Below are 57,671 nucleotides of genomic sequence, written 5' to 3' on the forward strand. Positions count from 1 at the left end.
CGAAGGTGATCTCCGGCGGCGATAACCCATACGACATTCATGACGCAAAGTTGAGCAGTTCAGCGACAGCTCATGAGAGCAGCTCCGTGACAGCTCATGAAATCAGCAACACCTGCCTTCTATTAATCGTATATTCTCTTCCTTCATGTATAAGAAGAATTTCCACCATAACTTCATTTGAATCACCGTTATACATTTGGGATTTTAATTCTAGATTTAATAAAAAGTTAGGATTGTCATTAAAAATCGCTCTATTATAAAAGCACCAATTAAACATCTGAAGAAGTGTTGTTTTTCCAAATGTATTATTTCCCAAAATGATTGTCACGTTCTTTTTCGGATCGCATGAAAACTCTATTGTCTTTTCACCCTTAAACTGTCGAAAGTTTTTATAATAAAGTGACTTAATCAACATACCCCTACCCCTCCAAAAAGTTCTTACATTTTTCGACTTGCTTCATGTATAATTATTTGTTTAATTTTCGCAACCATTTGCCCCGGCGTAAGATCTTTTGTTTTATTATTATCATTCTCTGCTTGAAGAATTTTATATTTCATCCTGTCAAGTTTTTCTTCATCAATATCAATACTCTGGTTCATTTGACGCCTCCTCTAAATCAATATCGTATTGCTCAATTAGATCATAAATTAGTTCATCTGCCACGCTTGAATTTTCTGCAATATCTGCAAAATCTTTCATTCTTATAATCTCTCTTTTAACCAATGATTTTGAAAGTCGTACAGTATCTTCATCATAGTGATTTACAAGCTCAAGTGGCAATGGAGAAACAACAAAATCATATATATCTGCATATGTCTTCCCTTTATATTTACGAAGAACACGCCCACGTCTTTGGATATATTCCTTTGGATTTGTACTACTAGCTAAAATAAACGCTTTCCTAATACTCGGGATATTTACTCCTTCATCTAAGCACCGAATTGCGATAAGGGCCTGTAGCGACGTTCCTTCATCAAATTCTTTCTTCAGTACTTCTCTCGTTACTTCATCTTCTTCTGATGTGAATTTCGCCACTTTCATTTGAAGACTATTTCCCAATAGATTTGTGACAACATCAACTTGCTTCTTTTCTTCCTCCGGTGCCCTATCTTCAGAAAAATCGACATCTCTAACCGTAGTTGCGCCGCAATATACAAGCATGTGACTATCTTTTTTGAATGGCTCCATAACTTCAACCAAGCGCTCAACTTTTTCTCTCGCTGATGCAACCATCCTAGCTCTTTTTATCATTAGCTTCTTAGCATATTCACTAGGTTCGTCCTTTTTTCCAGCCATAATTGCCGATGCTATTTTTTTAGATATGTCAATATAATCTATCAGTTCATCCGGTTGAAAACTCACTAAAACAGGATGATAATAGTATCTCACTAATTTGTCGTTATTGATTGCCTCTTTCAACGTGTATTCAATGCACTTATCACCAAAGTAGTCAAATAACCTTTTTGTCCCTATATCATCGCCGTGGCGTTCTAGCGTGGCCGAAAGGGCTAACCGATACGGAATCTTTGAATCAAGATATTTACTTGAATTCTCTGCACCAAAATTATGTGCCTCATCTACGACCAAAACAGCTTGGCCTTTAACGCGATTTATGATACTCGCAATAGAATCTGTACAAAACGTTGCATTTGTAAATATCGCACAGAAATGATCCGTCAACCCTATCTCTAACGATAAGCATGCATCTTTTAAACGCTCTCTCCAGCGAGGTTGACTGGATGTGGAAAAGCATATGATAGGATTCATTCCAAACTGTCTTATATCTTCAACCCATTGTGTAACTAAATGCTGGTATGGACACACTATAAAAATTGCAAGGGGCGCTTTCCTGTGTTCATATAACTCTACAATTGCCTTTAATCCCGTATATGTCTTACCTGTTCCTGTCGCCATATCAAAAATACCAACATAGCCATTTTCCTGCCATTTTGCAGTGGCTTGGTTTTGATAATCATACCATTTTATGAATTTTGGTATTCGTGGAACACTTTTTATAGGTTCTGAGACGTATATCGTTTTACTATTCATCTGATACTCAACGGGATTATCTATCCCTAAATCTATTCGATCATTTTCCCTATATTTGAATAATTTTCTCTTTGCAGCTTCCGGAAATTCCATTGTTTGCATACGCGGCTCATAGTTATCCCATATGGCTTCAAAAGCTAATTTTTTATTATTGACCCTATTCGCCTCATTCGTCCATGATCTGAACACATCAATTGATTCATAGTTATGGAGAAACGCAGTATCGCTTTCATTCATGGAGCCCGAAAAGGCAATAATATTATCATCGCTATCATACATCAGTCCCATTTTTTCATGATACATTCCCATGCGACTGTCATCATCTAGAATCGCGATTTTTATCAATAAAATTCCTGCAGCAATTAGATTTATCAGAAAATTAATTCGATCTTTTTCATATTGATTTTTGGGTTCTGTTATTTGTGATATCAGACTATCGCGAATAACATCATCTTTAAGTTTAAGCCCCTTCTCAATAGCAACAACATCTTCTTCAGAAATCTTTGGTGATGCTATGAGTTCTATCGTTCCTCCATTCTTTACAAGCGCAGCTATCCCCCTAGAAATATCTATTAATGCCGATGATGAAAAAAAGCCAACCGCTCTCTGATACTTTTTCGACTGTTTTAATACCGGCGTATAAAAATCTTTTACTATATCGTCTTCTAACGATCTATATTCATCTTTAATATTTAATTCTAAGAAGCTCATAATCTTATAGATTATCCTCTATATAGTCTAATGCCTGCTGTAACTCTTCAAAATCTTCATCCGTTGTAAAGTAGCTTACGCTAAAACGAATTGTTCCAGCGGGATACGTATGAAGATACTTGTGTGTATATGGTGCACATTGGAGTCCGGTTCGCACTGAAATACCCTGCTCATTAAATATTCCGCCAGCCACATCGCTACTGATGCCATCGATAACAGCCGAAACGATTCCAACATATTTTCTACCCGTTTCGTTACCGATTATTCTGATGAACGGATACTGAGAAAGCACTTCAATTAATTTTGACCTGTGCTCCATTTCTCTGTTCCATATATTTTCTATGCCTGTTTTCTCTATCCATTTGAGCGCAGCATTAAGTCCCGCAACACCGGAGGTATTGAGCGTTCCGAATTCAAATCTCTGCGGGATGGATTCTGGCATATCTTGATTAGCTGATTCATATCCAGTTCCACCAAAAAACACCGCAGGAAGCTCAATCGATGGATTCATTACAAATCCAGACAAGCCCGTTGGTCCATATAGTGTCTTATGTCCGGCAAATACAGCAAAGTCAAATGTTTGTAAACCCACATTGCAATCTACTAAACCTGCACTCTGAGACATATCTACGAGAGTGATGGCTTCATATTTTTTTGCAAGCTCAAAAATAGCTTCAACCGGTGCAACTAATCCGATCACATTGCTTGCATGGGTTGCAATGACGAAATCTGGCTTCAGCTTATCAAACTGATATCTTATGCGCTCAATGTCATAAGATAGATCTTTGTCCACGTACAGTTCAGTTACTGTGATTTTACCATCTTTCTCAAAGCTGTGCAGTGTTCTGGTCACCGCATTATGCTCAAACGGCGTGATGTAAATATTTTTTGCACCTTTCTTAATCATACCCTGAATGATGATATTAAGTGCGATGGTCGCCGTCGGCTCAAACACTACCTGTTTTGCAGGGCAGTGAAACAGCTTCTGTATTTCCTCTCGCGTATCAGCAATCAAGTTTCCTGTAGATGCAGCCATACTATAATTTCCGCGGCCAGCACTACCGCCGTTGTGACGGTAGAAGCTGTCCATGAAATCATAGACCTCTTGTGGCTTTGGATAAGTTGTCGCAGCATTATCAAAATATGCCATACGTCCCCCTTTAGCAGAGTTCCTTTAAGATTTCCATCAATACCTGGCGCTTCTCTTGATCCGTAATTGACTGTCCCATCGCTTCTAACTGTGAACGCACATTATTGTAAAGAAGTTTCGCGCGGCGACTTTCCTCGACCTTATTAAAGCGCTTTGTTGTCGTGTTGCCGTTATCATCTGTAAAAGCAAGTTCATATGTCGATGCTTCCCCAGTTGCTTTCTTATCCGCCCCAGACACCTCTTCTGTTTTATGAAAACCTTCTGCCGTTTTTTTGTACTTGACCATATTATTCTTGAAGAGTGAAATCACATCATTATCCCAGTCTTCAAGCCGAAGGTCTGTCGCAGTCTTTCCTAGAGTTCTAACTAACTCTACTGTATCATTTGTTCCATTTCTAAAAACATCAAGACACCTTTCGGTACCATTTCCGAATAGCTGTTCAAACACGGATGAGTCGAGCTGCTCACACCAGTCTTTTACAACCGATCCCAACGACATTTTCTCATAGGTTTTAACATCTATTCTGCTTGCGAACGTTTCCTTTACGAAGGCTGCCATTTTTGCTATGAGAACATGAAGTGCATCATCATAGAATTTTTTCATTTCAGTGATATCTCTGACCAACTCTTCATTATTCTCAACGGTGTCATATCCGAAAATCTCTGGAATCTTCTTAAACAAGAAGTCGATGTTTCCACTATTCTTCTTTAATTCAAGAATAAAAGTACGGTACTTTTCGTTTACCGGCTTCCCATCCGCATCTTTTCGGAATTCCTTCGCATATTTCGGAAGCGCCATATACCAACGCTTCATCGCATAAACAATATAGTCGTATCCATTGACATTTTTTTCCACATCAATAACGCAATCCCCAAAAATAGCTTCGAGCGATTTCACATAGGCATCCTTTGCAGAATTCCAATCAAGATAAGCTAAAGAAAACAGTTTAGGATCACTATTAATCTGGATAACCGCATCGACAGAAGTCGGGATCTGTCCTACTCGGTCAGAAATGACAACTTCTTTTTTGAATTCGTGCAGTACTGCGGCCAAATAAATCGGTATTAGTCCACGACGCATGCCGATGTGATACTGATCTGTTGTCAGCGCCTCATACAAATCTTCAAATTTTACATTTTCTGTTCCCTTAGCGCTCGTGATGAAATTCACGATAATTCCAAGCATATTTCTGAGAGCGTCATCACTCGGCTGTAAATTGATTTTGGTCTGGCCATTCTCCTCTGTAAGTACTCCTGTATTCATAAGCGTACTTCTCATAATCGAGATTTCCTGACCGTTACCAACCAGCCCAAGACTCGGCTCAAGCTCATTCCGAAGAAGTCCTGCGACAACTTTGTTTGCACTATTTACAGCTTGTACGGACGGGTTATTCTTATTGATAACCTCATTATTCACAACCGGTGTATAGCAGTACATCTTATCGCAAATACAAGATAAAAGTTCTGTAAGGTCGCTCTTACGCCGAATCTTTACAAACTCTCCCTCGTAATAGTACATAGCTTCCATAGTCTCTGGATGCGTGTACTTATTAATATAATTTCGAATAACGTCTCGCATATCTTCATAGACGACTTCGTAATCATTAAATAGAATCTGATCATCCACTGCCATCTTTTTAAGGGTATCAACGGCACTATATTCTCGGACAATAGCTTCTATTTCTGCATACTTTCGGAGGATAACAAATACCGCCTTCTGGCATCCCTTACTGGTTTTTCTAACCTTGCGAATTGTTTCATTTATCTCTCCAGATCCATTCGAAATAATGCCATATACGATGCCATCCGCAGAGACATTTTCACTTTTGATATTCCAGTCCGTATCTTCCGCAATCTCTTTTGCATTAATAAATTCAAAAGCGAAAAAGCGCGTCATTTCCTTCTCATAATTGTAGCGAGAAGGATACATGTAATTATCAAAGTTTGACTCATTCAGAATACTCTTTACATTAATTTTAGATCCCTGTTTTTCAATCTGCTTCCTGATCTCTGCCTTTACATCCACACCGGATGTTTCCTTCAGTTTCAGATAGCTATTGCTACGCTTAAGATAAATGACATATTCCTTATCAATCAAATTATCAATGGCCACCTTGATTTCACTCGGACTGTATGAGGTTGAATATATGCCAATCAGTTCATCACTCGTCGGTTTTAATTTTTCAAACTGCTCAAGAATATAAATAAGTGCAATACTCTTGACGATCTTGCCTTCAAGTGAGTTCCTATCAATCTTATTTAGAATGGTGGTCGTCAATACATAGTATTTATGGAGGTTGCCAGAATAAACCTCCTGCTGAAGCAATGGCTCAAAGTAGTCGTAAATAATATCCGGGGTAACCACTCCGAATATATCTTCCGCATCATTTAAAAAAGAATATAGTGTCGAGTCTCCTTTTGATGAAATGAACGTAAACAGGGTGCGCTCATTTTGCGCGACACGTTCTGATAGTCTCGGCAGTATAAATGTGGATACCGGATGAAGCGGATAGCATTCATAAATGATCTGCTCAACACCTTCATTCGTGGTATCTGAAAAGATCGGATGCCCGGCATATCGAGTATAGAGCTCTGAAAACTCATGCTGATGCATCTTAACAAATTCCTGCCACAACCCAGCATTCTTGATGATCGCAGACGCAATAATCTCATATGTTTGCGTAAAGTTGTTGTTGAGATATACATGGATGAATCGTTCTGACACACCTCTCCATCCATCAATCATTTCTTTAGAAACGCGGTCAATATACGCCGTAATCTCCTTATGTGAAATCAACATAAGGTGAAGCTGCATCTTACCACTACGATTACATTTTTCCGCAAAGTCCTGAAGCGTCTTCGTATCACGCTTGGTTGTTTCAACGATATTGTTTTCAAGGTACTTACTAAACTCATCATAGATCACGTAAATACCACTGAAGCCCTTTACTTTCAGGCTCTTTACGACATTTTCATAAAGTTCATTTACATCAAATCCAACAAACGGATTAAACGTACTTCCAGCCGTAAGCTGTGGATATATTTTTTCGAACTGCTCATACGAAACTGGATCATATTTCATCAAACGGTTAATAAAAATATCCGAATCCACTTCAAGCATTTCTTCCATCTTTGCAAATACTTCTGGATACTCATTCTTCCATCGGATGATGACACTGACTGCTGCCTTAAAGCTTGTCTCCGGCATAATATCCATCAGTTCATTCTCTTCAAGTGTTCTCTGTAAGCCAAGGAGGAAAGCCTGTGAAAGACTAGTGCTGCTACCTGTAATGACAACTGGCAATAATTTATTATCGCTTGCATAGTAATTCTTAATTAGCTGATAAAGCTGAGGATAGTCCTTCTTTACCTTCGGCATCATCTGCTCAAATAGACTCAGATTCTTCTTCATAAGGATGGAAAGAATCATAAGTACGATATGTGATTTGCCCTTGCCATAAGCACCGATCAGGATACGCGCACGTGCATTAGAATCCGGATATGTACTAAGCAATACATCCTCTAATAGTTTCAGCGCTGCCTTCGTAGGGATATAGCTTTTCAACTTACTATCATCATTTAAGTCGTATGCGATATTTACTGAACTCTGGAATCCCGGAGCCGTAGTTATCATTTTACTCATGAGTGAATTACCCCTTTATCTTTTTATAATAATTTTCTACACAGTCCTGAAACGTGTAATGCTTATTAATTCTGACGATATCAAGACCTGCGGTTCGAATAATTTTAACCGCAGCTGTTTTTTCCGCTTCATGCAGAGCATCAAGCATTCCAATTACATCAAAATTAAAAATACGCCCAATATTATTTGGTGCAGTCAATAGTTCATTAAGACCTATATCGTTACGGTTTCCAGCCTGATCCATCAGTACCGCTAGAACGACCCATGGATCAAAAGTATTAGCCATCGGTGATGCCTTACGATAGATTCGCTTTTCTTTATTCAAAATATCGATAAGTCCGAGTTCGCCCAAAGGACAATCAATATTACTTTCAGGATCGACTTTTCCAGATGCTTTCGCTTTATACCGTGGCACATAAGTGCCGATGATACAATTAAAATCATCTGCCATTGACTTTGTAGATACCTGCTCTCCCTGCATCAAAATATATGCCTGCAGTTCGGAAACGAATTCTTCTTCTTTAAATTCCGTCATAGAGAATTCGTTAAAAAAGTAGTACCACGATGTAGCAAGAGACTGATTGCTTGCAAGTTTATACTGAAGAAGATACAGCGTGCCTAGCTCCTCTATATATCGATCATTTTCGAATACACTCTTACCAAATTCTGTCAGATGCTGCACTCGTTTTCCTGTCGAGGGTTCTTTTGTAAGCCCTGTTGCCTGCATCCAGTATCGAAGAGACTTCACCATGTTTGAGCCAAGTCCGAGGGTATCCTGTGGGTTTTGCGTTTTTGAAATGAAAACTTCTTCATCCTTACTTACGTACTTCATTCCTTTACTAAGCCATCCCTTACGAATAAAGAATGTCTCATGTGCACGGATTTTAATTGCCATGCTATATATCCTCCAATTATTTGGTTCTCAAATATTTATCCATCATACAACCGCCGGCAAGATATTTTGGCGTAACACACATCTTACAATGCACACACTTATTCGGGTTAATGTAGTATGTGTCTCCCATGATAGAAATCGCTCCAGCTTTACATACTGATTCGCACTTCAGGCACTTTCGACATGCGTTAAATTTTCGTACCTGATAAGCGCACTGTCTCTGTAATGCATCATGGTCGGCCACATTCATAGTTCGAATCTTTACGGCATATTCGTATCCATCCTGGCTAAACGGCTGAATCGAAAGGATCGGCACATTCGTTCGATTGTCAAGAACGATGACCTCGTGCAATAGTTTTCTACCAAGTTCTGGTGCAACACGCCCAAATGGCACAAACATTCCGACAAGCTCGTCGTCGAATGGTCTTACAAGGCTATAAATCTTTGCATGATCTTCTGCTGTACAGTTCGTAAACTTTATTTTTACGTCGCCCGCTGCCTTTAATCCATTACCACCCTGCCGTGCCTTCCACGCACCGGAATCAATATATTCCTCAGGGTCCGGCTTTCCTATCTTCTTGGCAAAACGAATCAAGAACTCATGCCAGTCTTTATATCTGTCCGGCATATAAATCTTTGAGAGGAAAATGTCTCTCTGATTATTATTCGGGCAGAGCCAGCAACCTACACGCTCATATCCGAAACGATAAGCGTCATTAAAATCGATTTTCTCCGAGAAGATATAAAGCCAGATATCTATGTCTTTCCAAAAGAAAATCGGCGCTGCAACCGTTTGCTTTTGAATTTTCACGTTCTCGCTGTTCGATACTCGGTCATACTTACTTCTGCTTAAAGACTCCGCTTTACGGATGCCATAGAAAGTAAGAACCTGCTCATTACGGTATAGATTATTTAAAACTCTCGTAATCGGTCCCGTCTTAAACATAGAGCAACACCAACGCATCATTCTCGCTGGAGGCCCGATGTCTTCACAGACATCCATAAAAACCTGCTCATAGTTCTTTGCAATTTCAAAAATTGCGTGAGGATGATTCTTTCTAAATCGCTCTGCATACTCTATCGTTGTAGGGAACTCAAGTGTTGTATTTCCAAAGATATGCACGATACTTGGGTCGCTCAACGCTTTCACGACAACATCAGCCGTCACCGTACTGTCTTTACCACCCGAGAACGAAATCACCCACTGTTCTGGTGGAAAATCTTCAGCCGTCTCTCTAACAAAATGTGACGCCTCGTCGATAAGATAATCTAGCCGTACTTTATTCGCTCGGCAAAACCGATCGATGAATACATCAAAATATTCATAGGCATCATCATTTACATTTTTATTTTCTTTCAGGCCTTCAACAAGTTCCTCTATATCCGCTTCTCTGTATTCTTTGCTCGTAATTGCGATACCCTTGCCGTTAACATAAATACGATTTTTAGCAGCCCACATCGACATCTTCTTGTAGGTTCCCGGCTTTTTCTTTGTCATCAGCTCAAACAAAAGTCGCTCTTCCGGAAATACCGGGCGAATATCTGTGGTCATGTATTTTGTCTTTGCACCACAAAGAGGGCAGATTCCTTTATCAACTGCCCTCGTTTCCTTTATGATCGGTATTTCACAATGATCGCACCAGTATATTTCAGCCGGGATATCTTCCTCGGTTTTTGCTCCACATACCGGGCAGATTTCTTCATTTGTTTCTATATTGCAATTTCTACACCACATTTATAGTAAGCTCCAAAAAGTCTAATTCTATAGGCACTCACAAGCCATTTTGACATCACATCTCATAAGTCGCACTGTCTACTATAATATCACGAAAATGTTCTTTCTCAGATTATCGAGCAACCTATTTTGCACTAAAATCTGATCATTCCCTCTCTATCATCTGTTGCTGTAGTTATCTCACACCGATATGGCATTTTTTTGCACTTCTAGAATGAAATTTTTCGCTCACCACAAGTATATAGATCTGCCCCCATTACGGAATTCTCAAAACCGGAGCTTGCAGGAATTACTGTTAAGCCCGTGGTCGGTCGGCGGCGTAGCGATGATGTGGAGGGCGGAGGTATTGGCCCTGGCATAAAAATACCCACAGTGAATCGCGGGAGGATGTACTGATCCACTGTGGATATTTCCATACAGCAGTCGTATTCTGTATTGCATTTTGCAGTACATCGAATTACAATTGAAGAAAAGGAGGTGAATTGCATGAAGGATTCAACCGTAAGTGCTCGTGTAGAGTTGGATGTAAAAACTGAAGCTGAAGATATCTTACAGAAATTAGGTGTTCCTGTTTCGGTCGTAATCAATTCTCTTTATCGGCAGATTATTTATCGGCATGGTGTTCCTTTTTCTTTGACGATACCTGCCGAGCCTGTAACCATCGATAGCATGTCTGATGCGGAACTGGACACTAAGCTTCAGCATAGCGATAGGCAGTCCATTGCAAAGCAGGGCAGAGCTATGGATGATGTATTTGATGATCTGGAAAGGAGCTTGAAGTAAAGCTGATGAGTCTTCTGGTTCGCTTTATATTTTGAATGTGATTTATGCGAAACGAGATCAGTTGAAGGCTTTAAAAAGCATGACAGTATAGATATCAACAGAACTTTCAGGATAATACTGGTAGAAATTATATCTTTATCGTAAGATGACGTGGAATAATATGGCAGCTCCGGGCGGACAGTGACGTCTGCGTCGGGGCTTATTTTTTTCTGGCTGTTGTACAGGTTTCTGTGCGGTTATTTCACGGTGAGATTCACACTTAAAATTGACCCGGGTCAGTTTTGAGTGTGAATCTTCATCGACTGCCGGGAGGCGCGGGCGCGCTGACTTTCGGGCACTGCTGCGCACCGGCGGAGCGATGATGTAAGGGGCGGAGGCATTGGCCGAAGACATAGCAGCGCCGGGTGGTTAATATAATTTGGATTATGATAATTTGAATTATATTAACAACCCAGTGCTGTATTTATAACTCTTCGAAGCTAGAGAAGCTGATCTTCCTGTATCAGTAGAAACCGTGGATTCTCTTCTGCGATGCTGGTCAGGCGGTCTGTGAATCCGCTTTTTGAGAAGAGTCCATAGATGATTTCGTAATCCTTAAAGGCTTTTGCCAGATCTAGAGATTTGGCTTTCTCCTGCAGGGATGCGTACACGGCGACATCTACCGGCTTCTGGTGGTATTTACACTCGCCGAGGAACAGACGTCTGTTTCGGTTGTCTACGGCAGCCACATCGATTTCGGTGTCGTCTTCATGGTCGTTGCACCAGTATGCACCGATGCGGGATGGTGTGAACTCGATCTGCTGTCTGCGGCACAGTTCTGCGAAAATATCGCGGCAGATGCTTTCATAGGAAAAGGCCACAAACTTCTGCTGAAAGTCTTTTTCCATCTGATCCAGCACGATCTGCTGATTTCCCAGTTCCAGCTCTCCTTTGAAAGGATATACATAGGTGAACCAGAATCGGATGAAGTTATCGTTCACATAATAGAGGCCTTTTCGGGAACGTTCCGGATTTTTCTCGGTGATCGGAACATGTTTCGCGACATATCCGAGGTCCATCAGCGTCTTCAGGTACGGTGTGATCGCAGAGCTTTCCTGTCCGATGCTAAGACCGATTTTACTCAGCTTGTGGTTTCCGTCTGAGATTGCTTTGAGCACAGAAAAATAATTCACCGGCGCCTGCACTTCTTCGTTCAGAAGGAAATCCGGTTCTTCATAGAGGAAACCGTTTTTCGACAGTATCACACGCTGAATCTGCTCGATCAGTGGCTCGTCCGGCTGAAAGAGCTCCATGTATTTCGGCACGCCGCCTGTGATGGCATACTGCATGACGGTATCTTCAAAGGACATGTTTTGCGTTACGTATACGTCGGTAAATGGCAGCGGCATCAGGCGAATCTGCGCGGTTCTTCGTCCATAGAGTGGGCTGTCATACGACAAGGCATGCTTTTTCATCATGCTGATCAGTGAGCCGCTGAGGATGAGCATCACATGGTGGTCTTTCAGTATTTCATCCCATGCATTCTGCAGTATCGACGGAAAATCCGGGTTCGTTTTCACGAGATAGGGAAACTCATCGATGACCAGAACCTTTTCTTCATCCGGATGATCGTCTGCTACCAGCTGAAACAGATCCAGCCAGTCATCGAACGTGACTTTCGCGAGCATCGGATTATTCATGCCACGTGAAAGGACGGAGGCAAAGCGCTTCCGGCTCTGTGCTTCACTTTCCGTCGTCGCCAGAAAATAAAACGCACGCTTATCTTTTATGAATTCTTTGATCAGCGTCGTTTTTCCGACCCGTCTCCGTCCATACACGATGACGAAACCACTCTCTCGCGTATATTCCGCATTCAGCGTCGCGAGCTCTGACGCTCTCCCGATGAAGTCCATATAGTCCGCCTTTCTTAATTAATATAATTTGAATTATGATAATTTGGATTATATTATCGATGTTTGATTGTGTCAATCTTTGAGAAAATGGAGGTGCTGTATTTATACCTCTACGGGTATATAGTGTCTGACCCCATTATGAAATTCTTAAGAAGGTCATGTCGGTGATGGCATGCGGGAGGATGTCAGCGGGGTTTGTGGTCGGAGCAACCCAGGAAAAAAGATGATCTTCGGACAGAATCAGCGGCATGCGGTCATGGATGAAGCGTATGCTGTCTGCGGGTTCGCGTGTCAGGACGACGAAGTGAGGAAGGCCGGCCTCGATGCGATAGAGTCCGCAGAGCCAGGTCATGGTGCTGTGCACGGGATAGATGGCGTACTTGTCGCCGGTTTTTGGCTTGCTGTCCGGGGCGCTTAGGTGCTCCCATTCGTAATAGCCGCTTGCGGGGATGATGCAGCGGTGGCGGATCCAGTCTTCGCGAAAGGTCGGTTTTTCGGCGGCTGTTTCGACGCGTGCGTTAATGAGGAGCGAGCGGGCATTGTAGCCCCACTGCATCGGAAAAACCGCAGGCTGGCCGTTGCGGTCAGGCGCGATAACCGGCGCGAGGTCGGTCGGGCGGATGTCGAGAGGCGGGATTACGTTGGGTGTAGAAAGTGCCGTCGGAGACAAGGAGCCGTGAAGCTGTGCCTCTGGAGTCCGCGATGAGAGAAAGCTGGCCTGCAGAGATGATGTCTGGGCGTCGAGAACAAAGGCTTCAGATTGTGTGGAGGGCCAGCGTTGCATCAGTGGGGAGCGGTTCATCTGCGCGATGATTGTCTGCATTTCCGGACTTTCTTTATCGATGTAAAAGCGACAGCACATAGACAACTCCTGTGGGATGAATGCATGTTAAGTTCCTGCAGTGAGTGTTGTTTTTTACGCGGTTCACTGCGAGGGTAGACTATATCTGATTATAGCTTGTTCGGTCAATCACCACAATGTACTGGCAAAATGAGGCTTTCACGAAGTGAGGTTTTCCATTCTACGTGGCATTAACTTTTTTAGATTTTTTCGCAAGCCCTGGAATTCCAGACGGTGTGACATTATGTACCTTTCGCAAATTCCGGATTTCCGCTGCGCATGCCATTAACTTTTTTGAGTTTTCTCGCAATCCCCTCGATTTCAGAAGTCGTGACATTAGGGAGTTTTTACAAAGAGACGATTTTCTGGCTGCATGACATTATGTTTTTTCGCAGAGGGGACAATTCTGGAAGGCGTGACATTATGTTTAGTGCGCCGAGAGCCCTTGCCGAAGCTTTTTCAGCGAGATGTCGTGGGGCGAGATAATGTCACTGGTCGAGAAAATGGTATATTTGCGTCAAAAACCGGAAATCTGCTCGAGAATTCTCTGCCGGGATTCGTCAGAGTTAATGTCATAAGGTTGCCGGGAGGCAAGTCTGCGAAAAACATAATGGCAGGAGGACGATTTACGACGAGTCTGCGAAAAACATAATGGCAGGAGCGACCGGAAAGCGCTTTTTGCGAAAGCCAGTCACAGGAACGGCGGAGCGATGATGTAGAGGGCGGAGGCATTGGTCGAGGACATAGCAGTGCCGGGCAGTTAATATAATTTAGATTATGATAATTTGAATTATATTAACCGCCCGGCGCTGTATTCATACCTCTTCAGTTATATGAGTTCTGTACTGATTGGGAAGACGGCGTGGTCAGTCGTCCTCCGAGAGGATGTCGCGGCGGAGGATGTGCCGGAGGTCTGCGCTGCTGAGGTCCTGCACGAGGTGAGTGACGAGGGCGATGGTGGCGTCGATGTCAACGGTCCTGCAGAAGTTGTAATGGCTGTGCACGTAGCGGCTCGCCTCTTCATCACGCGTTGAATACGTACTTGTCGAGGCGGTCAAATGCTTCCTGAACTCTGGAGAGTGGAAGTGCGAGGTTGATACGTAAGTGGCATGGGCCGTGGAACATACGACCGTCCTGACAGGCGACGCCGACATCCCATGCAGCCTTTTCGACATCTTCGATGGTCTTTCCGTGCTTCTCACACCACTCGCTGCAGTCAACAAACAGCATATAGGTTCCTTCCGGACGGGCTACAGAAACACCCTCGAAGTGATCCCGGATATAGTTGCAGGCATAATCGATATTTCCGGTGATGACTTCGCGGAGCTCTTCAAGCCACTCATATCCTTCCGGCTGATAAGCACCGATCAGCGCGTGCATGGAGAGGACATTCATGCTGTTATAGTGTCCTAAGCTGGACTCCTTTTCTACGCGGTCACGGATATGCTTGTTATAGATGATGTGGTAGCTTCCGATCAGACCGGCGAGGTTAAAGGTCTTACTCGGTGCATAGAGCGCAACGGTACGCATCTTCGCATCCTCCGATACGCTCTGTGTCGGGATATGCTTATGGCCGGTGGTGATGATATCGGACCAGATTTCATCTGAGATAACCATGACATCATGCTTCTTATAGATCTCCATGGCCTTTTCGATCTCCCAGCGCTCCCATACACGTCCGCATGGATTGTGCGGTGAACAGAAAATGGTTGCATGGATGTTATGCTCCACGATTTTCTTCTCCATGTCCTCGAAATCCATACGCCATACGCCGTTCTCGTCCTTTACGAGCTCACTGTGAACGATGTGATAGCCATTGTTCGTCAGACTGTTGGTGAAGCCGATGTAGGTCAGCTTGTGAACCAGGACGTTATCGCCTCTGGAGCAGTAGACATTAAGTGCTGAAATCACGCCGCCGAGAACACCGTTTTCATAACCGATACACTCCGGGGTCAGGTCGGTGACGCCGTTTCGGTTCTTCTGCCACTGGATGATGGCGTCGTAATACTCTTTGCGTGGGGAGAAGTAACCATATGCCGGGTGCTTCGCCCGCTCGATGATGGCTTTCGGAATCGTCGGAACGGTCGGGAAGTTCATGTCGGCTACCCACATCGGGATGATGTCGAAGCCGTCTTTCGGTGGCTTCGGGGCCATCTTCATCTGACCGAGCGCTTCTACTGCGATCGCGTCTTTACCGACACGATCCATGATTGACGTAAAATCATACTTCATCTTCTTATCTCCTTTAACTATACTTTTTAAAATTATACCATCACGCCTTATAAATAGTACATGGAGATTAAACAGATGAAGCTGGCAGTAATTTATGATTCAAAAAGCGGCGGACCGTGTGGAGCCTGCCGCTTTTTAAATGGAAGGATATTTATCCGACTGGGAAACGCTTTTTGTGAAAGCCAGTTACAGAAACTGCGGCGTGACGATGCGGAGGCCGGAGGCATGGACCGCCGCGAAATCGCAAGATGTAGTTAAGCATACACAAGATGTACTGTCGCTCTTTCGGGGAAGGATTATAATTTATTTAAGATGCCGATTCCCTTCCAGGATGGGGTATAATGTGATCAGAGATCGCACGGTCGTGGTGCGGAGAACTGCGGTGAAAGCCACGACCGTGCAGGTCGACTGCATCAGCCGAAGGCGCCGGAAGCGTGCCACGGCGTGCAGGGGCTGGCTGTGGCGGACGAAGCTGCAGCGGTGAAAGCCACGAGCGTGCAGGTCGACTGCATTAGCCTGATCAGAGGGGGGGAGCGGTATGAAGATCGCGATTGTAGATGATATCAAGGGCGAGGCGGAGCGTCTTTCGGGCCTGGTCGCGCACTACCTGTCGACGCATGGACTGTTCTGTGATCAGACGGATCTGTTTGCGAGCGGGGAGGCCTTCCTCGAGCACTTCGAGTCGACACGTTACGATATCATCTTTCTCGACATCTATATGAGCGGTATGACCGGCATGGAAACGGCGCGGCGGATCCGGGAGCAGGATACGAACTGCAGTCTTCTCTTCGTGACGACGTCGCCGGATTTCGCCATCGACAGCTACGACGTGAATGCGACCTACTATCTGCTGAAGCCGGTGAATGAGGCGCAGGTCACGCGGGCGCTGGACCGCTGCAACATGGACCGCATCGAGCGCGACCGCTATGTGATGGTGCCGTCTCAGGGGAAAAATGTGCGGCTGTTTCTGCATAACATCGCCTACACGGAGTACGTGAGCCGGCGGATCATGGTGTACATGAAGGATGGCGGGACGCTGGAGGTGAATCTGAGCCAGAAGGAGTTTCAGCAGCTGCTGCTTCCGTTCGACTGGTTCTGCGACTGCATGAAGGGCGTCCTCGTGAACTTCGAGGATGTGCATAAGCTGCAGAGCGACCGTTTCGACATGAAGTGCGGTGCCACCATCGCGATCAGCCGACTGAAGTACAGCGATGTACGTGAGCGGTACCTCGACTATACCTTTAAAACGCTGAGAGAGGGGCAGGCGCTATGACCGAACTGATCATCAACGAAGCACTGAATACGTTTCCGTTCCTTTTTGTGGGGTACCTGCCGGCGCTGGACAGTCTCCGCTCTTCGAAGCGGCGCACCCTTCTACGCATACTCCTCTGGGAGTGCGGATATCTATGCATCTTCGGGCTTCTGGTGAAGCTCGGCTTCCCTGCGGTGTACGTGCAGTACCTCGCGGCCCCGCTGTTTCTCGTGCTGATGATGCTGAATTCCCGGACGGACAGGTGGATCATCCTCTTTCATTTTATTTTTACGATCGACTATCTGCTGGCGATCCGCGCCGCGACCTTCTTCCTCTGTGAGAACAACATCGCCCTCGATTTTTACAGCTGGCAGGCCGGCGTCGTGACGCTCGTCATGACGCTCAGTACCATGATTCCGATGTCTACATTTCTGCACGAGATCCTTAGGACGCTGATATCCGTCGAGATCCATGATTTCTGGATGACGGCGTGGCTGCTTCCGTTCGTCGCGACCACGATGATCCTGCTGCTCACCGGCACGATCCGGGACGGCCATGTCGGCAGTCTCGCACTGCTCGCCCGTATCCTGCTGCTGCTCTGTATGTTCATGCTGAGTCATCTGCTGATCCTCTTTATGAAGAATCTGCAGGAGCAGATCATCACGAACGAGCGAAACAAGACCATGGAAAATCTCCTGCGCGTCCAGACGGAGCAGTTCGAGATGCTGAAGACGCGCATCATGGAGAGCCGGCGCGCCCGCCACGATTTCCGCCATCATCGCATGGTGCTGAAGGAACTGGCGGACCGGAATGACCTCCATGGGATCCGGACCTACCTCGCTGAGTACAGCGCAGAGCACGTGGATACGCCGTCGAAGACCTACAGCAACAACCCGACCGTGAACGCGGTCGTCGCTTACTACGCGGGGCATGCGGAAGCCGCCGGGATCCGCTTCACCGCCCGTGTACAGCTCCCGGAGCGTCTTCTGATTCCGGACCCGATCTTCTGTGTCCTCCTCGGAAACCTCCTCGAGAATGCCGTCGACGCCTGTAAGACTGAGCTGAGTCGTGGCGCATCGTCGGGCGCTGCTTCTGCCGAGGCCAATGCCGGCGAACTCGTCACCGAGGTGGATACTGTTCCGGCCGCAGCCGACAGCCTCACTGCCTCCACCGCGGCCACGGCGATCGATCCGCGCGTCGGCGTGTCCTCGGCTGCGGATATCCGTTCTGATCAGGCCATCCGCGTGATCGTAAAGCAGAACGGCGACGCCTGCCTCTCCATCGTGGTCGACAACACCTGCAGCCGGAAGCCGATCTGGGACGAGGGCGAGCTCGTCTCCACGAAGCACGAAGGTCACGGCGTCGGCACTGTCTCGATCCGCTACATCGCCCAGCGCTACGACGGCGATGCCCGCTTCGAGTGGCGTGACGGCATCTTCTACGCCTCCGTCATGCTGAATCCACAGAGCCCACCGAATCCATAAAAACACAGCATCGTAAACGAACAGCCGGGTGTTTCCACCCGGCTGTTTTTCTGTCTTAAGAATTTCGTAAGGGGGTCTGACCCCATAAACTCGAGTTTAGATTCTGTTTAGAAAAAATTAATGGGGTCAGACCCCATTAATTTACGCCTTCGCGGAGTAATCGCGCGGGCCGTAGATGGCGGTGCCGATGCGGACGATGTTAGCGCCTTCCGCGATGGCGAGCGGGTAATCGCCGCTCATGCCCATGGAGAGGTACTGCATGTCGACGCTGCCGGCGTAGCGCTGTGCGGCTTCCTCGTAGAGTCCGCGCATCTTCGCGAAGAAGCGGCGGGTCTCGTCTTCGCTGGCGTCCGCCGGCGGGATCGCCATGAGGCCACGAATATCGAGGTGCGGGGTCGTCGCGAGCAGGCGCTCAAACAGAGACCAGAGGCCGTCTGCATTGACCCCGCTCTTACTGCTTTCTTCGCCAATGTTGACTTCCAGAAGGATATCCTGCTGAAGTTCCCGTTTCGCGGCTTCCTTCTCGATCGCGAGGGCGAGATGCTCGCTGTCCACGCTCTGGATCAGCGACGCACGGCCGACGACCTTCTTCACCTTGTTTGTCTGAAGATGGCCGATAAAGTGGCCCGGCTTCCCGAGGTAGGCGCCCGCATCCGTCTTCTCGACGAGCTCCTGTACGTGGTTCTCGCCGAAGATGTCGATCGGAAGCTCTGCGCTCGCCCTGACCTCCTCGACGGTACGTGTTTTGCAGGCCGCACAGAGAAGAATCTCCTCCGGCTTCCGTCCTGCACGGATCGCCGCCTCGGCCATCGTGCGGCGGATCTCCGCGACCGCCTGCTGCATCCGCTCCATCTGTTCCTGTTCTATCATGCCTGTCCTCCCTCAAACGCTGTGTAGTGCGCACGCTCACCGCCCCATAATCTCGGGCGTGTCTTCGCGCAGACTACGTGTGCCGCGCCGATCTGTGAAATACGCAGTCTCACCGGCACGGCGACGCGCTTCAGATGCATGCCGATCAGCGTATCGCCGATATCGATCCCGGCGTCCGCGCGCACTTCCTCGACCGCTACCGGGTCCTCGAAGTGCTGCCAGCAGGTCGTCGCCCAGCTGCCGCCCGCATGTGGCCACGGGCAGACCGACACGATCTCATAGCCGTTTCGAAGCGCACATGCACGCTCCACGATCACGGCACGGTTCAGATGCTCACAGCACTGCGCCGCGAGATCGATGCCCTTTTCCTGCAGCACCGGCGCGATGCCCAGATACACCGCATCCGCGACCTCCATACTGCCGATCTTCCCGATGTGCCCGCCGAGGATCTCACTCGACGAACAGCCCACCACAAGCACACTGTGCTCGCGAAGCTCCGTCTGCTCCAGCAGCGCACGGATCACCTGCGACGCCTCTCTCGTGATTTCATGTAATTCAGAATCTGTCATATCGATCACCTCGCCTTATAAAACAACAGGATAAACTTTTTACTTTCCCTAGTATAGAGCACCGCCTGTCCGAAGAGAATATCCAGTTGCCGGAAATAAAATAGTTTTGCGATTACAAATCACAAAACTATAAAAATCACTGATCAAATGCAGATGGATATAAACAAAATAGAAGGCTGTCGATAATTGGCCCTTCAACCAAGAGCATGACAGAGTGTAAGCGCTCAGTGTTAGCTGAGCGCTTACACTGCAAAGTCGACTTTCGTTATCTCTTCCTATCATAGGATCCTGGTATGGAGAGCTGTTCTCTATACTTCGTTACTGCTCGTCTTGATACAGAAATTCCAGATTTCTTGAGTTGTTCCGCAAGTTTACTATCACTTAAAGGGGCCTTTGGATTTTCTGCTTCAATCAAAGCTTTAATCTTTTCTTTTACCATCGATACAGCCACGGCGTTTTCTCTACCAAGTCCAGTTTCAAACAAATCTTTAGCCTCGATGATTCCCTTAGGGTACTGGATATACTTCCCTCGGAGCGCTCGCGAGACGGTCGATACATGAATGGACAGAAGTTCAGCCACACATCCCATAGTCATCGGTTTTAACGGCCCTTGATTCTCAAAATAATCTTCCTGTAATCTTAGTATAGTCTCCATAATGGAGCAAATGGTTTTCCTTCTATGCTGTATACTAGCCATGAGGAAGCGAACCCGATCCAGCTTGGTCTTAAAATACTCCCGAAGTTCAGGATCTTCTATATGCTGCATCAAAGAAAGATAATAATCATTAAGGCCATAATTCTCTGTCCAGCCATCATTTAGCTCAATGCTCCACTTGCCATTCGTGCCATTCTTAATAAGAATATCCGGTTCGATATATCCATAAGTATCCTCAGAAAAACCATATAGTGGATTCGGATTCATCTCAGCTATTCGTTCCAGCCTCTTTCTCACCTCTGCTGTGGATGCTTTTACATTTCTAGTAATTTCACTAATCCGACCATGAAGAAATGATTCGAGATAATGGTCAGTTATCTCGTAAAGTAGGGCATCTGTATCCCCCGCCTTTACCAGCTGGCAGTGTATGCACTGACTCAAATTTTCTGAAAAAATCCCGCAAGGCTCTAACTCTCTCAGAAGGTCAAGTATCTTTTTCACAGAAGCTTCAGAAACGTCCAGCGTTACAGCAATATCTGTAACTGGGATCGTAAAAAAACCATTCGGCTCTAAACATCCGATGAGATATTCTGCGATACGCTGATCCTGCTCTGTTGTATGACGCGGCAGTTGATCCAGAATATATTCTTTGATTCCGCTTTTTCGCTGGTCCGGTATGTCATAACCACATTCCTCCGGCTGAGCCAAATCCTTATAATTCCGCTGATAGGTAACTGTAGAAACAGAGGTATCCGTTCCATTCGGATCTTTGCAATCCAGCATAGGATTTTCAAGATATTCATTCTTAATAAATTTTTTTAACTCAAGCGTATCAAAGGCCAATATTGAAAGCGATAATATCTGATTTTGTGAAAGTCTCTGCTGCTGTTCCAATATAAGTTTTCCACCTAAGTCCATTTCACACTCCATATATTGAAATCATCGTACTAAATTAATAATGTTTTTTTCCGCACTATTTCACTCTGCTCCTGCCATCATTAATTTTTATAATCAGGTTGGAATAAGCCGAAATCCAAGCCAGAAATAGGATACTAACGTACACGCGCCTACCATGCGTGCTAAATTTTTCTATCAATTATATATAGAGGGCTTCCATAATAGAAGCCCTCTATCTCAAAAGAAATATTCATGCATTCACCCAAAAATCCGTAAATCCTTCATCTCCAGATCAGGGTATTCATCAGAAAAAATATCAGCCCAGTTCCAGTCCCTTCTTAAATAGTTCGAAAGTAGAAAGGCCAGACAGATCTACGTCATCAAGAGTAACAGGCGTTCCCTGCTTAACATCCCGAAGCAACTTTGCACCATTTAAAAGATAAAATGGTGCGGCATTTCCTGTCACAGACTTTTCCAGAAGCTCAGGAACCAATCCATCGATCTGATGGTGGTGTCCGTAAACCTTCAGCTCGGTTCCGGCAGGAAGGTCCTTTTCTGCCACGCCAGCCATCACTGTTACCTGACGACACTCTGCATGTGTGCCAATACCCATGAAATCTCCGAGCAGGATTGAGATTGGTGTTTCCAATCCCATAAAATGGAACGGATAATAGATACAACAGTACTTACCATTACTGCTCATCACATGACCCTTACCAGCCAGTATCTCCCACATCTTTTGATCCTTTGCTCGCACCACGATAAACTCGCCGCCGCAGAAACTCGCCTCATTAGTCTCTCGAAGATTATAAAATATATCTACTACACCCGTCTTTTCCAAAATACCTCCATCTTCCTTAGGGATAAAGATATTGGCAAGTTCATTTGGTTTTGCAATAGGATAATTCATAAAAGGTGCTGATGGGGTAAATCCGCTTACATTCGAAACTAAGTTCATCTCACAGAGGTCTGCGGAAATTACCTCTCTGTACTTTTGGAGAAGTTTATCTCTACTCTTCAGAGTATCGACACCCTTGTATGTCCAGTACTCCTTGAGCTCTGGTAACGGCTCTGACTCATGGGTTCCATCATTATAAAGGAACTTTCCAGTCTCCCAATCCAGCACGAAGTCATACTCAGAAGATTTTCCAGCGCAAATAATTTCCAGTCCCAGTATGCGAGCCCAAGAAATCAAGTCCAGAAGATTTCTTGGCTGATCACCATTTACCAGCGAATAAACCAGTCCCTTCTCTGCTGCGATATGGTTCAAGATCGGACCACATACCGAGTCTGTTTCCTTGGAAACCATATATACATTAATGCCCTTATTAAGAGCAATAAGCGCTGCATCAGAGCTTACCTTGGTATTTCCAGTACACTCTACCATGGCAGTAATATCAGTCTCCATCACCATCTTATAATCCGGAGTGATAATAATCGCATCTTTTGGAGCCTTCTGAATTTCTTCTATCGTCTCGCAGAGAAGGAAACGTTTCTCATCAAAACCAATCTCTTTCAGCACTGCGAAGCACTCATCTGTGTGCCGTGAGCAAATGCACCGGAGCTCCATATGTGCGGTGGTGAGAATTTGAGCCAACAGAGTATAACCATAGCCCTTTGTAGCACCGATTACCCCCACCTTAGAGACCTTGCCGCTGGTATCATTTAACAAATTAGTAAAATCCATTGTTCTATTCCTTTCCAAATAGTTGATGTCTTACGGTCTGAAAAGTACTTTGATGGCTGCATCATTCTTGTCAGCACAGTCAAAACCTTCCTTCAAGTCTGCCAGCTTAAACTCATTCGTGATGAGCGGCTTAATCTTTACAGAACCCTGAATAATTGGACGCATGCACTCTGGGAACCAGTCATAGCGCTGTCTCCACGTATGGTGCACAAGGCAAGCATTGATAAACTCGAATCCATCATCGTGCCAACGGCTGATATTCAGTGTAATCGGAGTGGTTACCCAGCTATAGAATACAAACTTTCCATTATGGCGAAGCATGGCGCTACATGCATTGAATGACTCTGCAGTACCGGCACATTCAATCACCACGTCGCATCCAACGCCGCCAGTCAGAGCTTTCACTTTTGTCACCGGATCTTCTTCCTTAGAGTTGATAACAATGTCAGCCCCTAAAGATTTAGCGAGGTCCAGCTTACCATCCAGCACATCCACCACGATTACCTGATAAGCGCCCTTCAGCTTGGCACACTGAGCGGCAATCTGTCCTGCATAACCTCCGCCCATAACTACTACGATATCGCCTAACTGTACTCCGCTGTTGAGGCCGCAGAACATGGCGCAGGCAGTTGGCTCCCCCAACGCCTGAATATCAGGATCAAGGCCATGCAGAGAATGCTGAAGCATAAAGGCTGGTGCCTTAAAGTAGTCGGCGTAGTTATTATTCCAACCGAAAGAAACAACCTCGTCTCCTACTTTATACTCTGACACACGGCTTCCCACCGCTACGACCGTTCCGCCACTCTCATGCCCGAGAAGAAACGGAAATGAAGGATCCTGTCTAAATTCAGATGTCTGAGGTGGCATAAAGCCACGATAGAAATTCTTGTCAGAACCACAAATACCTATAGCATGGTTTTTAACAATGATATCGTCCTCTCCACATGTAAGTTCTCTCTCAATAAGTTCAATGTCATAAGGTCCATTGAGTCTGGCTGCTCTCGTGATAAATTTTTCCATTTTTATTTCCTCTTGTTTTGTATTTCGAGTGTTTATATTCCGGTTTTAACCAAGAATTTCTTATAAAGGCAAATAATTCAGATTACATGAAGCATAACTAAAATGCAGGTGATTATGGCGCCTGTAAAACCAGCAACAGTGGATGCACCTCCTACTGCCTTGATGCCCTGACGTACGTCCATGTTTGACATAGAAACCGTAACCCAGAAGCCAGAGGAGTTAGCGTGCTTAAACATCAGAGCCCCCGTACCGCAAGCAAGGAAAGCTGCCACCGGAGATATTCCAAGAGTTTCAAGCATAGGCTGTACTAAAGCAGCTGCAGTCATAACACCCAAAGCATTTGAGCCGGTTACCACATGAATAATACAAGCCATGATGATAGGAATGAGAATAGGCGGAAAATTAGATTGCATAATCATCTCAGCAATACGATCCGCCACGCCTGCATTTTTTACAAAGGTTGCCAATGCACCACCCATACCAGTCACAATAATAGGCATAGCTGCGGAAAGAATACCTTCATTGACCCACTTATCCAAAACTTCAGGTGTTTTCCACTTCTCACCGGTAAGCAGAAGTGAAAGAATACAGCCAGTCAGAAGAGCAGCCAGTGGGCTTCCGATAAAGGCAAAGAAATTAGCTACAGGAGTTTCAGGAAGTGCTACAGAAATAGCAGTGTTGCAAAGAATAAGGAACAACGGAAACAGGATAGGCAGCATGGAAAGTCCAAGGCTTGGAAGTTTTTTGCCTTCCGCATCTTGGGCAGCTTTTAAATACTCTTCCTTAGGCTGTACATCTTCCTTTAAAGTCATACAGTATAATGTTGCGGCAATAACGCTAGGTGCTGCAACCACAAGCCCCCAAAGGATAGCCTGTCCAAGAGGAACTTGTAATAGTGCTGCTGCTGACACCGGACCTGGTGTAGGCGGAACCAGAGATGCAGTGACTAGTGCGCCCAAATAGAGGACCGTACCATAACTCATCATGGATTTCTGCGTCTTAACAGCTAAAGCAGAAACAATAGGGATGAGCAGGATTACGCAAGTATCTGCGAAGATAGGAATGCCTAAGATGAAAGACGACAGGGCAATAGCCCAAATGACATTCTTTTCACCTACGACCTTTAGCGCCCACTTGGTAATGGTTAGCGCTGCTCCGGTTTTTTCCAGCACCGTACCTAAAGTGCACCCCAAGAAGATAACGATGGCTACACTCTTAATCGTGCCTGAGAAACCGCTGTTGATGGTCCCTTCTATGTCCTGCCATGGTGTTCCTAAAGCGATAGCTAGGATGATGGCTGACAAAAGGATTCCGATACCAGCATTCACATGAAACTTGGAAATGAGCACGATCATAAAGACGATGACCAATGCAAAGACAATGAGTACATAAGCTGTTGACATACGATCAACCTCCCTTTCATATTTTACTTTTGTATAAAGCAATGCGTGTGCCAAGTCTTTGAAAGGGCAACAAAATTTTCAAAGATTACGTTTTTTCGAAATAGTAATACGTTTTTTCGAATAGGATTAATTCATTTCTCTTAATGCAAAAATCGTTGCATGCGATGCGTGCTGTTGCATTTTTACAACACCACGCATCATGTGCAACGATTTTGTATAGAGCGTTTTACAAAAATGGCTTAAAAATATCATTTGATCTGAAACTTTTTAAGTTTTCTCCACAGAGTACTCCGATTAATCCCTAGCAGCTTAGCAGCCTCAGACTGATTATTTCCAGTTATCCTCAAAGCATCTAATATTCTGTGAAGTTCTTCACTCTCTAAATCAGAGCGAAGAGCTTTTGAGGCAGGAATATCAGCATCCGTTCTATACGGATGTCCGGTCTCAAAAGTCTTCTCATTCTCATATACAGCCTTCTTACTTATAAGCAGCAAAGAATCTTCCACCTCAAGATCCTTAGGATAGATAGCTTCCGAAAGCATGTCTTTCGTGATGTCTTTTCCTCGCCGTAACGCCATCAGACGTTCAGCAATATTCTGGAGCTCACGAATATTTCCGGTAAAGGGATAGTCATAGAGGAGAGAAAGTGCACTTGGATCGATTGCCGGAATCGGTTCCATGTGATTTTTACAAAAGTCTTCTATGAGGTGTCGAAACAAAAGTTCTATATCTTCTCCCCGCTCTCGAAGAGGCGGCACAAAAAGCCGGAGTACATCCAAACGATACATGAGATCTCTTCTGAAATGTCCATGTTTACAAAGAGTATTCAGATTTTTATTAGTGGCAGAAATGATGCGCACGTCTACATTGATAAGTCGATTATCTCCGATCCGTCTCACCTGCTTTTCCTGAAGTACCCTAAGAAGCTTCGTCTGAGTGGATAAAGAAATTTCTCCAATCTCATCAAGGAAAAGTGTTCCATTATGAGCCTGCTCAAACAGCCCCATTTTTCCACCCTTGCTGGCACCGGTAAAGGCGCCCTCGGCGTATCCGAACAACTCGCTTTCCAATAGATTTTCCGGCAAAGCAGCACAGTTTATTACCACGAACGGCCCATTCTTTCTTGCACTCTCGTTGTGGATACTTTGAGCAAAAAGCTCTTTTCCGGTACCGGTTTCCCCAACAATAATAGTATTGGAATCAGAACGTGCAAACTGCCTGGCCATATCTATGGTTCTCTGCATGATGTCACTCCGATGAAGAATATCGGAAAAACTGTACTTGGCCTTGAGGCCTTTCTCGCTAAGGCTTTTACGTATCTGTCCCTCCAAATTCTGAATCTTTGTAATATCCGTAGCGCATAGTACTACGCCAGACAACTCATTTGTCACGATTACAGGTACCGCCAGTACGGATAGTATGGTCTTTGTATCGGGTATGGGAATAAGAGCCGCAGGCTGAGCTGCACGATTTTCCAACGTCTTTTTATAAAGCTCGTACAAATAAGGAACTGCCATCTTGATAGGCTTATTTTCCAAGCTTTTATTTCCATTCATCCTTCGTATGACTCGATTTCTTACTCGGATAATACCATCCTGATCCACATAGAGTATGCCATCTTGGGAAGAATAGATGATAGTCTTATACATTTCCGCCAAAAGGCGCTCTTGATGGATACGGTCGACGGTACGCACGGCCTCCTCCAGTGACTGAAGTACCGCGTTCTCTCCCGTCTTCAGAACTACAGCTGGAAGTCCTGCCTCCGCTGCAGCTATGGCCGCAGAATAACCACCAATAATGCACTCGCACCCCGAGGCTTTAGCCGTCTTTGTCATTTTACCAAGATCTTCATGGCGCACAGAATCATATACTTTCAGATCCACGCGAAGCATCTGCGCGATCTCCTCGGTCTCATAAACTTTGTACTCTGTCCCAAGCAGAGCAATGCGTTTAGGAGAATATCTTTGCATAGCCTCGGAAATGGCACTTATGACATCATAAGCTGAAACAGAGATACGAATCACCGGAATTCTATTTATTTTCCGTGACAGAACAATAGCCGAATAGCCTCGAGCAATGACCACATCATAGAGATCAAACGAAATATCCTGAATGTCTTCTATTTCCTCTACTCGTTTTACCCGAATCTCCACATCAAGTCGTTCCCTCTCTGGGAAATGCTCTAGTATAAGCTCTACCTTTTCGCGAAGTTCAGGGTAGGGAACAATAAATAAAATATGAATTAAATTCTTTCTGGCGTAATCACTTGGCATGTTATTTGCTTTCTTAAACTTATAGAACGATGGATTGCCGGTATTGCGATGATTATTATCTCATGGCACCGATTTATCGGCATTTATTATAGCATTATTCTTATAGTACGGAGGTAACCAAAATGCCTATTTTCGGTTGTATAGCAGACGATTTTACCGGAGCCAGTGACGCCGCTTCCTTTCTCATAAAAGGAGGACTTAGCGTTCAACTTTTCAATGGGGTTCCTGAAGATATGGATTTAGAAAAAATACCGAGCAATGTGCAGGCTGTAGTTATTGCGCTCAAGTCCAGGACTCAAGAGGTATCCGGAGCCGTTGCAGACAGCCTTTCTGCCGCCCGTTTCTTGCTCCGTTCCGGCGTAAAGCAGCTTTACTTTAAATACTGCTCTACCTTTGACTCCACTCCTAAAGGAAACATTGGTCCCGTAGCGGATGCTCTGCTTGAATTGATGCATGCCAGATATTCCGTACTCTGCCCTTCTCTGCCAGTAAATGGCAGAGTTGTTAAAAATGGAAATCTTTATGTTAATGGCATACCACTGAATGAAAGTCCCATGAAAAATCATCCTCTTACGCCTATGCTTGACTCCGATTTATCACGTCTCATGTCGCCACAAAGCAAATATACTTCCTATTCTGTAAAGCTTATGGATGGCAAGATGCCAACCATAGAACGTTACGATAATCAGCCATTTTATCTTATTCCAGATTATGAAACTGATGAGGATGGCCGTCATATTGCAGAAGCTTTTTTCGAGCTTCCTCTTTTAACTGGGGGTAGCGGACTTCTGGAGCATCTAGGTGCTATCTGGGCTTCCAAATTGAGCTCACATGCAGAAATTCCAAACAGTTTTACGGCAGGAAAGGCTGTCCTTCTTTCCGGCAGCTGCTCACAAGCCACGTTAGCTCAAGTGGCATATTATCAACAGCTAGGAATGCCTAGCCTTAAAATGGATCCACTAGCACTCTTAGAGGGAAAGGATACTGCAGAAAGCCTGTGGGAGAAAGCTCAAGCCCTTGGAGAGTCTGTGCTTATTTACAGTTCCGATGCGCCTGAAAAGGTAAAAGAATACCAGAAGTACGGAAAGGAACGAGTCGCTGATCTTCTAGAAGGTGCAACTGCATACATCGCTCGGCGAGCGGTTCAGGCTGGGTATACCAGAGTTATATCTGCCGGAGGAGAAACGTCCGGAGCCGTAGCTAAAGCTTTGGGCTATAGCTCCTATCTAATCGGAGAAAGTGTGGCACCTGGTGTCCCTATCATGGTACCAGTAGAAAATCAGTGTCTACGTCTGGTGCTGAAAAGCGGTAATTTCGGAAAGGAGAACTTTTTCCAGAAAGCTCTCAACATGACTAAGGGGCTTTCCAAGTCTGTCAAGTCCGAATAAAGCATATTTTTTCAAGATATCATGCGAAGTTTGGATTAAATAATCCAACAATACAAGGAGTGTTTAATGAAACAAGAACATCATGAAATCAAGTCCTCTCAGCAGAACGATGATTTAAGAAAAAAAATTGAAGATACGCTATATACCGCCCACAGTCTTTTTACCCGCGGAAAGGTCAGTGGTTCTTCTGCCAACATTAGTTTCCGTCACGGAGATATCGTCTACATCAGCGGTAGCGGTACTTGCTTCGGTACTCTTAAAGAATCTGATTTAATTCCAATCAGTATGAGCGGATGTGCGCTCTCCTCTGGTAAACCTAGTAAAGAGTGGCCACTCCATATTCAACTTTATCAGAAGAGTTCCGACATCCAAGCGGTCATCCACACACATAGTCTGTACTGTGTACTATGGAGCTTCGTACCGGCTCAGAACGAGACCGATGTTATCCCTCCACACACACCATATCTTCAAATGAAACTAGGCAAGGTTGGATTCATCCCATATGAAAAGCCAGGAACAGAAGGATTATTTCAAGCTTTCCGAGACCGAATCGCAAAGAGTGATGGATTTATACTTAAAAATCATGGCCCAGTTGTTCCTGGAAAATCCATGCTTGATGCATTCTTCAGCCTTGAAGAACTAGAAGAAAGCGCCAGAGTGGCATGGGAACTATACCGTGCAGGACTTCATTAGGGATGTTTTCTGATTAATTGTCTTTTCTGCAAATAAACGGCCGCCAACCATGGCCGTTTATTTGCAGAATTCAAACTCTATTTTTCGTCAAAAACTGAAGACGTAATCTGCACCACTTCATCTACCACTTCAGAAACGCCCGCAATGACATCATGAAATCCCATTATTGGAACCTCGCCGCCAGGTCGATGGCAAAACCGGAAGATCCTCCAGTCTCCATTTGGCATAGTGTTCATCGTAGCGTTCTGGAGCAGAGAGTTCCACCAGATGTCCCACACACCAGCTGACAAAGTATCCGTTACCCTCCAGATATCCGTCACAACGTTTATCTGCGCCGATGACCTTTGCCAGAGACTGGGCAACCGATGGTTTTTCGGCAATTACAAGTTACATGTCCTCCTTTACAAAATGGTATAAAAATAGCGCCTTCGAAATAATTCGAAAGCGCTATGTAAAGGACGAAACAAAGAAAATATAGTTCGTCTGAACAAAAAAAGAAGGCTGGACGCATCCAACCCTCCTAAGTACGCTCCGTAGAGACGTACCGCAATTCACACTCATAGTATAGTGCAAGTCAAGAAAAAAAGCAATGAAAATCTCCCTTGACAAAAAATATATTTTGGTTTATAGGGCATTAACTTATTTGGCAATATAGGCCTTCAAAGCCTGAATTTTCCGGTTATTATCAGTATGTATGATCTGATTGTATGTGCTTGCTGGAATCGCCGATCTCAATTTCTCCTGTGCGTCGGAAAAGCCAGCTATCAGCCTGCGTAACTCAGTTTTGCTTATACCAATCAGCTTTAACTGATAGGTCAATAATACCAGATAATCAGTGATTGTATCGAAGGTAATCCCCGATACACTTGTGGCATTTGAAATTGCATTACTGATTTGCTTATCTATGCTGCCAGTCTTAAATCTTGTATCAAATACAACATCGTTGTGGGCGATAGCATTTCTCAGATCTTTGGTGGTATAGATTAGTCTTTGGGGCATCATTGAATTTGTGTCGTCAGACTGTTGAATGCCCAGCTTAATCGAAATTTTTTCCCTGCAAGGTTTGTTCAGGCAGGAAACAAAATGACCAAATTCACCAAGACTAAGTAATTCAAATATTCCCCAAATGGGAAGCGGCTTATCTTTCGATAAAAAATGGTGAGCAATCTTGTTATCATTTTTGAAAGCATTAGCCTGGACTCCATAAATTCTATTTCTCAAATCAAGACGTCTCTGAAGTTCCTTCTTAAATCTATCCTCTGCACGTTCTCTGTCCCTAGGAGTACGGTATGTTTTTTCTGTTGTTGAGAAGTCCTTGTAATTATCCAGCAACTTTGAGTAAACATCAGAAAAGCTATCAGACTGTATGCTCTCAACAATAGCTTCTAACACGTAGTTTTTTAATGCAGTCTCAATCTGCATTACATAAGGATAGAATAAAGCCTTCAGCTGCATATCAAAGTCATACACGGCAATGAGCTCATCAAATTCTGTAAAAGGAGCACGGTTAGTTGGTTTATCAATATAGCGATATCCTTTATAGCCGTGGTAATAGCCTATGTTCATCAGCTTCCGTTTCTGGGATGAACCAGAAATATTAAGCCCCTTTGTATCACGAAGATACTTCATCAAACCATTAATTGTTTTCGGTTTATTCGACATTAAAAGCCTCTCAGTAAACGAACTATATTTGCCTTACGCTCCGGGTTATTTCACTCCAGAATCATCAATTACTTCTACAATATCATCCATTTTGCATTTGAGCGCAGTACAGATTTTAGCCAGTGTCTCTACACGAACATCTTCATTCTTACCCATTTTTGCCATGGCATTTGTTGTTATCTTCGCTTCCTTAATCAGAGCTGACTTTGTCATTTCCCGATCAATAAGCAACTTCCATAATTTCTTATAACTAACGCTCATGTTAACCTCATAAAGCACTCTGACTACCTCTGAAAATCATTACTTGCTTCTATGAAAAACTATATCACCGGCACCCTGAATATTCAATGATATATTGCGGTTCTCAATCGTTATCAGGTAATTCAAAGCTTATGTACCCGAGGCAACCTTACAGCCACCTCGTTTCTCTGTCAATTGCCAAGAAGTTCCTTGACTGTTGATCCTGTCTTGATTCCCAAGATTATCAGGATCCCGTCCAGGTACTTGATGCTCCTGGCATACTTCTCACCAGTATCCAGACGGATCCAGATCATTTCCGTATGAGGCCAGGGATCAATGCTGACGATATGAGCCACATTGATATATTCATCGCCGATAAAAATGAACTGTGCCATCATTCCTCCTTTCACAGGCTTTCTTCCTTACCCTTGGTCTTAGCTTTCGCATCCTTGCCGTAGGTAGCCAGATCCGAAGGGATGATGTCCATGTCATACCCGGTGAACTGCTACCCGTCAAGTAGACAATTTAAAAAATAAAAATAAGACCCACGCTTTCGCGTGGATCTAAGTGTTAAGTTGACTACATTGGGGTCAGACCCCATTAATTTTAAAATCGATCATAATAGTAGGCACGATCATCAATTTTAGGTTCAACCATGCCTGCGATTGTCCTTTGGCTTCCAGTTAGTCAGAATAGCCGGAAGTTTGAGACTTCCTCATGAGCCGGGGAGACCGGAACAGACAAGCGTCCACTGACTCCATGGAACGGGCGAATGAGGGGACTCCTCTCAAAAAGTCACCTTGCTGAAACAATTATCTTAATTGTTTCTTTGAAAGCTCACTGCGTCTCTTAGCATCTAACTGAATCCATTCATCCAGTGTCAACGGCACATAATCAGAAAACATGCAGAAACAGTTGATCATCTGGCACGGAATATTCTGCTGTTCATCACTTCCTCGAACTTCTCGCCTGCACGCTCTTGTGCGTTGAATAAACTCGTTAACCAGAATTTCATCGAAGGTGTTATGTACATGCCCATAGAGCATGTAGGTCTTCGGTATACCTTCGCCATTTCTGCGATACTGGCCGTTATAACAAAAAATCGGATAATGAGACAATATGATCTTCCTTCGATTGTCATTCAGTTCCTTATAAGACTCAATCCATTTAAAAAGACTTCGATCGAAGTCCTGATCATTCAGATAGTAGTCATGGTTTCCGACGATCATGTATTTTCGACCTTTCAGCTGGCGAAGAATCTCCTCCGCTTCACCAGCCTTCTTTGACATGCAGAAGTCTCCTAAAATCACAACTTCATCTCCATGACGAACACGTGAATTCCATTGATTGATCATATGCTGATTCATTTCTTCAGCGCTTGCAAAACCACGATGATCCATCTCCGTATTGAGCTTCGCATGACCGAAATGCAGATCAGAAATATAATATCGCATGACAGAGTGCCTCCTTCCTGTAAAAAAGTACTGTTTAAAAGAACAGGGCCCGACTCCCTTATGGATACCTCGAGATTTTCTCAAGGAAATTCATAAGAGAGTCTGACCCCCATCACTTTGACTCCATTTTCATGTTCGCGACGCGATTTGAACGCGCGACCTTCCGCTTAGGAGAACCATTGAACCTTTGTCATCTGTGTTCACCTATGTACAGGAAAGTCGCTTTTCATCAGGCTTTTTTCGCATTCCGAATCTGTTTCGGTTCACCGAAGTTCGCCTTTGTCGTTAGATGTTCACCGGTTCATTTTAGCAGTTTTTTGGATTTTTCTAAAAAGGGGAACAAGAACATTTTTCATCTACCGCCAATTTTAGCACTTTTTCGAGCAAAAACCCATCTGCAGTCGAACCGCGAGTCTAAACAGAATATCTCACATCTCCCTGAAAAGCACTCGCTGGGGAAAACGATAATCTCGCCTATCGGCTCGATGTACGTTGGCCGCCAAATGTCCGTATGAGCAAGCTCATCCGTCCGCTTGGCAGCTTATCGCACAAAAAGAGAGTATTGCATTCCCGGTTCGAATGAAATCCGAGTTTACAATACTCTCTATGTAAGTGGTGGGCCGGTGATCCGGCCCTTATTTTAGTTCAGGATCTTCGCCAGGCTTGTCAGCAGCGCTGCCATTTCCGGATTACTGAGTATCTTTGCCAGAAGGTCAGGATCCACACCTGAAGGGGCTGCTTTTGCTTCGGATTCGGTTTCAGCCGGTGACTCAATACTGTCTGAACCCTTCCCGCTGTAAAAGGCTTTCTCAAACAGTGCTGCGTTGTTCTTACGGTCGGCGGAGCCACATAAATCACATTTTTAGAATTCGCTTTCTGAGTGATTCGGTGCACGGAAGGAGTCTTCAGAAGCTGCATATAATACTTCTCCAGAACCCGTGCTGTCACGTCACTGAGCTTCATACTGCCGATGATCGGCGATATGTAATGCTCGATCAGAGCCGTATTGCTTCCGTAGACGGACATGGACCATGTGGTCTTGCCATAGAGAGCAACATACTCTTTCAGCAGCTCATCCACCGTCTTGCACTGATGGATCACCATAGTGCCTATTTCCTGCCGATATTCAATCTCAGCTTTCTGGCGCTTTGCATCGGCCATGGTCTTGAAGCTTTCCCATTTCTGCTTTCGCTTGCCGGTTGCTTCATCGTCGTAAAGGTAAACGACATTGTAACGGTTATTTCTCTGTACAATGGATGCCATTGTCTTTCACTCCTTTCTTAGTTCTCGCGTTCTAGTTTCTGCTGAAACAGGAACCACTTGATATCATTCCGGGGGATCAGATACTTGAGCCCGTATTTTTTGGCTTCAATTTCTCCGGTCTGAATCAGCCTGCGTACCTCATTGTATGTAAGGTCAAGAAGTACCGCCGCCTCCTGCAGGGTAAATGCTGCCTTTGTTTCGTCCACCTTGAGACGAGGCTTCCAGCTCTGCATCTCGTTCCCGGTCAGCTTGGGTTCGATACTTGGTCTGCGTTTTGTACCATGCCTCAAATACATCCTTTCGGATACGCATCCAGGTATCCACCTCAAAGGTCTCAATGTGATCCCGTTTGATCAGGGTATAAACCGTGTCATCGGATACACCGAGAAGATCTGCCATTTCCTGAACCGAGTAAGAATATGCCCTGAGCTCCGCACCGGGCGGTTATCCATTCGGATTGTTAGGATGTCGCGGAACAGCTCGACATCCTTGACAGATTACAGCTTGTTGTCCAGCCACTCATCGAAGCTCTTCTTTGAAATTCGATAGGCGGATCCGATCTTAAACCAGCGAAATTCCTGCTGTTCCAACAGCTTATATACCGTGCTGCGGCTGATACCGAGGATGATCTGCAGATCCTCAACGGTATAGCAGCGCTTCTCTGTGATGGGTATTGCATTTTCTGCCGGTAATTCAAAAGTCTCAATTGCTTCCATATGTCATTCCTCGCTTTCCGTTTTCATCCTTGCCGCAAATTCCAAATCAGGGAAACTCCACGCACACCGGAATGGGCAAGGTATCCTCCGGATCCAGATGAAGGCTTACGCGGATGCTGTCGTCAATGCGCTCCATGTGCTTTTGGCTCGTTCGCCCCAGATATTTGATTACCTGACCCTTGTTGATGGTGACGATCTGTTCCGCCTCACTCATGGAGGTTTCATTCAGACCGCGCTGCTTTTCGAGAACGCAGTGTGTAGGCTGCCCCAGCTTTTTCAATTCCGTGGTAAGCGGCACGACGATCAATGTCGGACCGAAGAAATTGCCGCTGTTGTTCTGAATATTGATGACCGGTCGAACACCGCCCTGAATATTTCCGCGATGCGCACCGAGCTGCGTACAGAAGTATCATTGTGCTGTGATGGATCAATGCTGTATATCGGAAGCAATCCGATACTTACAGGCCGGTTCACGCTCCCGCCTTCTATTGGCGATCGTTGCGTTCATCCGCTGATGTGGCTCCCCATCACAGGGCTGTGCCTGAAGAATGGTATGTAATTTTCAAGGTTCCTGTAGAGGAGTCGTTTGGCTCCTTACATGTACAAGTTTAGCCCGTACGGATGGATATTTTTAGGTACCGGCTGTACGGGTTGCCCGCCCTAGTTGTACGGATTTGCTTTAGTTTCACTACCGCAAAGGGGCATTACGACAAAAAAATTAAAAAAAGCAGGTCCAGACACGCTGAAATAATTACTCAGTGTATCTAGACCTGCCTTTGGGGCTGACGGGCTGGTGCCCTTGTCTATCTTTTACTTACATTTAATTCGATTCTAACTCATTTTAATTCATTTCGTGTTGAGTTAAATTTGTTTTTAACTCGTTATTGTGAGTTAAAATGCGTTAAATGTAAAATGTCCCGCCTTCTAACAGAATTTCCGAAGCGATGTCTGAACTTGCTTTTTCGTGCAAATTGAGATCTTTTGAACTTGCTTTTTCGTGATCTCGGATTAATTTCGGTGCCCAGTGTAAGAGGGAACAAATCAACTTTATATTTGTGCTGACCGCCGGGATGGCTGTACGCGAGCCGCATTTTCAGTGATTCATCGCAACCACCATTTTGATACAATCCAACGATTGCACCCCCTCCATCCAGGCATTGAATTAGGCTACTCTTCATTTTATGGCAAGATGCAAAGTAGAGTAGTCTTTTCTTTCACGAAAAAAGAGATATCAACCAGGGTCAATATCTCTTTTTTTCTTATTATAATTCACTTGTCAAGCCTAAAACAGGAAAAATACTTCCATCTATATATGCGCTATCGCCACTTATCTGTTTTCTCTCTTTCATATGCGTGTTCTCCCAAAATCTCTTTCCTGCCCGCGTGTCAGCGACCTGCAGGCGTTTTATCGCAGGATGATGTAATCCGTGGGAGCCTCCAGCTGTCCCCCCTCTTCCACCAGGCGCTGGGTCAGGTATTCCGGCATCCTGGGGCCGGTGGTATCCACTTCGGAAATGCCCAGTTTCTCCGTAACAAGGTTCAAATACCAGTTCACATCGCCGTAAGCCATGAAGGAATAGGTTTTATTGCGATCCATCTCCTTGCCGTCTATGGTCAGGGCGTTCAGGGTATAGCCGCTGTCGGTCTTTGTAATGTCCATCTCAAAGCCGCTGGAAACATACAGGGTGCTGTCATTGCAGACTGCGCCGCGGCCATCGGTCAGGGAGAGGGTCGTCTCCACAAAGGCATAGACCTGCTCGCCGGTCAGCTCCATCAGGCCGGGGTTTCCGCTATTGTATGCGAGATAGCCGAGATCTTTCTGGAAATAGTCGCCGGCATAGATGTCGCTTGCCACATAGCAGCCCTGTAGCAACACCAGATCGCAGCCGGAGAGCTTCCGCATGGTATTGGCAACAGCGGATGCCGCCTGATTGCCATGTTCCGGCGTGAACTCGTTGGCGTAAGGGGTGTGGATATGGGCGACGATCTGGGTGCCTGGCTCTTCTCCTGCCAGTTCGTTGTTGAAGGCTGTCAGCGCCTCCTGCGCCGTCTGCACTTCGCCATTTAGGATCATCTGCACCACATCCCTGGAGATGCGGAACATATCGTTGGAGGCCAGGCGGATGTACAGCTTGTTCTCCTCAATATAGGGCTTCAGATTATCCAGTTCCGGCAGAAGCTCCAGGGTGACATCCTTGTTGTAGGGCACCATGTTCTTGCCGGCGGTGATATGCTCCTGACCGTCCTGACTGACCATGGCGGTCAGAATGTCCAGAATCAGCTTTTCCCGCTCCGGGTCATCCATCCCCTTCTTGGAGGCGGCAATCTGGAAGGCGGGATAGGTCAGATACCAGTTGTCCTTCTCCGTCTGACCGAAATAGGGCATCAGCAGCACCGCGTCCTTCAGGGCAAAGCGGCGCACCGTCAGAATGTCGGGCATATCGTCGTGATCTACACGGAAACGGTAGTAATCCGTGGAGTTCGTGGCCAGAACAAATTCAAACTCCACCTCTGGGAACAGGTCACAGAGGTACTGGGTATAGGAATCCAGCATCTGATTGCCCCAGCAGGCAACGACCACCTTTTCCTTTTTTTCTGTCTGGGGTGTGCTGTTCTCCCCAGCAGTTCCATGATTGGCATTCTGGCCTGCGCAGCCGGTGAGCATGGTTGCTGCCATGGCCACGGCAAGCAGCAGGGTAAGTATTTTTTTCATAGACGTTCTCCTTTTCTCTCTGAAAAAAACGGTTTGCGCATTCAATGGTCGAGATTTCTCGCGATGGTCTTTACCACCTCGTCCATCACGATCGGCTTTGAAAGATGCCCATTCATTCCTGCATCCAGAGACGCCTGCACATCCTCGGCAAAGGCGTTCGCTGTCATTGCTATGATGGGAATCGTGCGTCCGTCAGGACGGTCGTCGAGACTTCGGATGGCCTTAGTGGCCTCATAGCCGTTCATCTCCGGCATCTGAATATCCATCAGAATTCCGTCATAATAGCCTTCGGGTTTGCTCCGGAACAGCTCCACTGCCGCACGGCCATTTTCCGCACGCTCACTAAGGATGCCCTCCATGTCCAGCAATTCCATCAATATTTCCGCGTTGATGTCATTGTCCTCCACCACCAGCATCCGGAGCCCCTCCAGCGAAACACCTGTTTCGTCAGGCTTGGACTGGATCCGGCACTCCGAAGCTACTTTCTTCAGGGTAGACATGGAGAAAGGAGCCGGCAAAAAGCCGTTTGCCCCGGCACTGCGCGCGTCTTTCTCCTTGCCAATCCAATCGCTGTCGATTAGAATCAGCTCCGGCGCATTTCCGTAATGCGTCCGGATGCTTCGGATGGCTTCCAGCGTATCCATATCCGGCAATGTGTGATCCAACAGGATCAGGTCGAAGGCGGCATCCTCCGATAGATTCCAGGCAGCGGTGCTGTCGGTGGCATACTGCAATTCCACACCGGTTCCCGCCATCAGGCCATAAATGGATTTGCAGATTTTCTCGTCAGACCCCAGAATCAGCGCTTTTCGGATGCCCTGCTCCTTCCAAAACGCCGAATCTCCATCTTCCACCGCCGGACGCAGTTCCAGTTCAACCTGAAATGTGCTTCCCTTTCCCTGTACACTGTCCACACGGATGGTTCCACCCATCAGGTCAACGATGCTCTTGGTAATGGTCAGGCCAAGGCCCGCGCCCCGGATTCCGCTGACCGTACTGTTCTTCTCACGGACAAAGGGATCAAACACATGGGGGACAAAATCCGGGCTCATTCCTATGCCGTTATCCATAACCTCGAAAAGAAGATGAACATAGCCCGGTGTGGTCTGGGCAAGCCCATGGACAGTCAGTGTCACTTCTCCGCTCTGAGCGGTATATTTGATGGAATTGTCCAGCAGATTGCCCAGCACCTCATTCAGGCGCAGCTTATCACCAATCAGACGCTCCTGGGGAACACCAAAAGCATTGATCTTCAGCGTTTGCCCTTTCTCCTGCGCCTGAGGCTGAAATACGAAAGTCAGCTCCTCAAGCAATTCCGAAAGGGAGAAGGTTGAAAGATTCAGGGAAGTCCTTCCGCTTTCGATCTTGGACATATCCAGGACTTCGTTGACCAGGGTCAGCAGGTGCTGTCCGGATGCTTTGATCTTCCGGCTGTAGGAGCGTACTCTGTCGGGGTCTGCGGCATCCCGATCCAACAGGCCGGACAAGCCAATCACCGCATTGAGCGGCGTGCGCATATCGTGGCTCATGTCAAACAGGAAGGTTCGCTTTGCCTCGTTGGCTGCCTGCGCCGATTGATAGGCATCCTCCAACGCGATGCGGCTGCGCTGCTCTCTTTCTTTCAGCTCCGATACATCCTGCACTGCTACCAAGACCGACACCGGAACCCCACGCTTCCGCTTCAGGCACAGGACGGAGATCTGCCACCAATTAACGCCGCTGCCACGGACACGGTTCTCGTATTGCAGGTAAGGCACATCCGCTGTCAGATGCTCCTGAATCGACCGGACGCTGAACCGCTCTCTGTCGTAGCTTTCCTCTTGCGTATCCACAATCCGGTCAAGCCAGTAATTGCGCAGGTCGCTGTATGTACCCTCAACCGGAAGCGGATTGTTACCGGACTTGTCATCGTCTTCCAGAATCGTGTAAGTGTCGTGCTCCAGATCAACCAGGATGAATCTGCGGAACAGATGGGATGTGGTGTCTACAATGTCCCGCATCTCTTGCTTCTCCCAGGTGAGTTTCTTCGTCTGCCTTGCGTTCTCCAGAAGCAGCAGAACAACATACAGCGCGGCAAGAATCACCAGCCACACCATCAGACAGGTCGCGGCTTTATTGGATTCACTCAGCATTTCGTTGGTAACGCCAATGGGAAAGACCTGCAGCAGCATCCAGTTGCTTTGGGGCAGCTTCGTCACATAGGCTGCGCTGGAGCCATAGGAATTGGTGTAGGTGAAGCTGACGGAGCCGCCGGTGTAGAGGGCATTGGTGAGAATATCCACGGCTTCCTGATCCGCCCCATCGTTCCGATTCAACGTTTCCAGGATGTTTTCAGGCTTTTCTTCCTTAGAGCTGGCGATTACGGTTCCGTCCGACAGGCAGAGATAGGTGTCCGCGGCTTCCCCAAAGTAAGAAGAAGTGATGATGTTGCGCATCTGCTGCTGTCGATAGCGTCCGGTAAGAACACCGACCACTTCTCCATCCAGCCGCAGCGGAGCATAGAAGATCACCAAATCCTCGCCGCTGACGCGGCCGTTGGAGATCATGTCCATACCGGAATTGCCCTGCATGCCGTCCTGAAAATATACCCGGTCAGTCACATCGGCCTGCAAGCCCCGGTTATCCGTGTAAATTCCTTGGGCATCCACATAACCGATGTAGTCAAAAATCGTGGACTCTGTCAGTTCTTCCAACACTTCCACATTGGCCTGTGACGCGTCCAGGCTTCGCTCATAAATATGGGCGATCGCGCTGATGCTGTTTTCGGCACCAACCAGCAAGTCATCAATACGCTTTGCTGACTGCGTGGCCGCGTCCGCGATATAATTGGCATTGCGTTCCAGTGTCATCCAGCGGTTCGAACTGAGATAAACGAAAAAGCCCGCCAGAATCAAACCAAGCAGGACAGCTGCCAGAATAATTCGCCGCCACAGGTTATTCTTTTCCCGCATTTGTGCCTCACTCCTCTCCTGTGTTTTCTATGAAATATCCTGATTTTCAGGTTGCTTTCATTTTCTATCTCTTTGTCGCGGTGGCGTTTATGGGATATTTCGGCTCGTTTCCGAGCTTTCAGTTTCCGGATATCATTTCCCGTTACATAATTTGAAAAAGTCATCCCGGCTTCTCGCCAGGAATTCCGTTCCTGAAACAGAAAAAATCTCAAAAAATGCATTTTATGTTTTGAAATCCGAAAGAATGTGACATACTGAATGTCAATAAAGTTCGAAAAAACTTGAAAACAGTCACTTAAAATTACATGTGCATCATTTTGCATTACAAATCTGGAGGAAGCCAATGACGATTCAAGAGTGTTATCAAGTATTGGGCGGAGACTACGCCCAGGTGGAAAAGCGGCTGCCGGGCATCCATCTGATCCGGAAATTCATTGCCAAATTCCTGGATGACGGGAGCTATCCCGAACTCTGCCGGGCAATGGAGCAGGGGCAGACGGAGGAGGCCTTTCGCGCCGCCCACACCCTCAAGGGCGTAAGCGCAAACCTCGGTTTTGACAGGCTGACGGCTTCCTCGGGGGAGCTGACCGAGCTTCTGCAAGGCCGGTGCAGGAATTGTCCGGCTGACCCTTATTTCTTCCACAGACAGCAACTGCCCTTGTGTTTCTTCTTTGCCCGATACAGAGCGGCATCCGCCCGTTCGATCAGCTCCGCGGAGGGGCGCTCATCCGTGCCGCACAGGGCAATACCGCCGGAGCATGCGGCCTGGAGACCGTCCGGCAGAGGGAATTCCTGAAATTCCTTGCAGATAGTCTCGCCCTTCTGCAGGATCGAATCCAGAGAGGCGATGCGCCGGAGAACCACCACGAATTCATCTCCGCCGTAACGGCAGAGAATATCTCCGTCCCGGGTCTGACGGCGGAGCAGATCTCCGAAAAAGCAAAGCATTTCATCCCCCTTGTTGTGGCTGAACTGGTCGTTGACCTTCTTCAGATCATCCAGATCAAACAGATACATGGCCAGAGGGAGATCCTCCTGACGCAGCGCGTCCAGAGCGGCAAAGAAACCTCTGCGGTTCAAAAGACCGGTCAAATAGTCCCTGCCTGCTTCGTCTATCAGCAGCTGCTCCCGGACGTGGTGGGCATCCATACGCATCATCTGGAAAACCCTTCTGCGCAGATCCTTCAGCGGATGGTGCTTGCACAGGAAATCATCGGTGTCCAGTTCTTGCAAATACTCCTCGCAGCTCTCGCCATAGGGCATCGTGGTCAGTATGGGGATCCGCCAGCAGGCAGGGGCCTGCCGGATGGCCTTTACCAGCGCCAAAGCGCCCTTTTCCGGAAGGGTGGCGCTGAGGATCACCGCGAAAACAGAAGCTTGGCCGCTTTCCCGGATGCAGGCGATTCCCTCCTGAGCGGTAGCCGCCTCCAGCACCTCATAATGGCCTTCAAAGAGCTCCCGGACTTTCCCCCGGTATTCGGCATCCTCATCCGCCACCAGCAGCTTCACCAGGTCGGTTTTGGCCTGCGGGGCGGCATCGGAGGGTTTCGGATACTTTGGCGGCTGGGCCTGCAGCAGTTTCTCAAACTCCCCGGCGGGCATGGGCCTCGCAAAGAAGTAACCCTGAACGTAGTCGCAGCCGATCTCCCGCAGGCGCTCCAGCTGCTCCCGGGTCTCCACGCCCTCCGCCACCACGCTCAGATTCAGCCAGCGGGCCAGTCCCACAATGAACCGCAGGATTCCCTGCTCCATGGGCTTGGAGGTTTCGCTTCGGATGAACTTCATGTCCAGCTTCAGGATGTCCAGCTTCATCTGGTTGAGCATATTGAGGGAAGAATAGCCGCTGCCGAAGTCATCCATTTCAATGATGAAGCCCAGCTCCCGCAGATGCTCCACGGTGCTGAGGATCTGAGCCGGGTTTTCCGTATAGGCGCTCTCGGTCAGCTCCAGATGGAGCTGGGCGGGCTCCACGCCGTATTTCCGGACGATCTCCAGCAGCGTATCCGCCAGGTCGGCATGGCAGACGTCCGCCCGGGACACATTGACCGACACCGACAGCTGAGGATATCCTTTTTCCCGCCAGAGGCGCAGCGTGGCACACACATTTTCCCAGACATACCGGTCCAGCCGGGTGATAAAACCGTTTTTCTCAAACAGGGGAATGAATTCTCCCGGGGACAGAAAGCCCAGCTCCGGGTGAACCCAGCGCACCAGAGCCTCGGCCCCCGCCAGACAGTCATTGTTCAGGCTGTACTTCGGCTGATAATAGACAACAAACTGCCCTTCGTTCAGTGCGGTCTCCATGGCCTCCGTAATGGCCTGCTCCCGCAGCAGCTTGCCCCGCAGAACATCATCATAGACCGCGAAGTGGCAATTATACTGATCTTTAATGCTGTCCACCGCCAGATTGGCCCGATCGCACATCTGCTCCACCGGAACGGAACGGTCAGTGATCTCGTAGACGCCCCACTTCATCACCACGTTGCAGCTCCTGCCGGATTCCGCCTGATCCGAGTCAAAGACAGCCCGGTCCCGGGCCTCCTTTCCGGACTCCTGCAGGCATATGAACCGGTCCGCGCCGAACCGTCCGCAGATCCCCGACGGGTCCACCGCCCGGCGCATGGCGTCCGCGGCTTCCCGCAGCAGCCGATCCCCTTCCGCCACGCCGAAGGAATCATTATACAGCTTAAAATTTACAATATTGGAGCAAACGATGCTGTATTCTCCCTCCGGATCCTCCCGAAGCCGCTCCCGCACCTTCTTATAGAAGAACTCCCTGCTGAAGAGCCCGGTCAGCCGGTCATACTGGAACAGATTCACCATGGCGGCTGTTTCCCGCAGCTTAATGATGCTGGCGACCCGGTGCAGAATCACCTGGGGCCGGTAGGGCTTGGGAACAAAATCCGTGGCGCCGTGAGCCAGGGCGGCTACCTCATCGGCCTCGCTGTCGCTCTGGGTCATGATGATGACGGGGATCAGAGAAAGCCTGTCATCTGCCTTGATTAGGTCAAGAAATGTAAAGCCGTCCATGACGGGCATCATCACATCCAGCAGGATCACAGCAATGTCATCGGCGTGCTCCCGCAGAACGTCGAGGGCTTCCTGACCGTTTTCCGCCTCCAGAACCGTATACGCATCGGACAGGATCTCCTTGAGTATCTCGCGGTTGAGCATATTGTCTTCAACAATTAGAATCTGCTTTTGCATAGATAGTCCTTTCTCTCTTTGATCTGATCAAAAACGCATTGCCGGAAAGCAGGCGGCGTCAGCGGTTCAGATTCCGTGCAATGTTTTTCACAACCTCGTCTATTACAATCGGCTTGGCGATATGGCCATTCATTCCCGCATCCAGAGATGCCTGCACATCCTCCGCGAAAGCGTTGGCCGTCATAGCGATAATGGGAATCGTCCGGGCATCCGGGCGGTTCTGCAGGGCACGGATGGCCTTTGTAGCCTCATAGCCGTTCATTTTCGGCATCATAATATCCATAAAAATGATGTCAAAGGTACCCGGCTGGTTTGATGCGAAGATTTTCAAAACCTCTTTGCCGTCGGCGGCTCTGGTGACCTGAATTCCCAGTTCCTCCAGCTGCACCATTGCGATTTCCGCATTCAGATCATTGTCCTCTGCCATCAGGATCTTCGCGCCTATCAGGTTCACCTTTGCGGCAGGAAGCCCCTGTGTCTGAACATTGCTTTCATCGGTAAGCTCCAGGGGAATCTCAACGGTGAAGGCAGAGCCCTCACCTTTTTTGCTCTCCACAGAAATGGTGCCGCCCATCAGGTCCACATACCGCTTGGTGATCGCCATGCCCAGACCGGTGCCCTTGTACTGTGTCCGTGCGCCGTTATCCTCCTGAGAAAACTCATCGAAGATATGCTCCATAAACTCCTCGCGCATGCCCACGCCCGTATCCACAATCCGGTAGCGTACCATGATGTGCCGGTCATCTGCACCGGGATGGTAGCTGGCTTCAAAGGCGATGGTACCGCCGTCCTCCGTGAATTTCACCGCATTGCCCAGGATATTCACCAGCACTTCCCGGATACGCACGGCATCGGCCAGTACACAGGGCTTCTCCGGGATGGCCAGATCGGTGTGGAATGCGATATTCCGGTTGGACAGGAATCCCTGCATGATGCTGAGCACTGTATCTGCCACCACTGTAATATCAACGGGAATGGGTGCGAATTTTATCTTGCCGCTCTCGATGCGGCTGATATCCAGCACATCGTTGATGAGGGTCAGCAGGTGATCAGAACTTTCTCTGATCTTTTCCAGGCAGCCCCTCACTTCCGGTTTCGGTTCATGCTTCATGGCAATGTTGGTAAAGCCGATGATAGCATTCATGGGCGTCCGGATGTCGTGGGACATGTTGTTCAGGAAGGTAGTCTTTGCACGGTTTGCATTCTCCGCAGTATGGAACGCATCCTCCAGTCTCTGGTTGATCTTCTTGTCCTTGGTGCGGTCGGACAGATCCAGAATGTACTTCTTCTCACCCTGAATATCCGTGCAGAAGACCACCACACGGAACCACAGCTCCTCGCCGGTTTTCTGGTGGATGTACTCCCGATCCCACTCGCGTTGTTCACCGGGCAAAATGGTCGACAGCTGATCCAAAATGTGAACCGATTCGTCCGTCCGGATCAGATGCTCGATCTCATAGATATTCCGGAGGACCTCTTGCTCCGGAATACCCACCAGCTTCTCAATATTAGGACTGACATATTCCACGCCAAGATCATTTGCATTCAACATCAAAAAGACATCGTTCACATTGATGGACAGCTTGGAGAACAGCTCGTCACGGGCAAGCAGCTCGTTGTCCTTCCGTCTCAGCTTCTGCCGGTTTTGCTGCATCACCAGCAGCAGAAGCAGCACAGCCAGAGCGATGGCAATACCCGACACCACCAGCATGGTCGTGGACTGCAGCTTGTTCATGCTGGAATTGACCACTTCGGCGGGTACAATACCTAAAACAGTCCAGTTCTGAAAATTGGCAGACTCATACACCAAGTAATGGGCTCTGCCATTTACATCGAATACCATCGAGCCGGAATTACCGGCCAGAAAATCCCGGTGCAGGGCGGTGATCTCCTCTTCAGTCAGGCGTTCCGATTTTTCCAGCAGCGCAAAGAGATTGTGGATGTCCTGCATATCCTCGCTGCCGTTGTCCACCACCACCCGGCCGTCAGGCAGGACGGCGAAGGTGCTCGCCTGTCCGGCAAAGGCAGATAGCTTTAAAGCGTCCACCAGGTCGGAATTGTTATAGGTAATGGCGATGGCCTCATAGTCAAAGCCACGGTAGCTGCCCTGCTTGGCGGGAATCGCAAACACCATGATCTCCGGATGATCCGGGACAACGGAGTTTACAACGATGGGCTGTTTTTCCAGGATCAGGTTGGGAAGCTGGTCCCGCAGGTCCAGATAGCCCCTGTTTCCGGTCAGGGTAAGGTATTCGCCGTTTCGGGAGATAAAGTAGAAATCGGTGAAATGGCTTTCCTCCCGTGCCTGATCTACATAGGCGACGACCTCCTCGTCGCTCTCCGTTTTTCCGAGATAGGGCGCCCACATCCGCATACGGCTCCAGTTGACAGAAACCAGATTATACAGTGTCTGATTTGCCTGATGAAAGATTTCGGTCAAGTGGGCAGTGCTCTCCTCGTAAATCGTCCGGGAGACAAAGCCAAAGTAGGCAAAGCCGGCCCAAATCAACCCTGCGACCAACACAAGGGACAGCAGCAAAGCTGTCAATCGTTTTTTCACGGCATTACCCTCCTCTCGGCTTTCTTTCGCTCTATCATTACCCCTGAAGTATGGTCACATACTCGGTAGGCTCCAGGAACTGTTTCGTTTTCTCCAGTGCCTCCTGCATACACTCCTGGCTGGAGTAGTCACTCACCAGGTAGTCCTGGCGCTTGGCTTTCAGATCCTCGGGCATGGGGCAGTTGCAGAAGTTGGGGTGCTCCAGGAAGTTGTCCGCCCCCACCAGCAGCAGGGTATAGGTTGCCGTTTTGTCCAGGGGTTCGCCGTTCACGGTGACCTCCTCCAGCCGGAACTTGCCCCGCTCATACTCGGTGACGGTGTATTCCAGTCCGCTGGTGACGGGCATGAAGTTGCGGTGCTGGATGGGGTTGGAGCCGTCCTCCTTCACGTTCACCAGCCAGTCCATAAAGCGCCAGACTTCCTCGCCGGTGTATTCCCCCTGATAGATGGAGTTGCGGGCGGTGAGCACCCACTTGGCCTGCTGGAGGGTGTAGTCCCCGGCGTAGATGGGGGTGCTGACCGTGGGGGAATAGCCGATGGCCAGGTCCGCCTCCATGGAGGAGCGGATGGTGTTCATCAGGGAGGAGGCCGCAGCACTGCCGTGGTCGGTGAAGTCATTGGAATAGGCGGTCTCCTGCGTGAACATCACTTCCACAGCGTCCGGGTCCTTGAAGTCGGTGATGCGCTGGTTGAAGGCGTCATAGGCGGCCTGGGCGTCATACTCCCCGGTCATCATCTTGTGGCCCACGTCCTGGGAGATGGAGAACACCTCCGTGGAGGCCAGACGCATATACAGGCGGTTGCTGTTGATGCAGTCCTGCACATACGCCAGAGCCGGGGTGGGGGTGATGTTCACTTCCTTATTGTAGGACAGCACAGAGGTGCCGGCGGCCACGTGCTTCTGGCCTTCCTCGCTGAAGATGGCAGACAGCACTTCCAGCACGGCTTTCCGCTTGGCCTCGTCCTGCTCCACGGTGTTGGACACAGCCAGCTGGCACATGGGATAGGTCAGCAGCCAGTTATCCTCGCTGGTCTCCCCGAAATAGGGAAGGATGACGCTGTTGATCCCCCGCTCATTCGTGATTTGGTCACCAGAGCTGCCGTATTGCGGATCATGGCGGTCTTGCCCTCATAGTAGGGCTCCATGGTCTTGGAGAACATCAGCTCCTCATCCCCCTGCTCAAAGCGGACGTCTTTCAGGAACTGCTCGTATTTTTCAAACACTTTGGGCCAGACCACGTCGTCCAGACCAACCGGCTCTTCCTCGGTCTCACTTTCGTATGCCATGCGCCACTGGGTACCCTCCAGGCTCATCAGCTCAGGAATGGCACAGCCCTGCATGGTCTCCAGACAGGTGTAGTCATAGTCCCAGTCGGTCTGATAGCCCTTGATGCCCACCGCCTCGAAGGCGTCGATGGCGGCAACGAACTCGGCATAGTTGGTGGGCAGGGGGATGCCGTACTGGTCAAACAGATCCTTGTTGGCCATGGTGCAGTCCACCTCGGCACACATGGGCAGCCACCGGATGGCGCCGTTGGTTTCCCGGTTGACCTCCAGGTAGCTGGAGTAGAAGGTTCCCGCAACCTCGGTGCTACTCAGATCCATGAGATGCTCAGCCAGAGGAGCCGCGTCGTTCAGGGAGAACCGGCGGCAGGTGATGATGTCCGGGATCTCCTCTCCCCGGGACAGCAGGTCCTTGTAATATTCTATGGTGTTGAAGCTCTGGATAAAGGTAAACTCGATCTCGGGGAACTTCTCCTCCAGCCAGGGAGACAGCTCCTTGAGCATGGAGCGGTCCCACAAATACATGGAGATCTGGATTTTACCCTCTGTTTTTTTGCTGCCGGTGCTTTGCTGCTGTCCTCCGCAGCCTGTCAGCATCGCCGCCGTCATAACAACAGCAAGCAGCAAAGAGATCAGTCTTTTCTTTTTCATTTGTGTTCTCCCTCTCATGATTTTTCTGTTAAAAAAATCTTGTACCAGTTCAGGGCATTCTCTCTGTTCTCACAGGAATTTTGCCAGGCTCCTCAGCAGGCGAGCGGAATTGGTGGGCTTTACAAGGAAATCATCCATCCCGATTACAGCCGCCCGTTCCCGATTCTCCGCAACTGCGTTTGCCGTAAGGGCGATAATGGGAATGTTTGCCCGGATTCGGTTCGGTAGCCTTCGGATCTTCATCGTCGCCTCATAACCGTCCATCACCGGCATCTCAATATCCATCAAAATGAATTGATAATACCCCGGCTCATGTTCTTTCACCGCTGCAACTGCTTTACTTCCGTTATCAGCCTCTTCAAAAAGCAGCCCGTGATCCAAAAGCACTTCCGCAAGAATCTCACGGTTTAATTCATTGTCATCAACAAGCAGAACCCGTTTCCCCTGCAATTGCTCAATTTGCACAGGTTCGATCTCGTCAGCTTCGTCATGGAATGACTCCCCAAGTGCAAAGGAAATGGCTCGTTCCATATTGCCATGGACAACGCTGAGTTTATCCAAATACAAATCCACCTGGGATCTGTGTCTCCGGCAAATCTCTGCATAACCAACTGCACTGTTCAGTTCCGTTCGCAGCTCCCTTAACGACTTTTTGCGGAACTCATCAACCTTGCTGGCGGCTTCCAGTTTCTTTTCCAGAACGCCCATTCTTTCGACAATCTGCTTATGGTTTTCCTGGGAACTAAAGCGATGTCCATCCGGGAATTGAAATTGTAGTTCAACCTCAACGCCTAAAACATCAAGGCATTTTTGAAGTTCCTCAAAAGTCATACTCTCTTTGGATAGTTTTCTATACAGAGAGGAGGGGTACAGCCCTATACGCTTTGCCAATTCTGCTTTGGAAATCCCCATCTGAGAACAGATACCATTAATTATTTCTGTCGTATTCATACTATAATCCCACCTGATCTAACCCAATAATAACGTTTTATGCATCATAACATTTTTGTTACGTAAAATAAATAGCAAATAGAAAGAATTTGAGATACAAAACATCCAAAGAACATGAAATAAATCTTTGGAACAAAAAAGAAGGGGCATATCAAAGCCCCTTCATGAAACCTCCTGCGAATTCTTTAATTGACCTACCAGATACGGAATAATATAGATCAGGTTCGGCTTTCCCAGTCCCTGCCGCTTTCTCTCAATGAGACCGACCTTTTCCTCCAGATCCGAGAGCAACTGGATCGCTTTCTTGTTTCCGCAGTTCATGTCCGCCATGATTTCTTCAATCGTGCAGATGATATACACGCGGCCCTGTTCATCGATCCATCCGTTTTTCGCAGAGAGGGGAACGCGGTCCAGTAAGATGCCATACAAAGTTTTCGCCTCAGCAGACAGATATTTGAACCGGTCATTCGTAAAAAGCACCTTGGGAACCCGGTAGAAGGCAAACTGTTCTGCCTGAGGTCCATAGAAATAATCAAACACTCATAGTCACCACCTGCTTTCAGGAGAATTTATCGCGCTTCAGAGGCTTTTTGCGAAACACATCCTTATCCTTACCGTAGGGACACCTGGTGAACTGGCACCGGCGATACTTGAAATCCGGGCGATAGTAGAGGCAGTGAGCGCAGCTTCCGGGTTTATGCTCTGATGCACTCCCGGGATTTTCTCTCTTTGCAGCCCTCGACAGCTTCTCATATCTGCGGAAGACCTCATCCTTCTTACTCATTTGCCGCACCTTCTTCCTTTGCGCGGTTAGCGCGGATTGCTCTGAGCCATGCGTCCAATTCCTTGTAGCAGACAGCGCTGACACAGGGCTATGTAAGATATCGATATTAAGTCATTCAGGAGAACGACAAACTGAAAGTAGTCGAGATGCGTTACACGGGTGTTCCTACTTCAATCAGATTTCCGTCAGGGTCATAAAATCTAACTACCTTTTGCCCCCAACTGTGTGTCATCAGACGATTGACATATTCGGTTTCGGGGTAGAGCAGCTCAAGTCGTGCCACAAATTTTTCTATATCGGGTTCTTCAAAATATAATTCGGACTGATTGCTGTTTGAAATTACGCGTTTTTCCGTAAAATCTTCCCAGTAACCCAACTCCTGCAAATACAAATGATCCGTCAGTTCCATATTTCCGTCATTGTCTTGTAGCAGTTGAAGCCCAAACATATCACGATAAAACTTTAGAGCACGGTTGCAGTCTTTAACAACAATAAGCGTTCCTTTGTATTTCATATACGCTATCCTCCAAATCCCGGTTTGCTGCTTTCTCTAATTTTGGTGGTTGATTCTAGAATTCTAAAATCTCGTCACCCGATTTTCTAACGTCTTTAGAAATCAGCCCTCAAGTCTTTTCTTTCGTCATAGCAGTTCCGGGTATCGTATTTCAGATTTCTGCGGCGATAGGAGTGATTTATCACAGATTTACACCCAGATACACCGGTGAACACGGAAACATGCGCCATTTTTAGCGGAATCACCAGTTCAGGGCGTTTTTCCTTATTAGATAAAAGCCCTGTTTCTTTAGCACTTTATCAACGAAGCCTCTTTTTTATTAGAAGAAACGCGGAAGATTTCGTGAAAAATCTTCCGCGATAGTGCGCTGGCGTCCCTGACTGGATTCGAACCAGCGGCCTTCCGCTTAGGAGGCGGACGCTCTATCCTGCTGAGCTACAGAGACGTATTAGATTATTTTTAGCTTGCTGAGATGTTTTCGCAAGCCGATGCATGGCAACAAGAAGAGCCAAGGAAGTCAATCTGGAAGAGACCAGAGAGTACTACCAGGATTCTTACAAGCCAAGTGATATAATAACAGAAAACGCTGAAATATCAAGGTTTTCCGGTACTATCAAAAGAAGAAAAGGCGTGAAACGCGGCAAGCAATTTCTTAATTGCTGCCGCGCGATCGCCCACCCTCTGGGTGGGTGATCGCGCGCGAATTTTTAAGTGGCAAGGCCGAAAACGCGGCGAAACAAAATCCAAATTGGCGCGTGTTGCACCGCAAAATTTATTAGAAATCAGGCTAAAAAATTGGCCAACGGATTCGAACTCAGAACCCAAAATAAACAATTGATCATACCGCCAATTTTAGAAAAAGTGGGCAAAAATGCCCCAAAATCATGCCCAAAAAGAGGACGATTTTTTAAAAATGGCGGATGATAGCATCCTTCTTAGGAGGCGGACGCTCTATCCAGCTGAGCTACGCAAACGTACTATGTAATTTACAAAGCACTTAATATTAACATATCCATGAGAGACTTTCAATCGCCATCACTTATACAGCTTCACGTGCGCGTACACACGGCCTTTTTTCGTGGTATTTCCGGTGCCGGTGAAGATGAACTTGCCGTGGCCGCGGACAGAGATGCGTTCGTCCGGCTTCAGGATGTAGCTGGTGTCGGTGACGGTGCGGCCGTCGATGAAGACGTTCTCTGCGGTGATCAGCTCCTGCGCTTTCGTGCGGCTCAGGCGGTAGACCATCGCGAGTACGGCGTCGAGGCGCTCCGAGGCGACGGAGCCGGACAGCTCCTCCCACGCGGGTTCGAGGGTGCAGGCGGACGGCGGCACGACCTCGCAACTCACCGAGGTGTGCTTCACGCGGGTGAATTCGCGGGCGATGATGTCGGCCATATCACTGAGCACGAAGATGAAGGCCTCGGCGTCCCCACAAAGGATGTCGCCGATCTGGTCGCGCTCGATGCCCATGTTCATGAGGGCCCCGAGGTAGTCGCGGTGCGTAAGCGCATCCGTGAACTTTCGGTTCAGCGGCGTCACATGGAGGCAACGGATGACATCTCCCTGTGCCGGCTCTTCGGCGAGGAAGCTCTCCTCCGTCATGTAGTCCGGGAGGAACACGACGACGTTCCGGTCGGCATCTGCACGCCCGCCGAAGATAAGGTACGGCGCACCATTCACCGCGTGCACCTTGCTGCTGATGCCCTGCTTCCGGAGAATCGCATGAAACTGCGCGAGCTCGGACGCCGCAAGGAAGCATGTATGCGTGAGATAGTTGCTGTTATAGGCTTTTTCAGAGAGATCGCGGATGCGGCCCTCGAGAAGTGCATTCTGGTCCATAAATCTTTCTCTGTTTTACTGTACGTGAGGCCAATGCTGTCGGCAGGAAGCACATACCTTCGCGGGAAATCGCCGGCTGCGGGCGGGTTCCATGTATCCGGCCGGAAGCATTGGCCCGGGCATGCGCGGGCGAAATCACTGCAGGTAGACTTTGTACCGCTGCAGCAGCTCCTGGTTCATGTCGACCGTCATGTGGATGCCGTCGTCTTCGTAGCTCGTTTTGTGCACGCGGGCGCGCTCCTGGAGGTCGTGCTCGACCTGGCCGGCGGTGTACGGGATGATGAGGTCCATCGTGATGTAGCCGGCGAAGAGCTTCTCTTCGATCTTCTCGAGGAGGAGATCGAGGCCCAGGCGGCCTGCGGCGGAGATGTAGATCTTATCGCCGCGGTCGATCGGGAGCTCCGAGAGCGGGTACTTCCGGTCGGCCTTATTCATGACGTAGATGACCGGGATGGCGCCGGCACCGAGCTCCTTCAGGGTCCGGGCGGTGACGTCCATGTGCATCTGGTAGTTCGGGTCCGAGCAGTCGACCACCTCGAGGATCAGGTCGGCATTGACCGCCTCCTCGAGCGTCGAGCGGAAGGCGTCGACGAGATCGTGCGGGAGGTCGTTGATGAAGCCGACGGTGTCGGACAGGAGGAAGTCGCGATGGCTGCCCGGAGTGATCTTCCGAACGGTGGTATCGAGGGTCGCGAAGAGCATGTCCTTCACCATGACTTCCTTTTCCTCGTCCGGACAGCAGGCCTCGAGGAGCCGGTTCATGAGCGTCGACTTGCCGGCGTTCGTGTAGCCGACGAGCGCGACCTGCGGAATGCCGGAGGCCTGGCGCTTGCGGCGCTGCGTGTCGCGGTTTTTCGTGATCTCTCGAAGCTGCTTTCGGAGCTCTGACATGTCCTTCTCGATGCGGCGACGGTCGAGCTCGATCTGGGTCTCACCGGCACCCTTGTTCGACATCGAGCCGCCGGTGCCGCCTTGTCGGCTCAGGTTCTGACGGAGACCGACGAGACGCGGAAGCATGTACTGCAGCTTCGCGTAGTCGACCTGTAGCTTCGCTTCCTTCGTGCGGGCGCGGTCCGCGAAGATGTTGAGGATCAGGTTCGTACGGTCAATGACTTCGACCTCCAGGTCATGCGCGAGATTCGCAAGCTGTGACGGCGAGAGCTGGTTATTGACGACCACGAGGTCTGCGTCGAGCTCGAAGACGAGCCCCTTCAGCTCCTGAACCTTGCCGGAGCCGATGTAGCAGGCGGCGTCCTGCGAAGCGAGGTTCTGCGTGACATCTGCCACGACCTCGAGCCCCTCCGCCTCGGCGAGGCCTGCGAGCTCTTCCATGGAGACCTCGAAGCCGTCGCCGCCGAGGCAGACGCCGACCAGGATGGTCTTTCTTCGCTTGATATTCTGATCTGTTTCGAACATGTAAATCACTCCTCTATCTCGGATGAATGTATGTGCTGATGCTGGCCGGCGTGCGGCGTGGGTATGCTGTTTTATGATTTCGTGAACTGACGCGCGACGCCACTCGCCACGAGGAACGCCAGCATTGCCCCGACGAAGGTGGAGGCGATGCGCAGTGCGCAGTCGGAGAAGAAGCTCTCCGGCAGCATGTTGATCATGCGGCTCTCGCGCGGGTCAAACATCCAGTTGCCCTGGCTGAAGAAGATTTCGTGGAAGACCGTGAAGACCCGCGTGAAGTCGATCATGGCGAGGAACGCGATGACGGCGACGAGCCCGAGGATCAGCAGGCAGGCACGGTTAAAGCCGCGACTCAGGTACCCGAGCGCGCCACGTGGACCGGCGACGACGATCAGGAAGCCGGCGATGGCGATGCAGCTGAGGATCGCGAGGGAGCGGACGACGAGGCAGATCACGAAGAGCTGCCGGACATCCGCCATGTGCGATTTCTCGTTTTCGTTGTAGAACTCGGTCGTCCCGCCGTTGATGGTCGTTTCGACGATGAGATTCTCACGATCGCCCCGCAGGTACACCATCGTCTGGTGCATGACGTCGCAGAGGTCGTCCATCGTCATCTCGTCGCCCATCCAGGCCTGCATGTCATCGAGAACCTGGTAGTGCTCGAACTCATCACGATAGAAGCCCGGCGTCCAGTAGGTGACCGCCTCGAAGCTCGTGACGAAGGTGATGAAGATGAGAAGCACGGCAAACACGATGCCGAGAAAGCCACGTAAATGATGACACATAAGATGCCTCCGATTGATTTCAGATTTGCTGCCTACTAGTGTAGCATGATTTCAGAGTCTGCGACAGCGCGGATATATAAAGGATTCCGGAGAGCGCTGCCCTCCGGGATCCTGTTAAAACGATATTACGATCAGCCCTGTGCGGCAGTGGTCTCTTCCGCAGCCTCTGCAGTGGTTTCGTCCGCTACCGTCGTTTCAGCGGCGGCCTCGGTCGCTGCTGCGCTGGTCTCGGTGGTCTCCACGACCTTCACCTGCGTCTGTACGTAGTCGAGGACAGCCTTGTTCACCGCCTCGTCCTTCACCGCATCGCCGCCGTACTGCTCGATTAGCTGGATCTTGTTGAGCTCCTTGCCGGCGAGGCCGCTGAGCTCTACTGCGAGCTCGTCGATCAGCTGATCGCTGGACTTGATGCCCTGCTCGTTCGCGATGGCCGCAACGACCATTCTCTGCTTCGCATAATCGGTCGCATAGCCGGCGATCTCCGTCTTGAAATCATCGACGCTCATGCCGTACATGTTCAGCATATCCGCGAGGCTGTAGCCGTACTGCTTCGCGGACGATACCTCCTGCGAAATCACATAGTCCTCTGCGTACGTCTGCATCGCATCCGAGACGGTGATCTCCGAGGTATCCACGATCTGCTGCAGCGCATCCTGCTGGATCGTGTTGTTGTACTGATAGTCGACCTGCGCCTGAAGAAGCGCCTGCTGCTCTACGCGGAAGGAAGCCACATCGGATGCCTTGGAACCCATGTCCTCCGCATGCTCCTTCACCCACTGATCGGTGAGCTCTGGCATGGTGGAAACCTTATTCACCGTGACGTCAAACACCGCCGGCTTGCCAGCGAGGTCCGGATTGTTCGGATAGGACTCCGGGAAGGTCACATTGACCTCGAGCTTCTCGCCCTTCTTCGCGCCGATCAGCTGGTCCTCGAAACCATCGATGAAGCTGCCGGAGCCGAGTACGAGATCGTAGCTGGTGCCTGAACCACCATCAAATGCCTCGCCGTTCATTTTTCCGACGAAGTCAATGTTTACAGTATCGCCTTCCTTCGCTGCGTCCTCGGTCTCCTTGAGGTAGTTCTTGCGAAGGTAGTCGATCTGGGAATTCACCATGTCCTCATCGACGGTCAGCTTCGGGCTGGTCTCGACGGTGATGCTCGAGAGGTCGCAGAGCTTCACGGTACCCATGTCACTGAACTTCGGAAGCTCCGGTACCTCGGTCGCCTCGAGGGCCTGGATCTCCGGATCATCCGCGCTGAGCTGGGAAGCGGTCGCGGTATCGGATGCACTTGCGTCCGTTGCCTCGGCTGCAGCGGCGGTGGTCGCCTCCGGGGTCTTGTTCGATGAGCCGCACGCCGCGAGCGCCATCACACTTACCGCCACAGCGGCCGTCAGAATCAGTCTGTTCTTCTTCATAATTTTCTCCTCAGTTCTAGATTTTATTACATAAGCATTCAGTGCGGGTCCCCGGCTTAGATTGAACCGGTCCCGGAGTACTGTGCCTCCGTAGCCGGCCCGCCGGGGACCTGGTATGCGCTGTCATTGAATTACTTATTAAACGCCTTAAACGCCTTATAGGTGTAGTACACGTCGAGCTTCGAGGTGATCTCGAACGGTGCGTGCATCGCGAGTACCGGCACACCGAGGTCCACGGTATCGACGTCCATGTTGGCGATGAACATCGCCACGGTTCCGCCACCGCCGAGGTCCACACGGCCGAGCTCGCCGATCTGCCACATCACATTCTCATCATCCATGTATTTGATGACGCGCTGCATGGTCTCCGCAGACGCATCGTTGGAGCCGGACTTGCCACGGGAGCCGGTGTACTTCGTGAGGACCGGTCCACGGTTCATGTAGGAAGCATTGTTCGCCTCGAACGCATCTGGGAAGGTCGGATCGAAGGCAGCATTGACATCTGCCGACAGACACAGCGATGCACGCAGCACATCGCGCACGCGCTCACCCTCAGCCTCTGCGAGGTCCTCCATATAGTGAAGCAGCATATCGCCGGACATACCGGTGTTTCCGACCGAACCGATCTCCTCCTTATCGACGAGGGCGGTCACGGTGGTGTACTCCGGCTTCTTCGTTTCGAGCTCAGCCATCAGTGCGGTGTACGCACAGACCTTGTCATCCTGGCCATAGGCACCGACCATGGAGCGGTCGAAGCCGATATCGACGGCATGCTGTGCCGGTACCATCGTGAGCTCGGCACGCAGGAAGTCCGCCTCGGTGATGCCATACATCTCGTGGAGGATCGACAGCACCTTCAGCTTGAACGCCTGCTTCACTTCCGGATCAGCGATCGGTGTCGAGCCGAGCAGCACATTCAGCTCCTCGCCCTTGATGCCATCCGCGAGGGTGCGCTTCACCTGCTCCTGCGCGAGGTGCGGCAGAAGGTCGGATACGACGAAGACCGGATCCCCCGGCTTCTCACCGAGATCGAGGTCGATGGCACGACCGTCACGCAGCATCACACGACCGTGCAGTGCGAGCGGGGTCACCGCCCACTGATACTTCTTGATGCCACCATAGTAGTGCGTCTTGAAGAACGCA

49 protein-coding genes, 1 tRNA gene and 3 pseudogenes (1 of these 53 running past the window's edge) are annotated in these 57,671 nt (G+C 48.4%); 10 read left to right on the forward strand and 43 right to left on the reverse strand.

From position 1 onward, the window contains the following. Window positions 1-94 precede the first annotated feature (94 nt). The 7 genes from ACTQ52_RS09055 to ACTQ52_RS09085 are packed head-to-tail and all read right to left on the reverse strand — an operon-like array spanning window position 95 to window position 10,184. The gene (locus tag ACTQ52_RS09055) at window positions 95-415 is read right to left on the reverse strand and encodes an AAA family ATPase (protein WP_441982418.1); all 321 of its coding nucleotides are present in this window, start codon (window positions 413-415) and stop codon (window positions 95-97) included. A gap of 23 nt (window positions 416-438) precedes the next feature. After that, window positions 439-600 carry a hypothetical protein gene (locus ACTQ52_RS09060; protein ID WP_441982419.1) on the reverse strand — a complete coding sequence of 54 codons (162 nt, stop codon included), beginning with the start codon at window positions 598-600 and terminating at the stop codon, window positions 439-441. Further along, complete coding sequence (locus ACTQ52_RS09065) at window positions 584-2,761, reverse strand: DEAD/DEAH box helicase family protein (RefSeq protein WP_441982420.1); 2,178 nt, start codon at window positions 2,759-2,761, stop codon at window positions 584-586. Before ACTQ52_RS09065 ends, ACTQ52_RS09060 begins: the two co-directional genes overlap by 17 nt. 4 nt (window positions 2,762-2,765) lie before the next feature. Further along, window positions 2,766-3,911 (reverse strand): aminotransferase class V-fold PLP-dependent enzyme, encoded by a 1,146-nt coding sequence (locus ACTQ52_RS09070; RefSeq protein ID WP_441982421.1) that lies wholly within the window; start codon window positions 3,909-3,911, stop codon window positions 2,766-2,768. A gap of 10 nt (window positions 3,912-3,921) precedes the next feature. After that, window positions 3,922-7,554, reverse strand: coding sequence for a restriction endonuclease subunit S (locus ACTQ52_RS09075; RefSeq protein ID WP_441982422.1), 3,633 nt, complete (start codon window positions 7,552-7,554; stop codon window positions 3,922-3,924). A gap of 7 nt (window positions 7,555-7,561) precedes the next feature. Next, window positions 7,562-8,449: a DUF4007 family protein gene (locus ACTQ52_RS09080; RefSeq protein ID WP_441982423.1), complete on the reverse strand. Its 888-nt coding sequence runs from the start codon at window positions 8,447-8,449 to the stop codon at window positions 7,562-7,564. A 16-nt stretch (window positions 8,450-8,465) separates the two neighbouring features. Continuing rightward, window positions 8,466-10,184 carry a phosphoadenosine phosphosulfate reductase domain-containing protein gene (locus ACTQ52_RS09085; protein ID WP_441982424.1) on the reverse strand — a complete coding sequence of 573 codons (1,719 nt, stop codon included), beginning with the start codon at window positions 10,182-10,184 and terminating at the stop codon, window positions 8,466-8,468. 486 nt (window positions 10,185-10,670) lie between these two features. On the opposite strand from ACTQ52_RS09085, the gene ACTQ52_RS09090 reads away from it, so the two are divergent. Further along, a complete protein-coding gene (locus tag ACTQ52_RS09090) occupies window positions 10,671-10,967 on the forward strand; it encodes a type II toxin-antitoxin system RelB/DinJ family antitoxin (RefSeq protein WP_441982425.1) in 297 nt (98 codons plus the stop codon). 479 nt (window positions 10,968-11,446) lie between these two features. Here the strand turns inward: ACTQ52_RS09090 and ACTQ52_RS09095 are convergent, their stop codons facing one another. Then, window positions 11,447-12,859: an ATP-binding protein gene (locus ACTQ52_RS09095; RefSeq protein WP_441982426.1), complete on the reverse strand. Its 1,413-nt coding sequence runs from the start codon at window positions 12,857-12,859 to the stop codon at window positions 11,447-11,449. A gap of 136 nt (window positions 12,860-12,995) precedes the next feature. Beyond that, the gene (locus tag ACTQ52_RS09100) at window positions 12,996-13,682 is read right to left on the reverse strand and encodes an SOS response-associated peptidase (protein WP_441982427.1); all 687 of its coding nucleotides are present in this window, start codon (window positions 13,680-13,682) and stop codon (window positions 12,996-12,998) included. Between the two features lie 851 nt (window positions 13,683-14,533). On the opposite strand from ACTQ52_RS09100, the gene ACTQ52_RS09105 reads away from it, so the two are divergent. Further along, window positions 14,534-14,734: a hypothetical protein gene (locus ACTQ52_RS09105; RefSeq protein WP_441982428.1), complete on the forward strand. Its 201-nt coding sequence runs from the start codon at window positions 14,534-14,536 to the stop codon at window positions 14,732-14,734. On the opposite strand, the gene ACTQ52_RS09110 is transcribed toward ACTQ52_RS09105, so the two are convergent. After that, window positions 14,724-15,932, reverse strand: a complete 1,209-nt coding sequence (locus ACTQ52_RS09110) for a MalY/PatB family protein (RefSeq protein WP_441982429.1) — start codon at window positions 15,930-15,932, stop codon at window positions 14,724-14,726. The two genes, ACTQ52_RS09105 and ACTQ52_RS09110, sit on opposite strands and share 11 nt — an antisense overlap. Window positions 15,933-16,007: 75 nt before the next feature. On the opposite strand from ACTQ52_RS09110, the gene ACTQ52_RS09115 reads away from it, so the two are divergent. From ACTQ52_RS09115 to ACTQ52_RS09130, 4 genes are all read left to right on the forward strand, one after another. Beyond that, complete coding sequence (locus tag ACTQ52_RS09115; RefSeq protein WP_441982430.1) at window positions 16,008-16,190, forward strand: hypothetical protein; 183 nt, start codon at window positions 16,008-16,010, stop codon at window positions 16,188-16,190. 85 nt (window positions 16,191-16,275) lie between these two features. Next, window positions 16,276-16,416 (forward strand): hypothetical protein, encoded by a 141-nt coding sequence (locus ACTQ52_RS09120; RefSeq protein ID WP_441226697.1) that lies wholly within the window; start codon window positions 16,276-16,278, stop codon window positions 16,414-16,416. Window positions 16,417-16,470: 54 nt separating this feature from the next. Further along, a complete protein-coding gene (locus ACTQ52_RS09125) occupies window positions 16,471-17,205 on the forward strand; it encodes a LytR/AlgR family response regulator transcription factor (protein ID WP_441226698.1) in 735 nt (244 codons plus the stop codon). Further along, a complete protein-coding gene (locus ACTQ52_RS09130; RefSeq protein WP_441982431.1) occupies window positions 17,202-18,668 on the forward strand; it encodes an ATP-binding protein in 1,467 nt (488 codons plus the stop codon). The genes ACTQ52_RS09125 and ACTQ52_RS09130 overlap by 4 nt, the downstream gene beginning before the upstream one ends. Before the next feature lie 141 nt (window positions 18,669-18,809). On the opposite strand, the gene ACTQ52_RS09135 is transcribed toward ACTQ52_RS09130, so the two are convergent. From ACTQ52_RS09135 to ACTQ52_RS09165, 7 genes are all read right to left on the reverse strand, one after another. Then, window positions 18,810-19,538, reverse strand: a complete 729-nt coding sequence (locus tag ACTQ52_RS09135; protein WP_410043672.1) for a YggS family pyridoxal phosphate-dependent enzyme — start codon at window positions 19,536-19,538, stop codon at window positions 18,810-18,812. Continuing rightward, the gene (locus tag ACTQ52_RS09140) at window positions 19,535-20,113 is read right to left on the reverse strand and encodes a TIGR01440 family protein (RefSeq protein WP_441982459.1); all 579 of its coding nucleotides are present in this window, start codon (window positions 20,111-20,113) and stop codon (window positions 19,535-19,537) included. Before ACTQ52_RS09140 ends, ACTQ52_RS09135 begins: the two co-directional genes overlap by 4 nt. Window positions 20,114-20,372: 259 nt before the next feature. Further along, complete coding sequence (gene rpoN / locus ACTQ52_RS09145; RefSeq protein WP_441982432.1) at window positions 20,373-21,680, reverse strand: RNA polymerase factor sigma-54; 1,308 nt, start codon at window positions 21,678-21,680, stop codon at window positions 20,373-20,375. Between the two features lie 295 nt (window positions 21,681-21,975). Then, on the reverse strand, window positions 21,976-23,346 hold the full coding sequence (locus tag ACTQ52_RS09150) for a homoserine dehydrogenase (protein WP_441982433.1): 1,371 nt from the start codon (window positions 23,344-23,346) through the stop codon (window positions 21,976-21,978). A gap of 30 nt (window positions 23,347-23,376) precedes the next feature. Further along, window positions 23,377-24,366, reverse strand: a complete 990-nt coding sequence (locus tag ACTQ52_RS09155; RefSeq protein ID WP_441982434.1) for a zinc-dependent alcohol dehydrogenase — start codon at window positions 24,364-24,366, stop codon at window positions 23,377-23,379. A gap of 77 nt (window positions 24,367-24,443) precedes the next feature. Then, window positions 24,444-25,769 (reverse strand): GntP family permease, encoded by a 1,326-nt coding sequence (locus tag ACTQ52_RS09160; protein ID WP_441982435.1) that lies wholly within the window; start codon window positions 25,767-25,769, stop codon window positions 24,444-24,446. A gap of 248 nt (window positions 25,770-26,017) precedes the next feature. Beyond that, window positions 26,018-28,042, reverse strand: a complete 2,025-nt coding sequence (locus ACTQ52_RS09165) for a sigma 54-interacting transcriptional regulator (RefSeq protein WP_441982436.1) — start codon at window positions 28,040-28,042, stop codon at window positions 26,018-26,020. A 122-nt stretch (window positions 28,043-28,164) separates the two neighbouring features. On the opposite strand from ACTQ52_RS09165, the gene otnK reads away from it, so the two are divergent. Both otnK and ACTQ52_RS09175 read left to right on the forward strand, forming a co-directional pair. Then, window positions 28,165-29,430, forward strand: a complete 1,266-nt coding sequence (otnK, locus tag ACTQ52_RS09170) for a 3-oxo-tetronate kinase (RefSeq protein ID WP_441982437.1) — start codon at window positions 28,165-28,167, stop codon at window positions 29,428-29,430. A gap of 66 nt (window positions 29,431-29,496) precedes the next feature. Beyond that, entirely contained in the window at window positions 29,497-30,123 is a 627-nt protein-coding gene (locus ACTQ52_RS09175) for a class II aldolase/adducin family protein (RefSeq protein WP_441982438.1), read from the forward strand. A gap of 177 nt (window positions 30,124-30,300) precedes the next feature. Here the strand turns inward: ACTQ52_RS09175 and ACTQ52_RS09180 are convergent. The 12 genes and pseudogenes from ACTQ52_RS09180 to ACTQ52_RS09235 form a co-directional block, all read right to left on the reverse strand. Beyond that, window positions 30,301-30,504: pseudogene (locus ACTQ52_RS09180) on the reverse strand (hypothetical protein); the annotation flags it as partial. A gap of 258 nt (window positions 30,505-30,762) precedes the next feature. Continuing rightward, window positions 30,763-31,785, reverse strand: coding sequence for an Abi family protein (locus ACTQ52_RS09185; RefSeq protein ID WP_441982439.1), 1,023 nt, complete (start codon window positions 31,783-31,785; stop codon window positions 30,763-30,765). 45 nt (window positions 31,786-31,830) lie between these two features. Next, window positions 31,831-32,046 carry a helix-turn-helix domain-containing protein gene (locus ACTQ52_RS09190; protein ID WP_441982440.1) on the reverse strand — a complete coding sequence of 72 codons (216 nt, stop codon included), beginning with the start codon at window positions 32,044-32,046 and terminating at the stop codon, window positions 31,831-31,833. 170 nt (window positions 32,047-32,216) lie between these two features. Next, complete coding sequence (locus ACTQ52_RS09195; protein ID WP_441982441.1) at window positions 32,217-32,420, reverse strand: hypothetical protein; 204 nt, start codon at window positions 32,418-32,420, stop codon at window positions 32,217-32,219. Window positions 32,421-32,837: 417 nt separating this feature from the next. Beyond that, a complete protein-coding gene (locus tag ACTQ52_RS09200) occupies window positions 32,838-33,479 on the reverse strand; it encodes a metallophosphoesterase (RefSeq protein WP_441982442.1) in 642 nt (213 codons plus the stop codon). A 666-nt stretch (window positions 33,480-34,145) separates the two neighbouring features. Next, window positions 34,146-34,742, reverse strand: a complete 597-nt coding sequence (locus ACTQ52_RS09205) for a hypothetical protein (RefSeq protein WP_441982443.1) — start codon at window positions 34,740-34,742, stop codon at window positions 34,146-34,148. 17 nt (window positions 34,743-34,759) lie between these two features. Next, window positions 34,760-34,975, reverse strand: coding sequence for a helix-turn-helix domain-containing protein (locus ACTQ52_RS09210; RefSeq protein ID WP_441982444.1), 216 nt, complete (start codon window positions 34,973-34,975; stop codon window positions 34,760-34,762). Beyond that, window positions 34,896-35,144, reverse strand: a pseudogene (locus ACTQ52_RS09215) (helix-turn-helix domain-containing protein); the annotation flags it as partial. The gene ACTQ52_RS09210 and the pseudogene ACTQ52_RS09215, both read right to left, overlap by 80 nt. Before the next feature lie 95 nt (window positions 35,145-35,239). Then, window positions 35,240-35,410, reverse strand: coding sequence for a helix-turn-helix domain-containing protein (locus tag ACTQ52_RS09220; RefSeq protein ID WP_441982460.1), 171 nt, complete (start codon window positions 35,408-35,410; stop codon window positions 35,240-35,242). Between the two features lie 94 nt (window positions 35,411-35,504). Continuing rightward, window positions 35,505-35,831, reverse strand: coding sequence for a type II toxin-antitoxin system PemK/MazF family toxin (locus ACTQ52_RS09225; protein WP_441982461.1), 327 nt, complete (start codon window positions 35,829-35,831; stop codon window positions 35,505-35,507). A 1,032-nt stretch (window positions 35,832-36,863) separates the two neighbouring features. After that, window positions 36,864-38,171, reverse strand: coding sequence for a 5'-nucleotidase C-terminal domain-containing protein (locus ACTQ52_RS09230; RefSeq protein WP_441982445.1), 1,308 nt, complete (start codon window positions 38,169-38,171; stop codon window positions 36,864-36,866). A gap of 41 nt (window positions 38,172-38,212) precedes the next feature. Beyond that, window positions 38,213-41,122 (reverse strand): response regulator, encoded by a 2,910-nt coding sequence (locus tag ACTQ52_RS09235; protein ID WP_441982446.1) that lies wholly within the window; start codon window positions 41,120-41,122, stop codon window positions 38,213-38,215. Window positions 41,123-41,465: 343 nt separating this feature from the next. Between ACTQ52_RS09235 and ACTQ52_RS09240 the strand changes: the two are divergent. After that, a pseudogene (locus ACTQ52_RS09240) lies at window positions 41,466-41,741 on the forward strand (Hpt domain-containing protein); the annotation flags it as partial. 11 nt (window positions 41,742-41,752) lie between these two features. On the opposite strand, the gene ACTQ52_RS09245 reads toward ACTQ52_RS09240, so the two are convergent. The 9 genes from ACTQ52_RS09245 to ACTQ52_RS09285 form a co-directional block, all read right to left on the reverse strand. Further along, the gene (locus tag ACTQ52_RS09245; RefSeq protein ID WP_441982447.1) at window positions 41,753-44,329 is read right to left on the reverse strand and encodes an EAL domain-containing protein; all 2,577 of its coding nucleotides are present in this window, start codon (window positions 44,327-44,329) and stop codon (window positions 41,753-41,755) included. Between the two features lie 58 nt (window positions 44,330-44,387). Then, window positions 44,388-46,889, reverse strand: coding sequence for an ATP-binding protein (locus ACTQ52_RS09250; protein ID WP_441982448.1), 2,502 nt, complete (start codon window positions 46,887-46,889; stop codon window positions 44,388-44,390). Between the two features lie 37 nt (window positions 46,890-46,926). After that, window positions 46,927-47,862, reverse strand: a complete 936-nt coding sequence (locus ACTQ52_RS09255; protein WP_441982449.1) for a 5'-nucleotidase C-terminal domain-containing protein — start codon at window positions 47,860-47,862, stop codon at window positions 46,927-46,929. A 35-nt stretch (window positions 47,863-47,897) separates the two neighbouring features. Further along, the gene (locus ACTQ52_RS09260) at window positions 47,898-48,824 is read right to left on the reverse strand and encodes an ABC transporter substrate-binding protein (RefSeq protein ID WP_441982450.1); all 927 of its coding nucleotides are present in this window, start codon (window positions 48,822-48,824) and stop codon (window positions 47,898-47,900) included. 69 nt (window positions 48,825-48,893) lie between these two features. Beyond that, window positions 48,894-49,775 carry a response regulator gene (locus ACTQ52_RS09265; protein WP_441982451.1) on the reverse strand — a complete coding sequence of 294 codons (882 nt, stop codon included), beginning with the start codon at window positions 49,773-49,775 and terminating at the stop codon, window positions 48,894-48,896. A gap of 162 nt (window positions 49,776-49,937) precedes the next feature. Then, window positions 49,938-50,315 (reverse strand): replication initiator protein A, encoded by a 378-nt coding sequence (locus ACTQ52_RS09270; protein WP_410043682.1) that lies wholly within the window; start codon window positions 50,313-50,315, stop codon window positions 49,938-49,940. Window positions 50,316-50,334: 19 nt separating this feature from the next. Next, a complete protein-coding gene (locus ACTQ52_RS09275) occupies window positions 50,335-50,559 on the reverse strand; it encodes a hypothetical protein (RefSeq protein ID WP_441982452.1) in 225 nt (74 codons plus the stop codon). Window positions 50,560-50,710: 151 nt separating this feature from the next. Then, entirely contained in the window at window positions 50,711-51,073 is a 363-nt protein-coding gene (locus ACTQ52_RS09280; protein WP_441982453.1) for a VOC family protein, read from the reverse strand. A gap of 368 nt (window positions 51,074-51,441) precedes the next feature. Continuing rightward, window positions 51,442-51,518: transfer RNA gene (locus ACTQ52_RS09285), tRNA-Arg, on the reverse strand. 47 nt (window positions 51,519-51,565) lie between these two features. Here ACTQ52_RS09285 and ACTQ52_RS09290 point away from each other — a divergent pair. Next, the gene (locus ACTQ52_RS09290; protein ID WP_410043683.1) at window positions 51,566-51,766 is read left to right on the forward strand and encodes a hypothetical protein; all 201 of its coding nucleotides are present in this window, start codon (window positions 51,566-51,568) and stop codon (window positions 51,764-51,766) included. Between the two features lie 342 nt (window positions 51,767-52,108). Here the strand turns inward: ACTQ52_RS09290 and ACTQ52_RS09295 are convergent, their stop codons facing one another. The 5 genes from ACTQ52_RS09295 to ACTQ52_RS09315 form a co-directional block, all read right to left on the reverse strand. Next, the gene (locus tag ACTQ52_RS09295; protein ID WP_441227101.1) at window positions 52,109-52,912 is read right to left on the reverse strand and encodes a YlmH/Sll1252 family protein; all 804 of its coding nucleotides are present in this window, start codon (window positions 52,910-52,912) and stop codon (window positions 52,109-52,111) included. A 135-nt stretch (window positions 52,913-53,047) separates the two neighbouring features. Then, the gene (gene hflX / locus ACTQ52_RS09300) at window positions 53,048-54,328 is read right to left on the reverse strand and encodes a GTPase HflX (protein WP_441982454.1); all 1,281 of its coding nucleotides are present in this window, start codon (window positions 54,326-54,328) and stop codon (window positions 53,048-53,050) included. 71 nt (window positions 54,329-54,399) lie between these two features. Next, window positions 54,400-55,110: a TIGR01906 family membrane protein gene (locus tag ACTQ52_RS09305; RefSeq protein ID WP_441982455.1), complete on the reverse strand. Its 711-nt coding sequence runs from the start codon at window positions 55,108-55,110 to the stop codon at window positions 54,400-54,402. Between the two features lie 131 nt (window positions 55,111-55,241). Further along, window positions 55,242-56,528, reverse strand: coding sequence for a trigger factor (gene tig, locus ACTQ52_RS09310; RefSeq protein WP_410043687.1), 1,287 nt, complete (start codon window positions 56,526-56,528; stop codon window positions 55,242-55,244). Window positions 56,529-56,659: 131 nt separating this feature from the next. After that, window positions 56,660-57,671, reverse strand: the 3' portion of a protein-coding gene (locus ACTQ52_RS09315; RefSeq protein ID WP_410043688.1) for an aminopeptidase. It continues 380 nt past the right edge of the window; the window shows 1,012 of its 1,392 coding nt (coding positions 381-1,392); its start codon lies beyond the right edge, outside the window; its stop codon occupies window positions 56,660-56,662.

It is taken from the genome of Oribacterium sp. Sow4_G1_1 (assembly GCF_052116105.1).
Lineage (GTDB): Bacteria > Bacillota > Clostridia > Lachnospirales > Lachnospiraceae > Oribacterium.

Bases quoted from the DNA above. Each gene is read 5' to 3' on its own strand.
- ACTQ52_RS09095 (WP_441982426.1), bottom strand. From the start codon at position 12,859: ATGGACTTCATCGGGAGAGCGTCAGAGCTCGCGACGCTGAATGCGGAA.
- ACTQ52_RS09115 (WP_441982430.1), top strand. From the start codon at position 16,008: ATGAAGCTGGCAGTAATTTATGATTCAAAAAGCGGCGGACCGTGTGGA.
- ACTQ52_RS09290 (WP_410043683.1), top strand. From the start codon at position 51,566: ATGGCAACAAGAAGAGCCAAGGAAGTCAATCTGGAAGAGACCAGAGAG.
- ACTQ52_RS09080 (WP_441982423.1), bottom strand. From the start codon at position 8,449: ATGGCAATTAAAATCCGTGCACATGAGACATTCTTTATTCGTAAGGGA.
- ACTQ52_RS09150 (WP_441982433.1), bottom strand. From the start codon at position 23,346: ATGGATTTTACTAATTTGTTAAATGATACCAGCGGCAAGGTCTCTAAG.
- ACTQ52_RS09165 (WP_441982436.1), bottom strand. From the start codon at position 28,042: ATGCCAAGTGATTACGCCAGAAAGAATTTAATTCATATTTTATTTATT.
- ACTQ52_RS09075 (WP_441982422.1), bottom strand. From the start codon at position 7,554: ATGAGTAAAATGATAACTACGGCTCCGGGATTCCAGAGTTCAGTAAAT.
- ACTQ52_RS09280 (WP_441982453.1), bottom strand. From the start codon at position 51,073: ATGAAATACAAAGGAACGCTTATTGTTGTTAAAGACTGCAACCGTGCT.
- ACTQ52_RS09260 (WP_441982450.1), bottom strand. From the start codon at position 48,824: ATGAAAAAGAAAAGACTGATCTCTTTGCTGCTTGCTGTTGTTATGACG.
- ACTQ52_RS09185 (WP_441982439.1), bottom strand. From the start codon at position 31,785: ATGTCGAATAAACCGAAAACAATTAATGGTTTGATGAAGTATCTTCGT.
- ACTQ52_RS09205 (WP_441982443.1), bottom strand. From the start codon at position 34,742: ATGGCATCCATTGTACAGAGAAATAACCGTTACAATGTCGTTTACCTT.
- ACTQ52_RS09155 (WP_441982434.1), bottom strand. From the start codon at position 24,366: ATGGAAAAATTTATCACGAGAGCAGCCAGACTCAATGGACCTTATGAC.
- hflX (WP_441982454.1), bottom strand. From the start codon at position 54,328: ATGTTCGAAACAGATCAGAATATCAAGCGAAGAAAGACCATCCTGGTC.
- rpoN (WP_441982432.1), bottom strand. From the start codon at position 21,680: ATGGACTTAGGTGGAAAACTTATATTGGAACAGCAGCAGAGACTTTCA.
- ACTQ52_RS09235 (WP_441982446.1), bottom strand. From the start codon at position 41,122: ATGCGGGAAAAGAATAACCTGTGGCGGCGAATTATTCTGGCAGCTGTC.
- ACTQ52_RS09125 (WP_441226698.1), top strand. From the start codon at position 16,471: ATGAAGATCGCGATTGTAGATGATATCAAGGGCGAGGCGGAGCGTCTT.
- ACTQ52_RS09160 (WP_441982435.1), bottom strand. From the start codon at position 25,769: ATGTCAACAGCTTATGTACTCATTGTCTTTGCATTGGTCATCGTCTTT.
- ACTQ52_RS09200 (WP_441982442.1), bottom strand. From the start codon at position 33,479: ATGCGATATTATATTTCTGATCTGCATTTCGGTCATGCGAAGCTCAAT.
- ACTQ52_RS09190 (WP_441982440.1), bottom strand. From the start codon at position 32,046: ATGAGCGTTAGTTATAAGAAATTATGGAAGTTGCTTATTGATCGGGAA.
- ACTQ52_RS09245 (WP_441982447.1), bottom strand. From the start codon at position 44,329: ATGCAAAAGCAGATTCTAATTGTTGAAGACAATATGCTCAACCGCGAG.
- ACTQ52_RS09275 (WP_441982452.1), bottom strand. From the start codon at position 50,559: ATGAGTAAGAAGGATGAGGTCTTCCGCAGATATGAGAAGCTGTCGAGG.
- ACTQ52_RS09295 (WP_441227101.1), bottom strand. From the start codon at position 52,912: ATGGACCAGAATGCACTTCTCGAGGGCCGCATCCGCGATCTCTCTGAA.
- ACTQ52_RS09090 (WP_441982425.1), top strand. From the start codon at position 10,671: ATGAAGGATTCAACCGTAAGTGCTCGTGTAGAGTTGGATGTAAAAACT.
- ACTQ52_RS09070 (WP_441982421.1), bottom strand. From the start codon at position 3,911: ATGGCATATTTTGATAATGCTGCGACAACTTATCCAAAGCCACAAGAG.
- ACTQ52_RS09305 (WP_441982455.1), bottom strand. From the start codon at position 55,110: ATGTGTCATCATTTACGTGGCTTTCTCGGCATCGTGTTTGCCGTGCTT.
- tig (WP_410043687.1), bottom strand. From the start codon at position 56,528: ATGAAGAAGAACAGACTGATTCTGACGGCCGCTGTGGCGGTAAGTGTG.
- ACTQ52_RS09110 (WP_441982429.1), bottom strand. From the start codon at position 15,932: ATGAAGTATGATTTTACGTCAATCATGGATCGTGTCGGTAAAGACGCG.
- ACTQ52_RS09175 (WP_441982438.1), top strand. From the start codon at position 29,497: ATGAAACAAGAACATCATGAAATCAAGTCCTCTCAGCAGAACGATGAT.
- ACTQ52_RS09135 (WP_410043672.1), bottom strand. From the start codon at position 19,538: ATGATAGAACAGGAACAGATGGAGCGGATGCAGCAGGCGGTCGCGGAG.
- ACTQ52_RS09100 (WP_441982427.1), bottom strand. From the start codon at position 13,682: ATGCAGACAATCATCGCGCAGATGAACCGCTCCCCACTGATGCAACGC.
- ACTQ52_RS09265 (WP_441982451.1), bottom strand. From the start codon at position 49,775: ATGAATACGACAGAAATAATTAATGGTATCTGTTCTCAGATGGGGATT.
- ACTQ52_RS09230 (WP_441982445.1), bottom strand. From the start codon at position 38,171: ATGAAAAAAATACTTACCCTGCTGCTTGCCGTGGCCATGGCAGCAACC.
- ACTQ52_RS09130 (WP_441982431.1), top strand. From the start codon at position 17,202: ATGACCGAACTGATCATCAACGAAGCACTGAATACGTTTCCGTTCCTT.
- otnK (WP_441982437.1), top strand. From the start codon at position 28,165: ATGCCTATTTTCGGTTGTATAGCAGACGATTTTACCGGAGCCAGTGAC.
- ACTQ52_RS09105 (WP_441982428.1), top strand. From the start codon at position 14,534: ATGAGTTCTGTACTGATTGGGAAGACGGCGTGGTCAGTCGTCCTCCGA.
- ACTQ52_RS09065 (WP_441982420.1), bottom strand. From the start codon at position 2,761: ATGAGCTTCTTAGAATTAAATATTAAAGATGAATATAGATCGTTAGAA.
- ACTQ52_RS09060 (WP_441982419.1), bottom strand. From the start codon at position 600: ATGAACCAGAGTATTGATATTGATGAAGAAAAACTTGACAGGATGAAA.
- ACTQ52_RS09210 (WP_441982444.1), bottom strand. From the start codon at position 34,975: ATGCAGAGCTGGAAGCCTCGTCTCAAGGTGGACGAAACAAAGGCAGCA.
- ACTQ52_RS09195 (WP_441982441.1), bottom strand. From the start codon at position 32,420: ATGGCACAGTTCATTTTTATCGGCGATGAATATATCAATGTGGCTCAT.
- ACTQ52_RS09055 (WP_441982418.1), bottom strand. From the start codon at position 415: ATGTTGATTAAGTCACTTTATTATAAAAACTTTCGACAGTTTAAGGGT.
- ACTQ52_RS09085 (WP_441982424.1), bottom strand. From the start codon at position 10,184: ATGTGGTGTAGAAATTGCAATATAGAAACAAATGAAGAAATCTGCCCG.